This window comes from Pseudomonas sp. 44 R 15, assembly GCF_900004965.1.
GTDB lineage: Bacteria > Pseudomonadota > Gammaproteobacteria > Pseudomonadales > Pseudomonadaceae > Aquipseudomonas > Aquipseudomonas orientalis_A.
Genome location: NZ_CVTU01000111.1, coordinates 31,497 through 89,167, shown reverse-complemented (window position 1 = coordinate 89,167; position 57,671 = coordinate 31,497). Strand labels below are relative to the sequence as shown.

Annotated in this window: 44 protein-coding genes (1 of these 44 only partly in view); 18 read left to right on the top strand and 26 right to left on the bottom strand. The window is 61.6% G+C overall.

What is annotated here, in order from left to right:
* Both BFP93_RS21660 and BFP93_RS21655 read left to right on the top strand, forming a co-directional pair.
* Positions 1 to 3,946, top strand: partial view of a membrane-targeted effector domain-containing toxin gene (locus tag BFP93_RS21660; protein WP_065894871.1) — the 3' portion only. It extends 1,838 nt beyond the left edge of the window; the window shows 3,946 of its 5,784 coding nt (coding positions 1,839–5,784); its start codon lies off the left edge, out of view; its stop codon occupies positions 3,944 to 3,946.
* A 347-nt stretch (positions 3,947 to 4,293) separates the two neighbouring features.
* Entirely contained in the window at positions 4,294 to 9,243 is a 4,950-nt protein-coding gene (locus BFP93_RS21655; protein WP_256095234.1) for an NEL-type E3 ubiquitin ligase domain-containing protein, read from the top strand.
* Positions 9,244 to 9,256: 13 nt separating this feature from the next.
* Here BFP93_RS21655 and BFP93_RS21650 read toward each other — a convergent pair whose 3' ends face one another.
* The 5 genes from BFP93_RS21650 to BFP93_RS21630 all read right to left on the bottom strand — a co-directional run bounded on the left by BFP93_RS21650 (position 9,257) and on the right by BFP93_RS21630 (position 14,968).
* On the bottom strand, positions 9,257 to 9,739 hold the full coding sequence (locus BFP93_RS21650) for a CS1 type fimbrial major subunit (RefSeq protein WP_065894869.1): 483 nt from the start codon (positions 9,737 to 9,739) through the stop codon (positions 9,257 to 9,259).
* A 5-nt stretch (positions 9,740 to 9,744) separates the two neighbouring features.
* Complete coding sequence (locus tag BFP93_RS21645) at positions 9,745 to 10,503, bottom strand: pilus assembly protein (protein WP_065894868.1); 759 nt, start codon at positions 10,501 to 10,503, stop codon at positions 9,745 to 9,747.
* Positions 10,504 to 10,574: 71 nt separating this feature from the next.
* A complete protein-coding gene (locus BFP93_RS21640; protein WP_065894867.1) occupies positions 10,575 to 11,819 on the bottom strand; it encodes a hypothetical protein in 1,245 nt (414 codons plus the stop codon).
* Between the two features lie 21 nt (positions 11,820 to 11,840).
* Positions 11,841 to 14,363, bottom strand: a complete 2,523-nt coding sequence (locus BFP93_RS21635) for a CS1-pili formation C-terminal domain-containing protein (RefSeq protein ID WP_065894866.1) — start codon at positions 14,361 to 14,363, stop codon at positions 11,841 to 11,843.
* 107 nt (positions 14,364 to 14,470) lie between these two features.
* Positions 14,471 to 14,968: a CS1 type fimbrial major subunit gene (locus BFP93_RS21630; RefSeq protein WP_065885953.1), complete on the bottom strand. Its 498-nt coding sequence runs from the start codon at positions 14,966 to 14,968 to the stop codon at positions 14,471 to 14,473.
* A 505-nt stretch (positions 14,969 to 15,473) separates the two neighbouring features.
* Here BFP93_RS21630 and BFP93_RS21625 point away from each other — a divergent pair.
* Entirely contained in the window at positions 15,474 to 15,983 is a 510-nt protein-coding gene (locus tag BFP93_RS21625) for a PadR family transcriptional regulator (RefSeq protein WP_065894865.1), read from the top strand.
* On the top strand, positions 15,980 to 16,747 hold the full coding sequence (locus tag BFP93_RS21620; RefSeq protein ID WP_065894864.1) for a siderophore-interacting protein: 768 nt from the start codon (positions 15,980 to 15,982) through the stop codon (positions 16,745 to 16,747). Before BFP93_RS21625 ends, BFP93_RS21620 begins: the two co-directional genes overlap by 4 nt.
* A 137-nt stretch (positions 16,748 to 16,884) precedes the next feature.
* On the opposite strand, the gene BFP93_RS21615 is transcribed toward BFP93_RS21620, so the two are convergent.
* Both BFP93_RS21615 and BFP93_RS21610 read right to left on the bottom strand, forming a co-directional pair.
* Entirely contained in the window at positions 16,885 to 17,511 is a 627-nt protein-coding gene (locus BFP93_RS21615) for a Pr6Pr family membrane protein (RefSeq protein ID WP_065894863.1), read from the bottom strand.
* 4 nt (positions 17,512 to 17,515) lie between these two features.
* Complete coding sequence (locus tag BFP93_RS21610; protein ID WP_065885949.1) at positions 17,516 to 17,749, bottom strand: VF530 family protein; 234 nt, start codon at positions 17,747 to 17,749, stop codon at positions 17,516 to 17,518.
* Between the two features lie 169 nt (positions 17,750 to 17,918).
* Between BFP93_RS21610 and BFP93_RS21605 the strand changes: the two genes are divergently transcribed.
* Positions 17,919 to 19,937: a TonB-dependent receptor gene (locus tag BFP93_RS21605; RefSeq protein WP_065894862.1), complete on the top strand. Its 2,019-nt coding sequence runs from the start codon at positions 17,919 to 17,921 to the stop codon at positions 19,935 to 19,937.
* A 455-nt stretch (positions 19,938 to 20,392) separates the two neighbouring features.
* A complete protein-coding gene (locus BFP93_RS21600) occupies positions 20,393 to 22,810 on the top strand; it encodes a glucose/quinate/shikimate family membrane-bound PQQ-dependent dehydrogenase (RefSeq protein WP_065894861.1) in 2,418 nt (805 codons plus the stop codon).
* Positions 22,811 to 22,926: 116 nt separating this feature from the next.
* On the opposite strand, the gene BFP93_RS21595 is transcribed toward BFP93_RS21600, so the two are convergent.
* The 8 genes from BFP93_RS21595 to BFP93_RS21560 form a co-directional block, all read right to left on the bottom strand.
* Complete coding sequence (locus BFP93_RS21595; protein WP_065894860.1) at positions 22,927 to 24,102, bottom strand: ABC transporter substrate-binding protein; 1,176 nt, start codon at positions 24,100 to 24,102, stop codon at positions 22,927 to 22,929.
* Positions 24,099 to 25,073, bottom strand: coding sequence for a CobW family GTP-binding protein (locus BFP93_RS21590; protein ID WP_065894859.1), 975 nt, complete (start codon positions 25,071 to 25,073; stop codon positions 24,099 to 24,101). Before BFP93_RS21590 ends, BFP93_RS21595 begins: the two co-directional genes overlap by 4 nt.
* Positions 25,074 to 25,090: 17 nt before the next feature.
* Positions 25,091 to 25,393, bottom strand: coding sequence for a hypothetical protein (locus BFP93_RS21585; protein ID WP_065885944.1), 303 nt, complete (start codon positions 25,391 to 25,393; stop codon positions 25,091 to 25,093).
* A 13-nt stretch (positions 25,394 to 25,406) separates the two neighbouring features.
* A complete protein-coding gene (locus BFP93_RS21580; protein ID WP_065894858.1) occupies positions 25,407 to 26,156 on the bottom strand; it encodes an SDR family NAD(P)-dependent oxidoreductase in 750 nt (249 codons plus the stop codon).
* A 136-nt stretch (positions 26,157 to 26,292) separates the two neighbouring features.
* Entirely contained in the window at positions 26,293 to 27,054 is a 762-nt protein-coding gene (locus tag BFP93_RS21575; protein WP_065885942.1) for an SDR family NAD(P)-dependent oxidoreductase, read from the bottom strand.
* Between the two features lie 10 nt (positions 27,055 to 27,064).
* A complete protein-coding gene (locus BFP93_RS21570; RefSeq protein WP_065894857.1) occupies positions 27,065 to 28,405 on the bottom strand; it encodes an MFS transporter in 1,341 nt (446 codons plus the stop codon).
* A 143-nt stretch (positions 28,406 to 28,548) separates the two neighbouring features.
* Positions 28,549 to 29,427: a polysaccharide deacetylase family protein gene (locus BFP93_RS21565; RefSeq protein WP_065894856.1), complete on the bottom strand. Its 879-nt coding sequence runs from the start codon at positions 29,425 to 29,427 to the stop codon at positions 28,549 to 28,551.
* A gap of 11 nt (positions 29,428 to 29,438) precedes the next feature.
* Positions 29,439 to 30,761: an amidase gene (locus BFP93_RS21560; RefSeq protein ID WP_065894855.1), complete on the bottom strand. Its 1,323-nt coding sequence runs from the start codon at positions 30,759 to 30,761 to the stop codon at positions 29,439 to 29,441.
* 334 nt (positions 30,762 to 31,095) lie between these two features.
* Here BFP93_RS21560 and BFP93_RS21555 point away from each other — a divergent pair, with 334 nt between their 5' ends.
* The 5 genes from BFP93_RS21555 (at position 31,096) to cmoB (ending at position 37,536) form a co-directional block, all read left to right on the top strand.
* On the top strand, positions 31,096 to 32,085 hold the full coding sequence (locus BFP93_RS21555; RefSeq protein ID WP_065894854.1) for a GntR family transcriptional regulator: 990 nt from the start codon (positions 31,096 to 31,098) through the stop codon (positions 32,083 to 32,085).
* A 157-nt stretch (positions 32,086 to 32,242) separates the two neighbouring features.
* On the top strand, positions 32,243 to 34,660 hold the full coding sequence (gene lon, locus BFP93_RS21550; RefSeq protein ID WP_065894853.1) for an endopeptidase La: 2,418 nt from the start codon (positions 32,243 to 32,245) through the stop codon (positions 34,658 to 34,660).
* A 651-nt stretch (positions 34,661 to 35,311) separates the two neighbouring features.
* On the top strand, positions 35,312 to 35,701 hold the full coding sequence (locus BFP93_RS21545; RefSeq protein WP_065894852.1) for a protease inhibitor I42 family protein: 390 nt from the start codon (positions 35,312 to 35,314) through the stop codon (positions 35,699 to 35,701).
* 138 nt (positions 35,702 to 35,839) lie between these two features.
* Positions 35,840 to 36,583, top strand: coding sequence for a carboxy-S-adenosyl-L-methionine synthase CmoA (gene cmoA / locus BFP93_RS21540; protein ID WP_065894851.1), 744 nt, complete (start codon positions 35,840 to 35,842; stop codon positions 36,581 to 36,583).
* Entirely contained in the window at positions 36,580 to 37,536 is a 957-nt protein-coding gene (gene cmoB / locus BFP93_RS21535; protein WP_065894850.1) for a tRNA 5-methoxyuridine(34)/uridine 5-oxyacetic acid(34) synthase CmoB, read from the top strand. The genes cmoA and cmoB overlap by 4 nt, the downstream gene beginning before the upstream one ends.
* Positions 37,537 to 37,678: 142 nt before the next feature.
* On the opposite strand, the gene tadA is transcribed toward cmoB, so the two are convergent.
* The 10 genes from tadA to lptF form a co-directional block, all read right to left on the bottom strand.
* On the bottom strand, positions 37,679 to 38,173 hold the full coding sequence (tadA, locus tag BFP93_RS21530; protein ID WP_065894849.1) for a tRNA adenosine(34) deaminase TadA: 495 nt from the start codon (positions 38,171 to 38,173) through the stop codon (positions 37,679 to 37,681).
* On the bottom strand, positions 38,173 to 39,555 hold the full coding sequence (locus BFP93_RS21525; protein WP_065894848.1) for a multicopper oxidase family protein: 1,383 nt from the start codon (positions 39,553 to 39,555) through the stop codon (positions 38,173 to 38,175). Before BFP93_RS21525 ends, tadA begins: the two co-directional genes overlap by 1 nt.
* Before the next feature lie 192 nt (positions 39,556 to 39,747).
* Positions 39,748 to 40,491 carry a pyridoxine 5'-phosphate synthase gene (pdxJ, locus tag BFP93_RS21520; RefSeq protein WP_065885932.1) on the bottom strand — a complete coding sequence of 248 codons (744 nt, stop codon included), beginning with the start codon at positions 40,489 to 40,491 and terminating at the stop codon, positions 39,748 to 39,750.
* 51 nt (positions 40,492 to 40,542) lie between these two features.
* Positions 40,543 to 41,232: a DNA repair protein RecO gene (recO, locus tag BFP93_RS21515; protein ID WP_057724727.1), complete on the bottom strand. Its 690-nt coding sequence runs from the start codon at positions 41,230 to 41,232 to the stop codon at positions 40,543 to 40,545.
* Between the two features lie 142 nt (positions 41,233 to 41,374).
* Complete coding sequence (era, locus tag BFP93_RS21510; RefSeq protein WP_043204836.1) at positions 41,375 to 42,277, bottom strand: GTPase Era; 903 nt, start codon at positions 42,275 to 42,277, stop codon at positions 41,375 to 41,377.
* Positions 42,270 to 42,959, bottom strand: a complete 690-nt coding sequence (rnc, locus tag BFP93_RS21505) for a ribonuclease III (RefSeq protein ID WP_003188856.1) — start codon at positions 42,957 to 42,959, stop codon at positions 42,270 to 42,272. The genes era and rnc overlap by 8 nt, the downstream gene beginning before the upstream one ends.
* A 144-nt stretch (positions 42,960 to 43,103) precedes the next feature.
* Positions 43,104 to 43,958 carry a signal peptidase I gene (lepB, locus tag BFP93_RS21500; protein WP_065894847.1) on the bottom strand — a complete coding sequence of 285 codons (855 nt, stop codon included), beginning with the start codon at positions 43,956 to 43,958 and terminating at the stop codon, positions 43,104 to 43,106.
* Positions 43,959 to 43,963: 5 nt separating this feature from the next.
* Positions 43,964 to 45,763, bottom strand: a complete 1,800-nt coding sequence (gene lepA / locus BFP93_RS21495) for a translation elongation factor 4 (protein ID WP_003210439.1) — start codon at positions 45,761 to 45,763, stop codon at positions 43,964 to 43,966.
* Between the two features lie 256 nt (positions 45,764 to 46,019).
* On the bottom strand, positions 46,020 to 47,099 hold the full coding sequence (gene lptG, locus BFP93_RS21490) for an LPS export ABC transporter permease LptG (RefSeq protein ID WP_065894846.1): 1,080 nt from the start codon (positions 47,097 to 47,099) through the stop codon (positions 46,020 to 46,022).
* Positions 47,092 to 48,210, bottom strand: coding sequence for an LPS export ABC transporter permease LptF (gene lptF / locus BFP93_RS21485; RefSeq protein ID WP_065894845.1), 1,119 nt, complete (start codon positions 48,208 to 48,210; stop codon positions 47,092 to 47,094). The genes lptG and lptF overlap by 8 nt, the downstream gene beginning before the upstream one ends.
* A 285-nt stretch (positions 48,211 to 48,495) precedes the next feature.
* Here lptF and BFP93_RS21480 point away from each other — a divergent pair, with 285 nt between their 5' ends.
* The 5 genes from BFP93_RS21480 to rlmF all read left to right on the top strand — a co-directional run bounded on the left by BFP93_RS21480 (position 48,496) and on the right by rlmF (position 55,298).
* Entirely contained in the window at positions 48,496 to 49,983 is a 1,488-nt protein-coding gene (locus BFP93_RS21480) for a leucyl aminopeptidase (protein ID WP_065894844.1), read from the top strand.
* A 145-nt stretch (positions 49,984 to 50,128) separates the two neighbouring features.
* On the top strand, positions 50,129 to 50,557 hold the full coding sequence (locus BFP93_RS21475; protein ID WP_065894843.1) for a DNA polymerase III subunit chi: 429 nt from the start codon (positions 50,129 to 50,131) through the stop codon (positions 50,555 to 50,557).
* Positions 50,558 to 50,564: 7 nt separating this feature from the next.
* On the top strand, positions 50,565 to 50,939 hold the full coding sequence (locus BFP93_RS21470; protein ID WP_065885925.1) for a DNA polymerase III subunit chi: 375 nt from the start codon (positions 50,565 to 50,567) through the stop codon (positions 50,937 to 50,939).
* A 210-nt stretch (positions 50,940 to 51,149) separates the two neighbouring features.
* Positions 51,150 to 53,996 (top strand): valine--tRNA ligase, encoded by a 2,847-nt coding sequence (locus BFP93_RS21465; RefSeq protein ID WP_065894842.1) that lies wholly within the window; start codon positions 51,150 to 51,152, stop codon positions 53,994 to 53,996.
* A gap of 285 nt (positions 53,997 to 54,281) precedes the next feature.
* Positions 54,282 to 55,298 carry a 23S rRNA (adenine(1618)-N(6))-methyltransferase RlmF gene (gene rlmF / locus BFP93_RS21460; protein ID WP_065885923.1) on the top strand — a complete coding sequence of 339 codons (1,017 nt, stop codon included), beginning with the start codon at positions 54,282 to 54,284 and terminating at the stop codon, positions 55,296 to 55,298.
* 180 nt (positions 55,299 to 55,478) lie between these two features.
* On the opposite strand, the gene BFP93_RS21455 is transcribed toward rlmF, so the two are convergent.
* Positions 55,479 to 55,760 (bottom strand): HU family DNA-binding protein, encoded by a 282-nt coding sequence (locus BFP93_RS21455; RefSeq protein WP_005785131.1) that lies wholly within the window; start codon positions 55,758 to 55,760, stop codon positions 55,479 to 55,481.
* Positions 55,761 to 56,157: 397 nt separating this feature from the next.
* On the opposite strand from BFP93_RS21455, the gene yejK reads away from it, so the two are divergent.
* Together yejK and BFP93_RS21445 are read left to right on the top strand one after the other, a co-directional pair.
* Positions 56,158 to 57,162, top strand: coding sequence for a nucleoid-associated protein YejK (yejK, locus tag BFP93_RS21450; RefSeq protein ID WP_065885922.1), 1,005 nt, complete (start codon positions 56,158 to 56,160; stop codon positions 57,160 to 57,162).
* Positions 57,162 to 57,512 (top strand): glutaredoxin family protein, encoded by a 351-nt coding sequence (locus tag BFP93_RS21445; protein ID WP_065894841.1) that lies wholly within the window; start codon positions 57,162 to 57,164, stop codon positions 57,510 to 57,512. The genes yejK and BFP93_RS21445 overlap by 1 nt, the downstream gene beginning before the upstream one ends.
* Positions 57,513 to 57,671: the final 159 nt, after the last annotated feature.

Below are 57,671 nucleotides of genomic sequence, written 5' to 3'. Positions count from 1 at the left end.
GAAGATGGGCACGTTCCTGGCAGGTCTGGGCTTCAAGCCCGACGCAAGGGAACACGAAGAGGTGACATTCGGCCCTGTGTGCTCGCACACGGTATGCCTGGACGCCATGGTCGTGCATTCGCAAAGCGCAGCGCAGGACGATTACGACTACAGCACCCCGCTCTGGTATCGCTCGGCCCAGCCGCCAGACCGAACCCGTTTGACCCGCCTTGCCGACGATGCCGCAGGTGCCTTGAGCACCTATGACGCCATGCCCGATTCGCACGCCAACTTCATCACCTTCGATGCCTATCTGCACGCCAAGGCCACACTCAGCCTGAACACGCTGCTGGGCCGTCCTCAGAATGATGTCGACCCTGACAGCGTGTTCGTGTCGGCGCCCTGGCCACTGCTGGGCGGCAAGCCGAAGCCCATTACCTATACGAGGCTGTACCGCGACGGTTACACGGACAACGTCGGCTTCATCGATCCGAAATTCTCTACCTCGGCCACGTTCAGCGGGCCGGCGGGCGTCGACCTGAGCCGCCTGACCCCGCAGAACGTGTCAAGGTCGGTGACCGGTGTCTGGATCGGTCGACGCTACACCGACGAAGTGCGCGCCAAATTGCAAAGCGCGAACAGCCCCGGATATGCCAGACGGCGCGACGCCACGCTGGCGATCACACAACTGCAGATGAAATACGCGGCGCTCGACTGCTGCCTGCGTGGCCATATCGCCCGGCTCGACCTGACCTGGCTGGAGCGAGCCATCGACAGCCTTGGCGACACGGCGGCTGCGACTCGCTCCACTTATCAGGTACACCGCCTGACGATTGACGGCGATTGGGTAATGGGCAACTACCTGTTCAGCCATGCAAACAACCCGGTGTTGCTCTACACCCCCAACGCACCCGACGGCATCGGCTTTCGTGAGGCGAAGCTGTTCAACTACTGGCTGAAAAAAGTCAACGGTGTGTCGGCTTACCTGCACGGTCGGGTGCCGGTCCAATCCCAGGCGCGGATCACCACGTTCCTGACGACTGCCCGCGATGGACTGCCCGAAACGATTGACCGCACCACCCCCAGCCTGGCGCGCTATGACAGGACAACGCCTGACACCACCCTGACCGACCTGCGTAACGATGTCTACAACAGGGTGCTGCAACGAAAAATAGACGATGTGACTGCCACCACGGTCAATCGCACAGAGATGATCATGGGGATTGTCTGGACGTGCGTCGAACTGGTCACCACCCTCGCCACCATTCCATTCCCCGTGTTGAGCCTGGGCCTGGGTGGCTTGTTGGCGTTCAAGGACGCGATGCTCGCCATCAGTGCCTACCAGCAGGGCGACATGGCCGGCGCCTTGAGACACTACATCGGCTACCTGGCCAATGTGGGCGGTGCTGTGTTGTTCGACGTTCGCCAGGCCCTTAAAGGCCCCTTCAACACACTGTCGATCAGACCGGTGACCAAAGCGCTGACGCCGTCCACGCTGATCAACGATATCGACCCCGGTATTGCTGCCGGCATGAAACCCGTGATGTTCGATACCCATCAGTTCTGGGTCAAAAACACACCGGATCCTCTGGGGCGATATCTGCTGTTTCGCCATGACCCCGTCACCGGGCAAATGCAATCGACTGCACGCCTGGTCAACCAGAACGCCGATGGCCATTGGGTTCGCTCCGGGGTTGCGGGAGGCGGCCGCAGAAAGACCTATACGCTGCTCGAGGAGGAAGCGGACCAGCCCCTGGCGCGCTATGAGATTGCACCCGAGCAAGGCAAGTACTTCAGATCAGCGCTCAACCTTGAGTATGTGCGCAACATCACCAGCCATCCGGATGACACCATTGCCCAGGGCGCACGTGAAGGGGCCTATCTGGATTTGAAGCCTCTACGTGACAGCTATCGCAATCAGGTGAAACACCTGACTGAAGATACGCAGGCACTTTACGCCTCGCCTCCAGCACGCCCGGACCGTAGCGGGTTGCCGGTACTGGCAGCCGATTCCAGCCCGTCTACCGTACTGGCCGGCCTGTTCCCACTCAAGAAGCGGCTGATCATTGGCGCTTCCAACACCAGCGTTGCCAGCAAGCAGTTACTGATCGAAAACCTGCCGGCCCTGGCAGCGCAAGGACTCAAGCGCTTGCACATCGAAAACCTGCCGGCCGATGTTTTCCGCACCAAACTCAAAATCATCAATGGCGAAACCAAGGGCAACCTTGCGCACGCCTTGAAACAGGTCGAGGACCACTTGGCGCGCGTCGATGCGAGTTTGGGCTGGGGCGCGGACGCGCCGTTTACCTTCCGTAAACTGATGCTCGAAGCCCACAGGCACAAGGTCGCGATCGACGGCGTGGACGCCTCGAGTTCTTATCATCTGGAACACGCGCTGGAGCTGTCTGACAAAGAGCGGTTTATCCCGCGCAACAGCCAGCTCAGAAATTTCTATTCCCACAAAGCCATCGCGCAAAACGATCCCGATGATGGCTGGATCGCCCTGGTAGATCACAGTCGCATAGGCAGTACCGACGAGGTGCCGGGCCTGGCTGACTTGCAGAATGTCATCGCCTTGCGTGTGGATGATGCTACCCCTGGCCAGGCAGTGGGCCTCCTGCCTGATACATCCGCCGCCGCGCTGTCGCGCGGTGATTACCGGCTGACGATGGCCACCACCGCCCAAACCTTGCCGACGGCCGGCCCCTCAAGAGCGGTACCGGGCCCCCCATCACCGTCTCATTACCATGAGTTTGATCTGCCCGCGTCGTTCAAACCGGACCTGGACGAGATGGTGCATAGGCATGACAGCTTTGACCCCATCTACGGGCCTCGAACGGGAGACCCGTACCATCCGGCGCACCAGGCGTTCAAGCAAACACGCAGTCGCCTGGATGAAACCGCCAAACAGGCGTTGGCCGCCTACACGCCACTGCCACGCCCGGATTTCGCCGACCTTGCCACGGCAACCAGCGAAGAGGCGTTCATCAGGCAGCTGTTTAAAAAGATACGGGGACTGGTTATCGGCGAATCCCATCTTGATACCTACAGCAAACGCTTCCTGATCAAGTACATGAAGCTGTTGAAGCAGGAGGGCGTGAAGACCTTGTACCTGGAGCACCTGCTCACCGATCTGCATCAGGCCGAGCTGGAGGTGTTATTACGCACCAGCAAAATGCCGAAAAACCTCAAACGCTACCTCAACGCGCAGGATGCCGGCCATATGCGCAATTACACCGGGCCCGACACTTACACCAACGTGGTCAAAGCCGCAAACAAGGCGGGCATTCGGGTGCGGGCGCTCGACTGCACAGCCAGCTATCACGTCAAGCGCATGTACGGGGACAAGGCCCGCATGAACCTGTTCAGCTATTTCGCCAATGAGGTGATCAAGGCTGACCAACTGGCACAGGGCCCGCATCGATGGGTCGCGCTCATCGGGGATGCCCACTGTGACCTGCACCTGGGTGTCCCGGGCATTGCCCAATTGCAGGATGGCGTCAGCTTGAGGATACGCGATGTCCACCCCACCCAGGCATTGCCGCTGCAGCGGGGCGGATGGGAGTTCGTCGAAGGTCAGATCGGCTCCCCCGGAACAAAAACCCTGCGCAGTGACTTCACGTTGCACGTCGGTATTGCCGGTAAGCCCATGCCGTTTCCCAAGGCGGTGCCGGACCGCGCATGGCTGAGGAACATCAACGAGTTCCTGATCGAGCAGCCTTCAGCCGCCCACGCCAATGTGCTGCACCGTTCCGAGAGCGGAGCGATTGTGTCCACCCCCATTCAAATTAACGATACCGGGGAATTTTTTGTCGAGCGTTGGCCGCAGTTGCAAGGCAGGTCCTATACGACCCTGGAAAACCTGGCAGCGCAGCTTAAGACAGAGGTGAAGCTGTCGCCTGTCTCCAGGGCGGCCCAGCCAGGCGAGCCACTGCGACAGGTGAAGGGGACGTTGCCTGCCTTCTGATCGCTAGCCGACGCCTGTCGGCTGAAGCACCACTCACTGTCAACTTTTCACGTTTATTCCTGCCCGGCCCAAGTGCCGGGCAGCCCTTGACTGTTCCTTAAAAAGGCAACCTGACCATGCTATTGGAGTCTCCTTATCAACACGCTGCACGCTATGCAGAAACGGGTATTCACTTTGACTTGATCAAGCGTGCACTCCCCGCTTGGCTCAGCTCGACAACGCTGGCCCGCGTTCGCGCGGTGCAGGCCGCGAGCCCCTGCGTCTACACACGAATCACGTCTATCGACAGGCCCCTGAACACGGCTTCGACAGAGGCCATGGCCGAGCATTGGACAGCCCGGAACACGGTGGACGAAACATTCAAATACCTAAAAGACGTTTATACATTCGCTGAACCCCTGCTCAAAAAAGCCTTACGTGAATACGGCAACATTGATGTAAAAAACACCTTTATTCGTCTTTATGCCCCCGCTAAAAACAGCTGGTGGGCCATTGGCGTGCGCAAAGGCGTGACCAGCCGGACCGTATCGTTACTGGACGCAGCCCTGCATAATTTTTCTGCCGGCGAGCAATTTGCCGACTTTGCGTTCTTGTCCAGGGCGGACGCTCAAGGCCAGCAGAACATTCTCCAGCTCACCTCGCGAACCACTGGCCAGGCCTTGACCGCACTGGGCTTCAAAAACCTGTGCCGCAGCCTGAATATCGGCCTGCAATACCAGACGCGATTATTGAAAGTTTTGGGGTTCAACAATCAGGTGCAGGCCGATAAATTACGCCGCAGGGTGATTGCCTGCGATAAGGCGGCGCTGAAAAACGCCGCCTGTATCGCCCTGTCGCAAGGGCATATCCAAGACGATGCCCGGCAATTGCTCTTGGATATCGCCGAGGGCAAGCCGGCCCCGGCCCTGGGTGGCATTGCGGTGCAGTACTACAACCTGAGCCTGCTGGATGCCCAACTGAGCGGTATTGTGCTGATTGCCGCGCCACAAGGTCGCGACAAACACATCGAGCGCTTGCTGGCCTTCATCCCCGAAGACCCCGAGCACCCGCTGAAGGAGTACGCCTCGCCGGTCGAGTTCATGAATGAACTGACACGCCAACTGCGCGACAGCACCACGACCCTCGATGAAAAAGGCCAGGCACTTTCCAAAACCACCTACCGGCAATTCTTCAGTCAATTTGTGGACCATAAACAACGCGGTTATTTTTTCGCCGAGCTGCAAAACCGCCTGTTCAAGGTGCAATGGCATCAGAAGAAACGCACCGACAGCGGCCCCAGCTGGCAAACCATCCCGGTTGACACGCCGCAGTTGCACTTCAGCGTGCAAAACATCTTTGACGATTACCAGAACCGCCCTCCGGCCGGCCATTCCGAACCCGATACGCTGTGGCATTACCTGTACCGGGTCAAACTCAACAAGATCGTTAACGATACCCGGGAAATTGCCATCACCACCGCCTATGCAGACCTGATGGCCCGCTGGGCCTGGTGGGACAACTTGGGCAAGATGCTGTCGGACATCCTTAATGCCGCGCTACTGGTGGTCACGCCATTCGTGCCGTTCCTGGGGGAGTTGATGCTCGCCTACACCGCCTACCAGGTGGCCAACGAGGTATTCGAAGGCATCGTTGACTGGGCGCAGGGTGACGGGCTGCAAGCGATTGCTCACGCCATGGAGGTGGCGCAGGCGGTGGTGCAACTGGGGGTTTGGGCGGGTGCCGGCGCGGTAGGCCAGACGCTTGCACTCACGCCGTCGCCCTTCGTCGAAGGGTTGCACCCCGTGGAACTGGCCGGCGGCGAAAAACGCTTGTGGAACCCGGACCTTTCGCCGTACCAGCAGAGCATCAGCCTGCCCAAAGGCACCCTGCCTGACGCACAAGGCTTATATCAGCATGCTCAAAAACACTGGCTGGCACACGCAGACAACCACTATCAGATCGAACGCGACCCACACCTGCCTCACCAGCGCATCGTGCATCCCCGCCGGCCACACGCCTATCAACCGAAGATACGCTTCAATGGCAGCGGTGCCTGGGTGCATGAAGGTGAACAACCCCGCAGTTGGGACGATCACACGCTGATGCGCCGGATCAGTCCTGCCACCCAGGCGCTGAGTACCGAGCAGCTCGAACAGATCCGGGTCATCAGTGGCAGCGAGCCGGACCATCTGCGCCACATGTACGTGCGCAACCGACCCTCCGCACCGCTGTTGGCCGACAGCCTTGAACGCTTTCAAGCAGGCCGGTTTGCCGAAGAATCAGCCCGCAGGATGCGCACAGGCCAAACACTCGAGCCGTATTCCTATTGGTTCGAACAGGCCGTCACAGAACTCCCCGGCTGGCCGCCAGACAAAGCCCTGGAGGTATTTCACAACAGCGACCTGAGCGGCGAGTCGCGTAAATATGGCAACGCCGACGCCGCACCGGCAGATACCTTGACCATCAGCCTGGCCGACGTAATGGCTGCCAGGCTGCCGGAGCGCGTGCTGGATTTTTTCGACGAACAACAGATCACTACGTTACTGGGCGACAGCTTGCCCCCGGCCGAACAGGTGCAGGCGTTGCGCAATCGACTGGCGGACTACGTCGACGGCTTTGGCGGTCATATCGCCAACAGCCATTATCAATTGGGCCAAGTCAGCAGCGACCCGCACGTGGCCCTGCTGCGCCAGAGCGCTCCCGAGCTGCCAGTGAGCTGTGCCAACGCCCTGCTCAGGCAGGCTTGGCCGCAAGAGTCCACGGTGATGACGCACGAGCAGCGCCTGCCCTTGCGTCTCAAAAGCCTGGCACGCGAGCTGGACGTCGACAGCCAGGCCTGCCGCGCTGTCGAAGGGCTCTACCCGCAACATCAACCTTCGGTGCAAAGCGAACGGTTGGTGCTCAACACCTTGCGTCTGCACAGCGATGCGTTCGGCAACCTGAAAGTCGACCTGCGCGACGGCAGCCCCGGCGGCCCTTTGCGCTGCAGCGTCGGCGATGCCAATGCGCCCCAGACCCGCACCCTGGTGCGCAGCACAGACGGGCACTATGCGGTGTTCGACGCCGATGCCAAGCCGCTGACCGCTGCCGCCACGCTGTACGAGTCCCTGCTCTGGACCCTGGCACAGGACCCGCAACGCGCGCCTCTCTTCGCCGTCGGCGAAGGTGAGCAACTGCGCCAATGGGTGATCGAACGCAATCAGACGCCCGCCGAGCGGCGCCTGGCCCTGGCCGACCCCACCGTGAGCAGGCGACCTGCGCCCGAGACCGAAGTGCTGCTGGGCGGCGGTGCCTCGTGCAAAATGTCCCGCGTCGACAGCTATGACATGCAGCCCAAAACCATTGAAGAGCGCATCAAGCTGTTACTTCCCGCAATGAGCAAAGACAGCGTTCGACGCCTGTCTATCACGCTGGGCACAGCCGAAGGCAAGCAAACGCTGACGCAGATGGAGTCGCAAAAACAGCAGCTGTTCTATCAGCTCGATACCTACATAAAAAGCCCGACGCGCTGGGAAAGCACCCTGCTGGAACCGGAAGTGCGCAAGCGTCGAGCGGAAGTCGCGACCCGCCTCTATGACGGCTGGAGCAACGGCCTGACGGTGCATCTGGACGACAGCTTCGAACACCGTGGCGGTATCGCCCTGGACTTGTTCAATACCCCTCTACCCGACGAACTGCCCACCCTCAATGTGCCACTGAACCACATCAGCGACCTGGACCTGCGCGGTTGTGAATTTTCCGATAGCCATGCCGCCTTTCTCGACAATTTCCCGCATCTGCGCGACCTCGACCTGAGTCGCAACACACTCACCAGGCTGCCTGAGACCCTCGGCAAGCTCAAACGCCTGCGCCGTTTGTACCTGGAAGGAAATGCCATCGTGCTGGATGAGGCGGCCATGTCGACACTCGCCCGGCTCAAGCGCCTCAAACAGCTTGAAATGGCCGGTAACCCGCTGGGGCAGGCACCGGACATCCGCCAGATGCCGGCCCTGACCCTGCTGAACCTGCGCGATACACAGATAAACGACTGGCCCGCCGGGCTCATCGGCCAATCCCGCGCGCGCGGATTCCAACTGGACCTGAGCGAGAACCCGATCACCCGGTTGCCCCATGTCGCCCCAGGCTCGGATGATGCCGACATCATCGCCCGCACACGCCTGGATCAAAGCCGGCTCACCTCGGACTTTCAGGACTTGCTAGCCGAATACCGCGAGTCAGTGGGGCTGGACGCGCTGCGCACCTATGCACCCAAAGGCCAGAGCGAACCCTGGCTGACCTGCATCAAGCCGGCAGAGCGCGAGCGCCATCGGCAACTGTGGGAGGAGATTGAAAAGGAACCGGGCTCCCAGGGCCTGTTTGAAGTGATCGGATCGCTTGAGGAACCCGATGAGTTTCAAGCCGAGGAGGACCGCCTGGCCTACCAGAGCAATCGGCCGGAATTGAGCCAGCGGGTGTGGCGCCTGCTGCGGGCGGTCGAAACCGACAGCGACCTGCGCGAACGCGTGTTCAAGGATACCCGCTACCCCGGACTGTGCCCCGACGCGGGCGCGTTGATCTTTCAGAAGCTGGGGGTCGAAGTGCTTGCCAGTGAAGCCCATCGCACCAGCACATCACCAGAGGAACTTGAAGGCAGGCTGGTGGTGCTGGCCCGCGGCGCCGCGCGCGACGCGTATATGGGCAAAGCCATCGGCGAAGATATCGCCCACCGCCTCAAACCCAAAGACCAGGGCGGGCTGGGGCAACGGCTATGGTCGCAAGTCATCGACGGCGAGCATGGCGAGGTCGACGAAGCGGGCATTCATCTGGCCTATCGCAGCAGCCTGGCGGACCGACTGGACCTGCCCTGGCTCTCGTCGCATATGACTTACCGCACACTGGCTGACGTGACCCCCGCACAGATCGACAAGGTCGCCGCGGCGGTCGAAAGGCTCGAAGAAGGTGACGGCCTGGTCAATCAGATGCTGCTGGACAAAGGTTGGGAGCGTTACCTTGAGCAGCACCACCCCACCGCCAAATGGAACAATGACACCGCCTTTGACCGCAAGTACCTCCAGCTCGATGAACTACAGGCGCTGCAAGCGCAATACGCTCAGTCGCAGGACCTGCCGCAGACCGATCGGCAAGCCCTGCAGACGAAACTGCGCGACCTGGCGCAGGCCCTGGAACTGGATGAAGCCGGCGTATTATCCGGCAACCCGATGAGTGCGGCGCAGTACGATACAACCCTGAACGAGCTGGGATACCGTCACAATCAGTGGCTGCGAGACCTGACCCGCGCCGCGCTGAACCGGGCAGGCGCACGCAAGAACCGCACTTGACGGAATCGAAGGCTCAGGGCGCCAGAAAGTCGAACATCAGGTGCACCGTGCCGTAGTAGGCACCGCCCTGGTAGCCCCCCTCGGGCTCGATCGGAGCAATCTCCAGCTCGACGCGCCGGCCCATGCCCGCCTCGTCAGCGCTGAGTACCCGGGTCGAGTCCAGGGTCAGGGGCACCCGGTTGAACAGCACGCGCAAATCAATACGGTCGCGGCCGCTCAACAAATAGGGCGTGTCCCCCAGGCGCGCGGCCACGCCGCCATTGAGGTTCTTCACGTCGAAGTTCTTGCGCAGGCGTCCGAGCCTGGAGGTGGCCAGGTCCCATGCCAGCACCTGGTCCTGCCCCATCCAGTCGGGTTCGGAGGGCAACACGTAGGCCTCATGAACAGGGATAGTCACCGACACCTCAAAACTGTGGCGCTCCTGAAACGCCTGTGCCTGCCCGCCGATGGACAACGTTGCGATCAACGCCGCCCATACCGTCAGTTGCTTGAACATTGTCATCACCCGTTGCTGTTGACCGTCATCGGTTTTTTGTCGCGGCCTTCAATCATCTGGAAGCGGTACTCACGGCCGGGTTTCTTCTCCAGCATCCACTGACGGCCCGGCAGGATGTGGTGCTTGGTGGTGGCTTCGCAGTCGGTTTTTTGCGTCACCGAACAGTCCCGGAATTCGTCGAGCACCACCACACTGTTTCCGGCATTGCGCAGGGTGTACTGGCTGGCTGTCTCGACAACCTTCGTATCGAAGCGGGTGTCCTTGGGTCGCACGAAAAACACGGTGCCGTAGCCGGCCATGATGTTGACCCCGGCCGCCAAGTCCTTTCTGTACGCGTCACGCTCGACGTCGGTGACGGCAAAGTCGTCGTCCTTTTCCGGTATTACCGGGATGAAGCGCACCCGGAAGTAACGCTCTTTGTCGCGCTGGCCCATGTACAGCAGACGGGTGCCCTGGCGCCCGCCCGCCGGGACGATCAGCCGCGCCGGGCTGGCCATCAGACCGTCGCGGCTGGTGGCGCCACCCTTGTCGTCGGTCAGGGAGGCGACCGGGACTTCCCTGGACGTGCCGTCGGCGCTGTAGACGATCTCCAGCACATTGACCTTGATAAAGGCGGTGCTGGTGCCCCCATTGAACACTCGCTTGAGATAAGAACTGCGGTCGCCTTCCAGGTAGTCGTACACCACGCCGACATTGATCGCCGGCCCGGCCTGCGCCGCCCACGACATGAGCAACAGCCCAGCCCCTAACACTGCATGTTTCATGTTTGCTTACGCCTCATTGATTGAACGCGGCTCACCGCCCGCTGCGGGAGCCGATATGCGGGTAATGCCCGCTAGACTTCCGAATCCCAGATCACCGTGGCCACGCCGGAATAGGTACTGCCGGGCTTTTTGAGCATGTCGGCGACGTCATCCCTGGCCACTTCGAAATGCAACTTGCCCTCGCGGTTGTTCACGTATTGCGTTGGCTGGAACAGTTCGGTGCCCACGCCGTCGAGGCGCAGGGGCAGCTTGTTGACGCCTTGGTCGTGCTGGTCACGCAAGCCATAGGGCAGGCTCACGGCCACTTGCAGCGGCACTTCGTCACCGTCGCTGTTGCGCAGGCCGCAGGTGTTGCCGATGACCAGGCCACACTCAAGGGTCATCTTGAAACGTGAGCTGGCGGAAATCGCAAAGGTCTGGTCGCGCCACAATCGCGACGGGCGCCGCCCCTGGTTGAGCCAGGCTTGCCAGCCGCCCTCGGGGAGCAGCTCGACGCGATTGGCGCCGGCCGGCAGGTCGACCTTGAGCACGTGTTCCACCGACAGGATGAAATTGAAGGTCAGGGCCGTTTCGTCGGGGATCATGGCGTTGCCGAAATCCATATCACCGCCCGGCCCCATGGTGTAGGTGAGGGAGCCTTCATAGGTACCGGCGTCCATGCCCAACGGGTTTGGCGTCTTGAGTTCATAACCGTACTCAAGCGAGCTGTAGCTCAACCGCGGAATCTCCACACCGTTGGTGACGCTGCAGGCGCCGGCGTTCTCCGGGACGATCCAGAAAAACAACGCGAACGCGGCTCCTGCCGCAATGTAATTGATCGGCATACACGGTGCGGGCGCCCCTCGCCAATAAGTGCTCCAACCCACACCTGGCGTCGCCCAGCCGGACACGCCCGGAGGGTAGGAAACATTCCACCGGCCACCGATACCGGCAATACGCATCTGCACCGTCTCCGTGCGACCGGTAACGGCGTGTTTCACTTGCAGGTCGCGAAAGGCCGACGGCACCTTGAAATAAGCACTCTGGCGTGGATCCTCGGGGAACGCCGGTATTGGCCCATTGGAATAGGCCCGGAACGCAGTGTTACGAATACTGAAGGTATTGACCGCCTCGCACTTGGCTGGAACGTGCCAGGGACATAAGCCACTTTGCGGCGTGGTGTTGACGAATTTGTTGTTCGTCGGGTTGGCCGGATCGGGGCGAAACACCGCCGTGATCTGCTCGACAATAGCCAGCGCCGGCAGGCTGTAAGCGCCTAGAGCCAGCGCTAACGCACACAGGCCCAGGCGTTTTTTGGTTGCGGTAATCAAGGTCATGAACTCCAGTTTCAACCGCCGTCAACCGGCGGTTTCGGCGTGATAGGTCGCTTCGGCCAAGGTGTCCGGCGTGCAGCGCAAGTCACCAATCATCAACACGTCGTTTTCGTTCGGCGCATTGCTTGGGTCCAAACGAAACTGGCAAAGCAGCTGGTTTTGGTAGCGCACTTGCAAGGTGGGCGCGCTGGAACTCATTTCCATCGAGAAAAATCCGTCCACCTCGCTGACCCCACGGCTGGCGTGATTGATCACGTGATGCCCCTTGAGCGGTGCTCCGCGCTCGTCCAGCAACCGCCCAAGCACGGTGACGGTTTTCATCACGGTGATTTTTCGATAGTCCACACCGCCTTTGTTCAGGTGATAGCTGGCGCGAGTCGGTTGAATATTCGCCGCCGGCGGGTGATTGCCTTCAAAGTCGAAACTCACGCTGCTGCTCTTGTAGGCCGAGACTGGCACATAGTTGCGCCCCGGCCGCAGGATCGCACCGCCGCCACCGAGGTCGTCGGCGCGCAGTTCGATGTCGTCCAGGTCGGTTTCAACGTCGATGATCATCCCCGCACCATTACCCTGGTACTGGCTGCTCAGCAGCATCTTGCCGGCACCGGCAACGAAGGTGCTGTTGAGGTTCAAGCCACCACTGAGGTCACCGTTGAAGGAGCTGCGCTGCACAAAGCCGTCACCGCTGACCGCGCTGGTATTGAAGCTGGCCATGCCCGACAGGCCAACGCCGTAGGTATCGGTGATGGCGGTCGCGGAGACGCTTTGCAGCATGTGGTCGGTGAGGTCCTGGCGCACCGTCACCGAGGCGTTGTTGTCGCGCCCGCCGTCTCGGGCGGTGCGGGTGCCGATGCTGCCGGAAATCTGCCGGCCTTCAGTGCCCAGGTTGACACTCACGCTCACATCCACGCCACGATTGCGCGCGTCGTTGGTGCCGGCGCTGCCGGGCCGGTCGAACACCGAGAATCGCCAGTTGGCGTCACTGCCGAACAGGTTGTCGTGGCGACTCCAGCCCAGGTCCAGCCCGGCGCCCTCGATATTGCCCTCACTGTGGGACAGGCGCATGTTCAGGGTATTTTTCGCGTCGAGCCGGTGGTTGACCGACAACGCGGTGTTGCTGGCCTCGCCCACGAAGGTATTGCGGCGCAGGCGCGTGCCGTCCGGCAGGGTTTCGTACGTGTCACGGGTGTCCAGCCAGCTGCGATTATGGCTGAACACCAGGTTGGTCGAGCCCAGGGTATAGAGCCCTTGCAGGTCCATGCCGGTGCCATGTTCCTGGGTCTGGTACAGGTTGGCATAGACGCTGGTGTTGTCGGCCATCGTCCAGTCCATCGACCCGCCGTACTGGAGTTGCTCGCGCACTTGGCGGGCCGACAGGCCAAGGATCACGCGCGGGTGCACCAGGTAGTTGAGCGACGCACCGGCGGTCATCGCGCCCGAGGCTTGCTCATCCCAGTTGCTCAAGAGCTTGGTCTCGCGCCCGGCAAATACGTTGTAGCGCCAGCGGTCTTCAGCGTTGCGCCAGTTGCTGGGTTTGTACACCAGTTCCTGGGTGGTGGCGGTCGTCAAGCCGTCTTCCACCAGGCGCACTTCCACTTCATAGATGCCGCCGGGCAGTGGCCGGGTATCCAGGGTTTGCAGCCCGGCCGCCACTGCCTGGGTGTTGATCAACAAGCCGTTGCGGTAGATCTCAACCGCTGCCTGGCGGTTGGCGGTCACGTAGATCGGATACACGCTGGGCTTGGAGTTGTTGATGGCCAGGCTGTCGGAACTGCCATACATCAGGCCCAGCGCCGTATCGGGGCTGGCGCCGAAGCTGCGCAGTTGACGGGTCAGGCCATCGGAATTGGGAGTGAAGTGGCCGAGGCGGAAAAACTGCCCCTCCAATTCACGCTGGGTATACAGCTCATGGATCGCATGGCGTACTTGTTCCTCATCGCCACTTTGCCGCGCCAGTTGCAGGTTGAGCACCTGGCTCCAGTTGCCGAGGCTTGAACTGGCTTGCAAGCCGTAGCGTCCGCCCAGGCTGTCTTCCTGGCTGCCGTTGAGGTTGAGCTGGTTGTTGATGATCAACCCGAGGCTGCCGCCTTGCGGCTGGTCGTAGAAGCGCGGGGTGTCATCACTGCGTTCGACGTCCTGGGTGAGGATCGCGAGCTGGGAGTTTTCCAGGTTGTAGAACGCCGAGATCATCTTCTCCGGGCAGGTCTGGGTGCAGGCGCCCAATGCCACGCCGTTCTCCAGCAGCGCCTGCCAGGTATCACGGGTGGCGGCCGGGACTTTGCTGTCGCCGGTATCGGTAAATTCGAGCAGGGTCACACGGTCATCCCGCGACAAGACGATCAGCGCCTCGCCCAGCAGTTGCCGATCGAGATCCACGCGCACCGCCAGCGGCACGTCGAAAAAGTGATCGCTGAACCCCGCGGGCAGGCCTTGGGCCTGGGCGATCAAACTGCCGGGGGTTGCAGCGCCGGAAGCAGCAGGTGCCGCCAACGCACTCGTACACATCAGCAGCACAAGCGCAGCCGCGATAGGCGTCATCGGAAACATGAACGGATACCCTGAATGCCAAGAGAGAAAAAATCAGGTCGGCGGACAGAGAAGGAAATCAGCCGACCTGCAAGCAAATGCCCGTGGTCAACGGGCATGCATTGGCATCAAAGCGTCGGCAATACGGCGTCGAATACCACCGGCATCACTGCGGTGTAGGAGCCGCGTTGAGTGGCGGTAGGCTTGGCCGCGACGATGCGCATTTCGGCGCCCACGCCTGGGGTGGAGTCGGCTTCGTTGACCACTTCCTGAGGCGTGCCTGTCAGGGTGACGCCGTTGAGGCTGGTGGTGAGCGCGATGTTCTGCGCAGCGTCACCATTGAACAGTACAGCCGGGCCGCCTTCGATGTAGGCGTGTACCGAACCGTTGGTGTTCTTGATGTCGTAGATCGCGCTCAGGGGCGCCAGCTCGCCGCTGACCAGGTTATAGGTCATGGTTTCGTCACGACCCCAGTTCGGGTCACGCGGTTGGGCGTGGAAAACGGTAGTCGGGATGGTCGCCTTGATGTTGACGGTATGGCTGGCTTCGCCGGCAGCAAAGGCTGTTACCGAGGAAGACAGGGCCAGGACAGCCAGAGGGGCAGCAACAGCAAACTTTTTGAACATGGAGTCAATACCTGTAGTTGGAAAACTTATTAATTTTTTCGTCGTCAAGAGCATCCTTGAACAACGAACAACAGCGTCGGTTAGTTGAACCGTGCGCTACCAGGCAATAATCGACCCAAACTAAAAGCAGGTATGCAGGCACATTCCAATATACGCGTAGCCCTTGTAAACAGCCGTCGCGTGAAAAAGATGGCATTTTGCCAAAACTTTAAAAGTGTCCGTAGGAATTGAACTACATGCGCATAATACAAGGTGCGTTAATCATCGAACGACGTGCACTACACAAACAAAACAAGTTCCAAGTAATCAGGCGTATCGGCGCACATTCGAGCATCAACTCTAATTAAAGTTATAACTCTAATTTGATTATTCTCCAAGCAGCTTTCAACTAAAGGCCGCTGCACGCCATGCGCAAACCTGGCCCTGACCGCTGGTCGGCAGAGGCTGGCGCACACCGCAAGATATATCTTAAGTTATATCTAAATGAGCGCAGAGGAGGACCATCATGAAGCCTGAACATCGCGGTGACTTTGAAAAACGCGGCGGTCGCGGCCCACGGGTTTTCGCCCCTGGCGACCTGAAGCTGTTGCTGCTGGCGCTGATCGCCGAGCAACCCTGCCATGGCTACGACCTGATCCGCCGCATCGAAAACCTCTTCGACGGCGCGTACAGCCCCAGTCCCGGCGTGATCTACCCCACCCTGACCTTCCTCGAAGAGAGCGAGTTGATCAGCGGTGACGCCCAGGGCGGGAAAAAACACTACACAATCACCGACGCCGGTCGTTTCTTTCTTAACGAGCAAGCCGTTGCCCTGGACGGCGTGCGCATGCGCATCGACGTCAGCAAACGCTCGCTGCGCGGCCACGACCGCCCACCGGAAATTCACGAGGCGGTGCACAACCTGCGCCATGCCCTGCATTCGCACCACGGGGGCTGGAGCCCGGAAGAAATCGTTCGTGTCGCGGCGCTGCTCAATCGCACCGCTCAAGCCATTGCCGACGGGAGAGATCAATGAACACACACACCATCCATCGCGTGACCCACGAGATCAAACGCCGCCGCCTGCAGGTAATGCGGGTAGTCGATATCACCCCACGCATGCGCCGCATTACGCTGGGTGGGCCGGAACTGGCGGGGTTTGTCAGCCTGGGCAGTGATGATCACATCAAGCTGCTGTTCCCGCAGAACGCCGCCGAGCAAGCCGCGCTGGAAAGCCCGAGCTTCAGCATCAAGGGCGACGGCCCGCAACCTGCAATGCGCGATTACACACCACGGCGTTTCGACCTGGGCATTGGCGAACTGGATATCGACTTCGTGCTGCACGGCGACGGCCCGGCGTCGACCTGGGCCGAGCAGGCGCAAGTCGGCCAGCACCTGCATATCGGTGGGCCACGGGGCTCGATGATCGTGCCGGATATCTTCGACAGCTACCTGCTGATCGGCGATGAAACCGCCCTGCCCGCCATTGGGCGACGCCTTGAAGAATTACCCGCCGGGCGCAAGGTGCTGGCGGTGATTGAAATTGCCGATGCCGCCGAGCAACAGACACTGGAAAGTGCGGCGGATGTTGAAATCATTTGGGTGCTGCGCGGCCAGGACGACCTGCTCGACGTGGTACGCAACCTGACGCTGCCCGGCGGCACGCTGTACAGCTTTGTCGCGACCGAAACCAGGCTGTCGCGCCAGGTGCGGCGGGTATTACTGGAGACGCACAAGGTCAACGAGGAATACCTCAAGGCCGTGGGCTACTGGCGCGCGGAAGGCAGCGACGAAGATTAACCTGTGGGAGGCGGCTTGCGTAGGAGCGAGCTTGCTCGCGAAAAACGTCAACGATAACGCGTACTTTCTGAATGAGCGCGGTGCCTGTGACTGTTTCGCGAGCAAGCTCGCTCCTACAGACAGTGATCGTGCCCACTTTAAATCGAGCGTGGTTTGAGGCGTTTATCCAGCCCCACTAACGCCAGCGCAATGACGATGAACCCCGCCAAAATCCCCCCCGCATTCACGAACACCTGTGGATAACCCAGGCTGTCCACGTCCATGAACGGGTACTGATACTGCCCAAGCAAATGCCCGCGCAGCAGCACATAACCAAAATACGCCACGGGGTAAATCACCCACCCGGCGATCTGCTTGAGCTGCAAGGTGCCTTTGGGCACGCAGCGCCACCAGTAGATCAGAAACAGCAGCGGCATCACGTCATGCAGCAATTCATCGGCGATGAACTGAAAGCCTTCGGGGCTCCATAAATGCCGTAGCAGCAGGTTGTAGGCCAGGCTCACCACCACGATGCTGGTGGCAATCGCGCCGCAGATGCCGGGCTTGAGGAAGAACCGTCTGGCGGCGGATTCGCGGGTGACCAGCGCGTAGCTCAGCACCACGACCACCAGCGTATTGGTCAGCACCGTGAAGAAACTGAAGAAGCTGATCAACCCGCCCAGCAGGCTCGCGCCGCTGGACCAGCGCGAATACAAAATCAGGTATTGCTGGATCGCCAGTCCCACCCAACCGGCGAGCGCGGCCGCTGCGACATAACGCTTCATGGGCTCAGTCCAACGGGCGTTTGGTGCGCATCAGCTTGACGTACAACCCTTCGACTTTTTCACGGGCCCAAGGGGTCTTGCGCAGGAAGGTCAGGCTCGACTTGATGCTGGGATCGCTCTTGAAGCAGCGGATATCAATACGCTCGGCCAGGCCGCTCCATTCGTAATGCGCCACCAGCGTGGTGAGGACATGTTGCAGGGTCACGCCGTGGAGTGGGTCGTTGCTTGTCGCGGTCATGCCGGGCCTTTTGCAGGAGAGGAAACACAGCCGCGCACCTTAGCCGACGGGGCGTATCGGTGGAAGCACTGCATTGAATATAGCCGCTTGGCAAAAGTTCCCCTTCGCAGCCTAAAAAGAGATGTTATATTGTAACATCTCTTATCAAAATCCTGCCAAGGAATGTCCGATGTCCGTCTCCTGTTTCTGGCGTTTGTCCCCGCTCGCCGCCGCCCTGCTGATCTGCTCCGAAGGCCACGCCCTGGAGCTGCAACCGCAAATCATCACCGCCAATCCCCTGGGCAACGAACAGCTCGCCTCGCCCACCACCGTACTGGAAGGCGATGAGCTGACCCTGCAGCAAAAAGGCAGCCTTGGCGAAACCCTGAACAAGCAGCCGGGGGTGTCGTCTTCCTACTTTGGCCCGGGCGCCAGCCGGCCGATCATTCGTGGCCAGGACGGTGACCGGATTCGCCTCCTGCGCAATGGCGTCGGTGCGCTGGATGCATCGTCGCTGTCCTATGACCATGCCGTGCCGCTGGACCCGATCAACGTCGAACGCATTGAAATCGTGCGCGGCCCGGCGGCCTTGCTGTACGGCGGCAGCGCCATCGGCGGCGTGGTCAATACCTTTGACAACCGCATCCCCACCGCCGCCATCGAAGGCATCCACGGTGCCGGTGAACTGCGCTACGGCGGCGCCGACACCACCCGCAGCAGCGCGGGCAAGCTGGAGGCCGGCGACGGCACCTTCGCCTTGCACCTGGACGCCAACGCGCGGGAATTCAACGACCTGAAAATCCCGGGCTCTGCGCGTAGCCGCCATGCCCCCGACACCGAGGATGGCCCCGGCAAGAACGGCCGCCTGGGCAACAGCGACGGGCGCCAGGATGGCGGTGCCGTAGGCGGTTCCTACACCTGGGATGACGGCTACGCGGGGCTGTCCTACAGCAACTACGACAGTAACTACGGCTCCCCGGCCGAGCAGGATGTGCGCATCCGCATGCAGCAGGAGCACTACGCCTTCGCATCCGAGATCCGTAACCTGCAAGGGCCGTTCACCTCGGTGAAACTCGACGCGGGCTATACCGACTACGAACACCGCGAAATCGAAGGTGGCGAAACCGGTACAACCTTCAAGAACAAAGGCTATGAAGCCCGCGTTGAAGCCCGTCACCAGCCTGTCGGCCCATTCGATGGCGTGGTCGGCGCCCAGGTGACCCGCAACGAGTTCTCGGCCCTGGGCGAAGAAGCCTTCGTGCCCCAGACCGACACCAACGCCGGTGCACTGTTTATCCTTGAAGAGATGCAAGCCAGCGAACGCCTGAAGCTCAGCCTCGGCGGGCGCCTGGAACACACCAGCGTCGACCCGGATGCCAAGGGCAACGCGCGCTTCGCCAATGCCGACAAGGCCAGTGACTTCACCGCAGGCAGCCTGTCCTCCGGCGCGGTTTACAGCCTGACGCCGATCTGGTCACTGGCTGCAACGTTGGGCTACACCGAGCGTGCGCCCACGTTCTACGAGCTGTACGCCAATGGTGCCCACGTCGCCACCGGCACCTACGAATTGGGCGATGCCAACCTGTCCAAGGAAAAAGCCGTGTCCAGCGACCTGGCCCTGCGCTTCGACAACGGCACCCATAAAGGCAGCTTCGGCGTGTTCTACAGCCGCTTCTCCAATTACATCGGCCTGCTCGGCACTGGCCGTACGTTGAACGACGAAGGTGAAGAGGACGCCGGCGGTATTCCCGAGTACAGCTATTCCGGCGTACGCGCGCGTTTCGCCGGTTTCGAAGCCCAGGATCACTGGAAACTCGGCGAAGGCGCCTACGGCAAGTTCGCCCTGGAGCTGTCGGGCGACTACACCCGCGCGACCAACCTGGACACGGGCGAAGCCCTGCCGCGCATTGCGCCGCTGCGCTTGAACAGCGGGTTGCTCTGGGAACTGGACCGTTGGCAGGCGCGTATCGATGTGGAACACGCTGCCGGCCAGGGGCGCGTGCCGAGCAATGAAAGCGGCACCGATGGCTATACCACCCTCGGCGCAAGCGCGGGTTACCACTTCAACGTAGGTGGCAGCCAGTGGCTGGCGTTCGTCAACGGTGAAAACCTGACCAACCAGACGGTGCGCTATGCCAGCTCGATCCTGCGCGACATCGCGCCGGCACCGGGGCGCAGTGTGCAGTTCGGCATCCGCACCACCTTCTAACCCACACCACAAATCCCCCTGTAGGAGCGAGCTTGCTCGCGAAAACCGTCAACGCTAACGCGTGCTTCCTGAACACACGCGGCGCCAGTGGGTTTTTCGCGAGCAAGCTCGCTCCTACAGAGGCTATTCTGGCAGCGACTATCTGTCACTGTTACCAAATCTGAAATGATGCATCTTGCGATTCACCCTTCCTCAAACAGCCCCGCCGCATTATCCTTCGCAACAATCTGCAACGCTTCACTTCCTGGCCGACCTCATTTTGCCAAATCTCCCTGTACGTAAAGACAGCGCTGTCCGAAATCAGCCTGCGTCCGGGGGGGTGTTACCCGTCTGTGGATAACCCGTTTATCCACAGAAAAAACCAAAAAAACGATGAACCAAGCCCGCGCCCAATCGTCATCTACAGTGAGTGAAGCACGGGGTTACATAATTCCAACGTAACGGAGAAACACACTATGAGCACTGATGGTGCCTCAAGCCCAAGCCGCCTGCTGCCCAGGTTGCTGGGCGTCTTGCTGCTGATCATGGGGCTGGCCTTGCTGGCCGGTGGGGTCAAGCTGAGCATGCTCGGCGGGTCGTGGTACTACCTGCTGGCCGGTATCGGCATCGCCCTGACCGGCGTCTTGCTGCTGTCCAACCGCCGCGCTGCGCTGGGCCTGTATGCACTGGTGCTGTTCGCCAGCACCGTGTGGGCACTGTGGGAAGTGGGCCTGGACTGGTGGCAACTGGTGCCGCGCCTGGCCCTGCTGTTCGCCCTGGGCATCGTCATGTTGCTGCCGTGGTTTCGCCGTCCGTTGCTGCATGGCCAGGCCGCGCCGCTGGGCACCGGTGCGCTGAGCGCAGCCGTGGTGCTGGCGGGCGCTACCGCCCTGGCCAGCCAATTCACCAACCCGGGTGAAATGGTCAAGACCGGCCAACTGAACCGCGACACCGTGGCCGGCATGACCAACACTGCGCCGAGCCAGGCTGACGGTGACTGGAACTCCTATGGCCGCTCGGCCTACGGTGACCGTTACTCGCCACTGACCCAGATCACCCCGGCAAACGCGCACAAGCTGGTGCCGGCCTGGACCTTCCGTACCGGTGACATTCCCGGCGCGGGCGATCCCGGTGAAACCACTGCGGAAAACACCCCGCTGAAAGTCAACGGCATGCTGTACGTGTGCACCCCGCACAGCCAGGTGATTGCCCTGGACCCGGACACTGGCAAGGAAATCTGGCGTTTCGACCCGAAGATCAGCACCCAGGGTGCCGAGAACTTCAAGGGTTGGGCGCACATGACCTGCCGTGGCGTGTCGTATCACGATGACGCCGCCTACGCTTCCGAGCAGAAGCCAACCGGCAAGGCCATCCCGGCCGCCGCCCCGACTGCCTGCCCGAAACGCATCTTCGTGCCGACCGCCGACACCCGTCTGATCGCCCTGAACGCCGACACCGGCAAGATGTGCGAAGACTTCGGTAACAAAGGCCAGGTCGACCTGCGCGCCAATATCGGCAGCTTCGCCCCAGGTGGTTACTACTCCACTTCGCCACCGGCCGTGACCAAGAACCTGGTGGTCATCGGCGGTCACGTGACCGACAACGTTTCCACCGACGAACCAAGCGGCGTGATCCGTGCGTTCGACGTGCACACCGGCAAGCTGGTGTGGAACTGGGACAGCGGCAACCCGCACGACACCACCCCGCTGGCCGAAGGCAAGACCTACACCCGCAACTCGCCGAACATGTGGTCCATGTTTGCCGTGGATGAAAAACTCGGCATGCTCTACCTGCCGATGGGCAACCAGATGCCCGACCAGTACGGCGGTGATCGTACCGAAGACTCCGAGAAGTACGCGGCCGGCCTGACCGCCCTGGACATCGCGACCGGCCATGTGAAGTGGACCGTCCAGTTCACTCACCACGACCTGTGGGACATGGACGTGGGTGGCCAGCCGTCGCTGATCGACATCAAGACCGCCGGCGGTGTCAGGCACGCGGTGATGGCATCGACCAAGCAAGGCAGCATCTACGTGCTGGACCGCGCCACCGGCTGGCCGGTTGTGCCCTTCAACGAAATCCCGGTGCCACAGGGCGCCGTCGCGGGCGATCGCACCGCCACTACCCAGCCCAAGTCCGAGCTGAACTTCATGCCACCGCCCCTCAAGGAGCGTGACATGTGGGGCGTGACCCCGTTCGACCAACTGATCTGCCGGATCGACTTCAAGTCGCTGCGCTACGACGGCCCGTTCACCCCGCCGTCGCTGCAAGGCTCGATCGTGTACCCAGGCAACTTCGGCGTGTTCGACTGGGGCGGCATTTCGGTTGACCCGGTGCGCCAGATCGCCTTCGTGAACCCGAGCTACATGGCGTTCAAATCGAAACTGATCCCGGCTGCCGACATCGCCAAGCAAGGCCCGCGCGTCAGCGAAACCCAAGGCGTACAGCCAAACAAAGGCGCGCCGTACGGCGTGATCCTCGAAGCGCTGCTGTCGCCAATGGGCCTGCCGTGCCAGGCACCCGCGTGGGGTTATGTGGCAGCGGTCGACCTGACCACCAACCAGACCATCTGGATGCACAAGAACGGCACCGTGCGTGACAGCTCGCCGATTCCGATCCCGTTGACCATGGGCGTGCCGAGCCTGGGCGGTACGTTCACCACCGCCGGTGGCGTCGCGTTCCTCAGCGGCACCCTGGACCAGTACCTGCGTGCCTATGACGTGAAAAACGGCAAGCAACTGTGGGAAGGCCGCCTGCCTGCAGGCGCGCAAACCACCCCGATGACCTATACCGGCAAGGACGGCAAGCAATACGTGCTGGTCGTGGCCGGCGGTCATGGCTCCCTGGGCACCAAGCAGGGTGACTACGTGATGGCGTTCAAACTGCCGGAATAAGCAAGACTGGCGGTATTAAAAAGGCGGTTACCTTCAACAGGTAACCGCCTTTTCTTTGCGCCGCTGAAGGCTCGTTCCCTTGCTCCGCGTGGGAATGCATCCCGTGACGCTGCGCGTCAGCCTCGCCGGGCCCGCATGAAATCCCCCCAGCGCCGCACCAGGTAGTTGTGCTCATCCATGACCGAATTCCATACCGCAATATGCCCCATGCGCTGTTCATAGGAGCCGCCGTCGCGCACTTCGCCAATATCGATCAGCGGCAGACCATCGCTTCCCGGCAGTTGCTCTCGCGCAGGCTTGCCCGCGTACCAGTAATCCCACTCCGCACAGCTCAAGTGATCGCGACTGCGCGCCGGATTACCGATGTAATAGCCCTGCCGAGCCATCACCGCCCCGGGCCAGCCCGACAGCCACCAATTCAAGTAAGCATAGGCCGCATCCAGCACCGCGCCCTGGGCATGGCGCGATAATGACAACCCACCAAACCAGGCCCGATAGCCTTCACGTGGCACCGCCAGGCGGTATTTCACCCCGGCGCGGTGCAGGCGCATCAAGGTCGGCGACCACAGGCTCTGGATATCGATGCTGGGGCTGAGCATCAATTGCGCGGCTTCTTCGTCATCGGACCAGAACGCCGCAAAGTGGCCTTCCTTCTGCTTGCGCACCAGGACGTCGGCCAGCAAATCGATCTCTTCGATGCTCATGTTGCCGATGTCCTTGAAGCTGGCCAGCCCTGCCCCCTGCACCGCCAAGGCGGCGTCCAGGGCGCCGATGGCGGCGTCGCTTTGCAAGGCCGTGCGCGCACGCCACGCGGGGTCCAACAGCCAGCCCCAGCTTTCATTGCCGTGGCAAAACCCGTCGGGCATACGCTCGGGACGGTAGGCAAAGCTGTCGGCATTGTGGGTCAGGGGCAGCATGCTGATGCGCTCGGTAACCGTGCTGCCCAGGCTGCCATCGTGCTGCACGAACAACCGCTCGCTGGGCACGCTGCCGCTGCCCAGGCGATCATCGGGCGACAGGCGTCCGCGCTTGGGCAGGTCATTGATCTCGTGCCACAACGCGACGCGCCGGGTGTCGATGGGTTGGATCGCCCGGGCCGGCCACACGAAATCGACATTGTGAAACCACTGGTCGTACAGGTCGTAGCTTTCGGGCTGCATCACCGCGATGCGCTGGGCCTGTTCGACGTCGTGCACCTGATACACCAGGCGGATACCCAGTTCCTGCTCGGCCCGCACGCGCAGGCATTCGAGCAAGGTGACCGACGTGCCGAGGACCCTCAACGTGATCATGCTGCGAACCGCCGCGAGAACACATCGAAGGAGCGACGCAACAGCGCAGGGTCGAGGCCGCGCAGGATAAACACCAGGCGCGATTGCCGGTCGGTGCCCGGCCACGCAGGCAGATGCACCGGCGCATGCAGGCAGTGCTGCACGCCATGAATGACGATGGGGGTGTTACTGGCGTTCACATTGAGCAGTCCTTTGACACGAAGGATTCGTTCGCCGTGGCATCTTAACAGCATCGACAACCACACCCCGAAACCGACCCAATCCAAAGGCTGGTCGAAGGTCAGGCTGCACACTTGCGCGGTGCCGTGGCTGGCCGTGGTGGTCTGATGCAACTGCCAGCGGCTGACTTCAATGGCCGGTTCGGCGCTGCGCAGGCCTTCGCCAAGCAGCAGTTGGTCGCCGCTGTGAATGGCATGGGTATCGAGGATCGGCGTGCCGGCATTGAGTGCCCGCAAATGTGCGCGCAGTGCCGTGCAGTCGCCCGCCAGATCGGTCTTGCTCACCAACACACGATCCGCCGCCGCCACCTGGGCCAGCCATTCCGGGTGCAGGCGTTCCTGCAGGACGGCGTGGCTGGCGTCCACCAGGGTAATCACCAGGCCGATGTGCAAACGCCCGCGCAGTTGCACGTCGTTATTCAAGGTGGCGAGGATGGGCGCCGGGTCGGCCAGGCCGGTGGTTTCCAGGATCACCCGCTTGAATGCCGGGATTTCACCGCGCTCGCGACGTTGCAGCAAGGTCAGCAGCGCCTCCTTCAGCTCGCCACGGATCGAGCAGCACACGCAACCGCTGGGCAGCAGCACCGTGTCCGGCGCGATGTCCTCCACCAGCAGATGGTCGATGCCGACGTCGCCGAATTCGTTGATCAGCAACGCGGTGTCGCCCAGGCTTTCTCCCTGCAACAGGCGCTTGAGCAAGGTGGTCTTGCCGCTGCCGAGAAAACCGGTGATGACGTTGAGAGCGATGCTCATTTTTTATACCTCCGCTCCTACAGTGGGTTGCATTCCAAATGGTCGAGCAGTTTGGGATCGAGGGGATCCAACGGACGACCGAGCATGTCCTGGGCCGCCTGCCACAGCTGATCCAGGCCGCTGGCCAGGGCCTGTTTGCCGGTAGCGCCCAGCAGCAGATAGGACGCACCCTGGAAGTCTTCGACCTTGAGCCGGAACACCGCCAGCACCTGGTTGATCGCCGCGATCCGGCGCAGGCGTTCGCGGCGCCTGGGCAACTCGTCGCCCAGGGGGTCGCTCCAGTGCAGGTCTTCGCCGAGCAATCCGCAGAGTCCGCACATGACTACACCCCGCTCATGGCATGACATCGCCGGAATTCGGGCCCAGGGTCTGGCCGACAAACAGGTTGCCGCCGGGCTCGCTGGCCAGCAGCACCGCCGTCGGCGCCACTTCGTCGGCCAGCCCGAAGCGGCCCAGGGGCAGCTCCCTGGCCTTGGCACGCTTCCAGTCATCGCTGATGCCGCTGACCAATGGCGTCTCAATGGGGCCGGGGGCGATGGCGTTGACCAGCACATTGTCCTTGGCGACTTCCAGCGCCAGGGACTTGGTAAAGCCAATCACGCCGGCCTTGGCGGCGGCGTAATGCGTCAGTTCGGCGCCGCCCTTGATCCCCAGTTGCGAGGCGACATTGATGATCCGCCCCCAACGCTGCGCAACCATGTGCGGCAAGGCGCGCTGGCTGGCGACGAAGACGCTGGTGAGGTCGACGCGCAGCATGTCGTTCCACATCGCGATGGACACGTCGACGCAGCGCGCCTGGGTGAGCATGCCTGCGTTGTTGACCAGGATATCGATACCGCCCAAGTGCTCGACGCAACAGTCGACACTGGCCTGGGCGCCTTCGACGGTGCCGACGTCAGCCAGGCATTCGAACACCTCGGCACCGAGGTTGCGGCAGGTGATCGCGGTTTCGGCGAGGCTGGCGGCGTTGCGGTCGGCCAGCACCAGGCGTGCGCCTTCAGCGGCGTAGGCGCGGGCGATAGCGGCACCGATGCCGCTGCCGGCGCCGGTGATCACGGCGCGGCGGTGGGCGAGTTGGTTCATGTAGACGATCTCCCGAATAAACACAGTTCCAATGTGGGAGGGGCTTGCCCCCGATGGCGATGGCTCAGAAAAACAACTGTGGCTGACCCACCGTCATCGGGGGCAAGCCCCCTCCCACATTTTTGAGCCAGTACAGTCAGTCAGGCCAGCGTACGGTCAGGCCACCATCAATTACGATGCTCTGCCCGGTCAGGTAACTCGATGCATCACTGGTTAAAAACTGCACCAATGAAGCCACTTCATCCGCGCGCCCTACCCGCCCCAGCGGAATCGCACGCGCTGCTTTCGCCAGGCCCTGCGGCCCCAGCGAGTTCTTCGCATCCAGCGACTGCGGCGTCTCGATCAACCCTGGAATTACCGCATTACAGCGTATGCCCTTTGCCGCCAACTCCACCGCCAGCGAGCGGCACAACCCCGGCACGCCGGCCTTGGCGGCCGCGTAATGCGAATGCTCTTGCCAGCCATACACGCCTCCGGCAATCGACGAAATCGCCACCAACGCGCCGCCTTCGTGCATGTGCCGCGTCGCCGCGCGAAAGGTGCGCATGACCCCCGTCAGGTCGACATTGAGCATCTCGTCCCACAGCGCATCGGTCATCTCCAGCAACGGCGCGCGACGCAGCAAACCGGCGTTGGCCACGGCGTAATCCAGCCGACCAAAATGCTGCACGCCCTGCGCGGCCAGGGCATCCACCGAGGCGGTATCGCCCACGTCCAACGGCAACATCAGGCATTCGCCGCCGGCGGCCTGCACCAGGCTGACGGTGGCCTGCGGGTCATGGGGGTCCGCCGGGTAGTACCCGCCGACCACCGCCACACCGTGGCGCGCATAGGCCACGGCGAGGGCTTGGCCGATGCCGCTGGCGGCACCGGTAATCAAGGCAACTTTACGGCTCATCATTGACTCCTTACTGAACGGTTTCCGGACGCACATGGCGCGCGGCAAACATCAACAGGCCGGACAAAAAGCACGGCACGGCGCCGAACCACAGTGCGGCGGTCTGCCAGTCACTGCCGGCGGACAGCACCTGGGTTGCACCAAAGCCTGCGACCACCGCACCAATCGGGCCCATGGCATGGATGATCGCGCCGCCGGTGGCGCGGATGCTGGTAGGGAAACTCTCGCTGATAAAGAACAGCGCCGCCGAATACGGCCCGATCAGGAAGAACAGGCCCAGGCTGTACAGCCCGACCACCATCGCCATGTTGCTCGGGCCGAACAGCATCCCGGCGAACGACAGACCACCGAGCATCCAACCCAGGCCGATCACGTTGCGACGGCCGATCTTGTCGCCCATCCAGCCGTGGCTCAAGTAGCCGCAATAACCCACCAGGTTCGACAGCACGAGGATGATCAGCGAGTTCTCGAACGAGATGTGGTGCACGCTGACGATCACCGAAGTCCCCAGCACGCTGAACACCTGGATCGCCGCCCAGTTGAGCAACAACGCGGCGCCGATCACCAACGTGGCACGGCGAGCCGGCCCACGGAACGCGGCCTTGAGACCGGCCTTGCTGTGCTCGTCATAGTCCACGCCATAGGTCTGCGCTACGTTCTGCGCGTCGCTCACCGCGCCGCTTTTACGCAGCCGGCTGATGCGTTCGTGGATCTGGAACTGCGGGCTCTCCTTGAGCTTGCGCGCCATGATCGCGATCACGACAGCCGGGATCGCCGCAAAAACGAAGCAGCCCTGCCAGCCGATGATCGGCAGCAACAGCGCGGTCAACCCGGCGGCGATCAACGCGCCGACCGGCCAGCCGCCCTGCACCAGGCTGTAGATAAAGCCGCGACGCTTGGTCAACCGGGGATCTTCCGAGGCGCCGTACAGCTCGGTCAGATAGGTGGCGTTGACGGTTTCCTCGGCATAGCCCAGGCCGCCCAGCGAACGGATCAGGATCAGCGGCGATTTGCCCCACGCCCCGCCTATCGCAGTCAGCGCCGAGCACAACGCGGAACCGGCTACGGTGAAGATAATCCCTTTGCGTCGCCCCAGCTTGTCCACGATCGGTCCGATGGCCAGGGCGACCACGGCGGTGCCGACCGCCACCCAGGTCGCGATCTCGGCCTGCTCCACTTCACCCCATCCAAAGTGCCGGCCAATCTCCGGTAGCAGGGTGCCGAACAGGATGAAGTCGTACACCGCAAACACCCAGGCGAAAAACGCGATCCAGGTGGCGAAGCGCACCTCCCGGGAAGTCAGCTGCCGGGGTTTCCAGCCAGTCAGGTCAAGCTTGTTGTAGATGGACATAGATCGCGCCTCAAGGGGATGGGTGGACCCTGTAGGAGCGAGCTTGCTCGCGAAAATCGTCAACGATGACGCGGGCATCCTGGATGCACGCGGCGCTCTCTGGTTCTTCGCGAGCAAGCTCGCTCCTGCAGGGTGACGCTGGTTCAGGTACGCGGCTGGCGGCGGATGAAGTCATCGGCAATTTCGTCAAAGGTGACGAAGCGCACGCCGGCATGGCTCTGGATGTGTTCGATCAGACGCTCGAGCATCAGCAGCACTTGCGGGCGGCCGGACACGTCGGGGTGGATGGTCATGGTGAACACGGCGTGTTCGTGTTCGCGGTAGACCCAGTCGAACTGGTCGCGCCACATTTCTTCCAGGTGACGCGGGTTGACGAACCCGTGGCTGTTGGGGGCTTTCTTGATGAACATCATCGGCGGCAGGTCGTCGAGGTACCAGTTGGCCGGGATCTCCACCAGGTCGGTTTCTTCGCCGCGCACCAGGGGCTTCATCCAGGTATCGGGGTGCTGGCTGTAGTCGATCCTGGTCCAGGTATCGCCCTTGCGCACGTAGTAAGGGTGAAAGTCGTTGTGCATCAGGCTGTGGTCGTACTTGATGCCTTTTTTCAGCAGCAGTTCGTTGGTGACCTTGCTGAACTCCCACCACGGCGCCACGTAGCCGGTGGGGCGCTTGCCGGTGACCTGGGTGATCAGTTCGATGGACTTGTCGAGAACGATTTCTTCCTGCTCGGCGGTCATCGCGATCGGGTTTTCGTGGCTGTAGCCGTGCACGCCGATCTCGTGGCCGGCGTCGGCCACGGCCTTCATCTGCTCGGGGAAGGTTTCCATCGAGTGACCGGGGATAAACCAGGTGGTGCGCAGGCCGTAGCGTTCGAACAGTTTGAGCAGGCGTGGCGCGCCGATTTCACCGGCGAACAGGCCGCGGGAGATGTCGTCCGGCGAGTCTTCACCGCCGTAGGAACCGAGCCAGCCGGCGACGGCGTCAACGTCGACGCCAAATGCACAGAGGATGTCTTTAGCCATGGTGTGTCTCCTTAAATTGTCATTACGGATTCAACGCACAAAGCTGCGCGCAGCAGGCGTGCGTCTTCTCCCGTCGGGACGCTGAGCAGCAACCCGGTGGGCAGCCCCTGGGCATCGCAGCCGCTGGGCAGGGTCACGCCCGGCATGTCGAGCAAACTGCCGGGCATGGTCAAGCGCAGGGTGGCGAGGTTGGTTTGAACGAACAGGTCATCGTCAGCTTCAAGCGCGGCTAACGGCGGGGCCACGTGGGCAACGGTCGGCGTAATCAGGACGGCGCCGTCGAGGTCTTCGATCAGTTGCTGTTGCAGGCGGCGGCGGGTGTCGGTCAGGTGAATCAGTTGGCTGGCCGGCAGTGAGCGCGCGGCTTCAAGGCGGCGGCGCACGCGAGGGTCGAGCCGGTCGGCGTCGGGGCTGTCGAGCAACGCCTGGTGCAGGGCGAAGGCTTCGAAGGCGCCGAGCCAGCCATGGTCTTTGATCAGCTCCAGCGTCGCCTGGAAGGCCGGGCATTCGCGCTCTTCGACCAGCGCGCCGTGGGCCTTGAGCTGCTCCACCGCGCGCAGCAGGTTGTTGCGCACGGCGGGTTCGACCTTCTGCTGCGCCAGCACGAAACGCTGGCCCTTGAGGCTGCGGGCGACGTGGCTGTGGCTGCGGCCATGCAGCAAGTCGTCGATGGCCAGGGCGTCACGCACGCTGCGGCTTATCGGGCCGAGGCTGTCGAGGCTGTGGGCCAGTGGAAACACGCCGTCGCGGCTGTAGCGCCGGCTGCTGCTGCGGTAACCCACCAGGCCGTTGAACGCCGAGGGGACGCGGATGGACCCGGCAGTGTCGGTGCCCATGGCGATGGGCACGATGCCGGCGGCGACGGCCACGGCCGACCCCGAGGAAGATCCGCCGGGGATGCGCGGTTGATCCTTGCCATGGGGATTGTGCGGCGTGCCGAAATGGGGGTTCAGACCCAGGCCGGAATAGGCCAGTTCGCTGAGGTTGGTCTTGCCGACGCTGACCATTCCGGCACGACACAGCAGGCCGACGGTGGGTGCATCGAGCAACGCGACGGGCGCATGGCGGCGGTAGGCGGCGCCCGCCGTGGTGATGCTGCCGGCCACGTCGAACAGGTCCTTCCAGGCCAGCGGCACGCCATCGAACAGGCTCAACGGCTGGCCGGCGCGCCAACGTGCGGCAGAGGCTTGGGCTTCACGACGGGCGCGCTCGGGCGTCAGGCTGATGAATACCGACGGGACCTGGCTGGCTTTGTCGAGTGCCTGTTCGAGGGCTTGCACCGGGTCGCTGCGACCACTGGCGAAGTCCTCGGCCATTGAAGTGGCGTCTGACATCAGGATGACCCTCACAAACGTACATATTAATAAAATGTACATTTTACAAAGGCAGCTTTCGTGCCAGTCTGTGCTCAACGAATTTTGCGCAGGCAGCGGTTTTCGACCAGAACCGCGAGGTAGAGGGTATTTGACGAGGTAAAAAATCTGGGCAGGCGGTAACTCATGCGTTTCAACGAAATAATGTACTTTTTATTAATAAGTACATTTTGGTGCAGAAAAGTAACAGGTCGACTTTCTAAGCCCCAAAAACGTGCCGCCGACGTGGCGCAGAGTGACAGGCGCATCTATGAGAGAATCCCCGGTCAACGGTCCCTCCACCTCTGAGAACGCAATGAAAGCAGTGCTCGCCTCGGCCTCCCGTTACGCGATGATTCACAAAGTGATGCGCGACGCGATCGTCAACGGCACCGCCCGCCATGGGCTGGTGTTGCTCGAAGCGCCGCTGGCCGAGTTGTTCGGCACCAGCCGCGTGCCGGTGCGCAAGGCCCTCGACCTGCTGCATGACGAAGGCTTGATCTGCCGCTTCAACGGCCGGGGCTACCTGATCAATCCGCAAGGCCTGGCCATGGAGCCGTTGCGCCTGCCCCTGAGCCATGCCCACCTGGGTCTTAACGGCGAGGACGAGTTGGTGGACACGCGGCCGCTGGGCGAACGCATCGTCGAGGAAATCGGCGCGGCGTTGTCCACCTGCATTGCCTTCGGCCACTACCGCCTGGACGAGCAAGCCGCCGCCGACCACTACGGCGTCAGCCGCGCGGTAGTGCGTGAAGCGCTGATGCGCCTGCGCGACCGTGGCCTGGTAGAAAAAGAGCCCTACTCCCAATGGCTGGCCGGGCCTTTGACCGCGCGGGAAGTCACCGAAGACTACGAACTGCGCGCCTGCCTTGAGCCCGAAGCCCTGCGCCAGAGCGCGCCCAACCTCGATCGCGAGCTGCTTGAAGCCATGCTGCAACGCGTGCTGGACGCCCAGGACAGTGCGCAGTGCAGCCTGGAGGCCATCGAGCAGATCGAGGAAGACTTGCACCAACGCTGCCTGGCCGGCCTGCAGAATCGCAAGATCGCGGCGCTGATTCGACAGGGGCAGAGCCCGATGATCATCAGTCGGATTTTTTATCGGTTGCTGGGGATTGGCGCCGACCCGGCGATGTTGGCCGAACATCGACTGATTCTGGAGTTGCTGCTGCACGGTGCGTTTGATGCGGCGGCGCTGAATCTGCGTGAGCATTTGCAAAGGGCCAGTCAAAGGATGTTGCAGCGGTTGAAAGTGTTGTCGGTGCTGCCCGAACAACCGCTGCCCGCCTACCTGCACAAAATCAGCTGACCCAACACAGACCAAATGTGGCAGGGGGCTCCCCCTCCCACACGACGCCAGCGTCGTTCTAAAAATTTCATGCAATATGTTGCTATCTCACCCCCACCATTGAAACCACCACTGCCCTGCCCCATCTAAGCACCATACTTCCTGATGCAGGTGCCCCATGAGCGACCAGCAAGACATCCCTGATTACGACCTGAACGACTACGCCGACCCAGAAAACGCTGAATCCTCGTCCAACACCGGCCTGGCCCTGCCCGGGCAGAACCTGCCGGACAAGGTCTACATCATCCCGATCCACAACCGGCCGTTTTTCCCGGCGCAAGTGTTGCCGGTGATCGTCAACGAAGAGCCCTGGGCCGAAACCCTGGAACTGGTGAGCAAATCCGACCACCACTCCCTCGCCCTGTTTTTCATGGACACACCGCCCGAAGACCCGCGCCACTTCGACACCTCGGCGCTGCCGCTGTACGGCACGCTGGTCAAGGTGCACCACGCCAGCCGCGAGAACGGCAAACTGCAATTCGTGGCCCAGGGCCTGACCCGCGTGCGCATCAAGACCTGGCTCAAGCATCACCGCCCGCCGTACCTGGTGGAAGTGGAATACCCGCACCAGCCGAGCGAGCCGACCGACGAGGTCAAGGCCTACGGCATGGCGCTGATCAATGCGATCAAGGAACTGCTGCCGCTCAACCCGCTGTACAGCGAAGAGTTGAAGAACTACCTCAACCGCTTCAGCCCCAACGACCCGTCGCCGCTCACCGACTTCGCCGCCGCGCTGACCTCGGCCACCGGTAACGAGTTGCAGGAAGTGCTCGATTGCGTGCCCATGCTCAAGCGCATGGAGAAAGTGCTGCCGATGCTGCGCAAAGAGGTCGAAGTCGCGCGCCTGCAGAAAGAGCTGTCCGCCGAAGTGAACCGCAAGATCGGCGAGCACCAGCGCGAGTTCTTCCTCAAGGAACAGCTCAAGGTCATCCAGCAAGAGCTGGGCCTGACCAAGGACGACCGCAGCGCCGACGTCGAACAGTTCGAGCAGCGCCTGGAAGGCAAGGTGCTGCCGGCCCAGGCGAAAAAACGCATCGACGAAGAACTCAACAAACTGTCGATCCTCGAGACCGGTTCGCCGGAATACGCAGTGACGCGCAATTACCTGGACTGGGCCACCTCGGTACCCTGGGGCGTGTATGGCGAAGACAAACTCGACCTGAAACACGCGCGCAAGGTGCTGGACAAGCATCATGCGGGCCTGGACGACATCAAGAGCCGTATCCTCGAATTCCTCGCGGTGGGTGCCTATAAAGGCGAAGTCGCCGGTTCCATCGTGCTGCTGGTGGGCCCGCCGGGCGTGGGCAAGACCAGCGTGGGTAAATCCATCGCCGAATCCCTGGGCCGGCCGTTTTACCGGTTCAGCGTCGGCGGCATGCGTGATGAGGCCGAGATCAAGGGCCATCGCCGCACCTACATCGGTGCCCTGCCCGGCAAGCTGGTGCAGGCGCTCAAGGACGTGGAGGTGATGAACCCGGTGATCATGCTCGACGAGATCGACAAGATGGGCCAGAGCTTCCAGGGCGACCCGGCGTCGGCACTGCTGGAAACCCTCGACCCGGAACAGAACGTCGAATTCCTCGACCACTACCTGGACCTGCGCCTGGACCTGTCCAAGGTGCTGTTCGTGTGCACCGCCAACACCCTGGACTCGATTCCCGGCCCGCTGCTCGACCGTATGGAAGTGATTCGCCTGTCGGGCTATATCACCGAAGAAAAAGTCGCCATCGCCAAGCGCCACCTGTGGCCCAAGCAACTGGAAAAAGCCGGCGTCTCGAAAAACAGCCTGAGCATCAGCGACGGCGCCTTGCGTGCGCTGATCGACGGCTATGCGCGGGAGGCCGGTGTGCGCCAGTTGGAAAAGCAACTGGGCAAACTGGTGCGCAAGGCGGTGGTCAAGCTGCTGGATGAGCCGAACTCGGTGATCAAGATCGGCAACAAGGACCTGGAAAACTCCCTGGGCATGCCGGTATTTCGCAATGAACAAGTGCTGTCCGGCACCGGCGTGATTACCGGCCTGGCCTGGACCAGCATGGGCGGCGCTACCCTGCCGATCGAAGCGACGCGCATCCACACGCTCAATCGCGGCTTCAAACTCACCGGGCAGTTGGGTGAAGTGATGAAGGAGTCCGCAGAAATCGCCTACAGCTTCATCAGCTCGAACCTGAAGTCGTTTGGCGGTGACCCGAAGTTCTTCGATGAAGCCTTCGTCCACCTGCACGTGCCGGAAGGTGCCACGCCCAAAGACGGCCCGAGCGCCGGTGTGACCATGGCCAGCGCGTTGCTGTCACTGGCACGCAACCAGCCGCCAAAGAAAGGCGTAGCCATGACCGGCGAACTCACCCTGACCGGGCATGTGCTGCCGATTGGCGGAGTACGCGAGAAAGTCATCGCGGCGCGGCGCCAGAAGATTCACGAGCTGATCCTGCCGGAGCCCAACCGTGGCAGCTTTGAAGAGTTGCCGGAGTACCTGAAGGAAGGCATGACCGTGCACTTTGCCAAGCGCTTTGCGGATGTGGCGAAGGTGCTCTTCTGACAGTTATGTAGTGCCTGAGCTGGCCTCATCGGGGGCAAGCCCCCTCCCACATTTTGACTGCATTCCAAAGGATGTCCTCGGTCAAGTGTGGGAGGGAGCTTGCTCCCGATGAGCATAGGTATCTACAGCTCTGTAGCGCCCAAACGTAACCACGATGCGAAGCGAGTCGCTCTTGATCTTGATCTTAGGCGCCCCGTTAAACCACGCTGGCCGAACGCAGGCTTGAATCCGTGGGCAACCCGGCAGGACGCCGGGTTAGCCGCCCCGCGCCATGGATGGCGCGTGGCGGCGGCCCACGGATTCAAGCCGGAGTGAGGGCACACCGAGCCTGAGCGAGGTGCCGAGTGGTGGGGCAAGAGCGTTTTGCTTACTTTTGCGCTTTTCAAAAGTGAGCCGCTGTAAAAGCGGAACCATTAGCAGCCGTTACCGCAGAAACGGATATGTACTCGGTCTGATCCAACATCCTGGTCGGCCCTGAGGCCGCCATCGGGGGCAAGCCCCCTCCCACACTTGACCGCATTCCAATGGATGTACTCGGTCAAGTGTGGGAGGGGCCCCGATGAGGCCAGACCTGCCAACCCACCCCCTTCTGTCACAACGTGCCCCATCTTCGGTTATGCTCGCCCTTCGTCGTGTATAAACGGAGCCCCCATGACCGCCGCCCGCCTGCTTCTCCCCTTGAGCCTTGCACTGCTGGCCGCGTGCGCCAGTGCGCCGAAGCAAAACGTCACCGTGGAAGATCAGAGCGCCTGCCCGCTCCAGCTTAAACCTAACCAAACCCTGATCCTCACCCTGCCCAGCAATCCCACCACCGGCTATCGCTGGGCCATCCAGGACTCCGCCGGCGGTGTACTGCGCGCATTGAGCCCCGAGGTCTACAGCAGCAGCGAATCCGGCGTGATCGGCGGTGGCGGCCAGTCGACCTGGCGCTTCCAGGCGTTCGCCCCAGGCCAGGGCCGTTTGCGCCTGACCTCCCAGCAACCGTGGGAACCGGAAGCCGAGCCCGTCGAGATCTTTGAATGCGCGATTACGGTGAACTGATGGGTCAAGGCTGTGGTGACGTGCTGATTCCGGCACCGCGTTCATCCAGAATGTCTGCGTAATCGTTGACGACCATCGCAGGCAAGCCAGCTCCTACGCTAAAATGCCGGCCTTTCCCCCTTCGTCGCCGGAACAACCGTGAGCAAAGAACCCGATCGCCTATTCGCCCAGCCCCTGCCCCAGGTGCCGGACTTCGCCTTTAACGAGGACGTGGTGCGGGTGTTCCCGGACATGATCAAGCGCTCGGTGCCCGGTTACCCGACCATCGTCGAGAACCTCGGTGTGCTCGCCGCCCAGTTCGCCCAGCCGAACAGCGTGCTGTATGACCTGGGCTCATCCCTGGGTGCGGTCACCCAGGCCCTGCGCCGCCATGTGCGCACCGAGGGTTGCCGGGTGATCGCAGTGGATAACTCGACGGCGATGGTCGAACGCTGCCGCCAATACCTCAATGGCCAGGACTCGATGTTCCAGGAGTTACTGCCGGTGGAGGTGATCGAGGGCGATATCCTTGCCCTGCACTTCCAACCGGCCTCGGTGGTGGCGCTGAACTTCACCCTGCAATTCATCGCCCCCGATGAGCGCCTGTCGTTGCTCGGGCGTATCCGTCAGTCGCTGCTGCCGGGCGGCGCCCTGATCCTCTCGGAAAAGCTGCGCTTCAATGATGCCCAGGAGCATGGGTTGCTGACCGACCTGCATATCGCGTTCAAGCGCGCCAACGGCTACAGCGAACTGGAAATCGCCCAGAAGCGCAGCGCCATCGAAAACGTCATGAAGCCCGACAGCCTCGAAGAACACCGCGAACGCCTGCTGGCGGCCGGGTTCTCGAAAGTCGTGCCGTGGTTCCAGTGTCTTAACTTTGCCTCGTTGATTGCCTTGCCATGATTGATTTGTCTCCCCTCGCCCGCCATCTGGTCGGTACTCCCCTGGCCGTGTGGGCCCAGGGCCTGCAAGCGCAGCTCGATAGCAAAATGGAAAAAGGCCACGGCGACCTGGAGCGCTGGCAGAGTGCTTTGGACGCACTGCCGAATATCCAGCCCAGTGACGTGGACCTGTTGAACGGCCTGGTGCTGGACACGGAGTGCGACGACGAGACTCGCGCACAGATGCACACGGCGCTCATGGGGCTGAGCCCCTGGCGCAAAGGCCCGTTCCACCTGTTCGGCGTGCATGTGGACACCGAATGGCGCTCGGACTGGAAATGGTCCCGGGTGGCGCCGCATCTGGACTTGAAGGGCAAGCGCATCCTCGATGTGGGTTGCGGCAACGGCTATTACATGTGGCGCATGCTCGGCGCCGGCGCCGACAGCGTGATTGGCGTGGACCCCAACTGGCTGTTCTTCTGCCAGTTCCAGGCGGTGCAGCGTTACCTGTCCGAACCCAGGGCCTGGCACCTGCCGTTCCCGTTCGAAGACCTGCCGGCGAACCTTGAAGGCTTCGACACGGTGTTTTCCATGGGCGTGTTCTACCACCGTCGTTCGCCAATCGAACACTTGCTGGCGCTGAAAGACACGCTGGTCAAAGGCGGTGAGCTGGTGCTGGAAACCCTGGTGGTGGACGGCGATCAGCAGCAAGTGCTGGTGCCGGAAGACCGCTATGCGCAGATGCGTAACGTGTGGTTCCTGCCGTCGGTTCCGGCGCTGATGCTGTGGCTGCGCCGCGCCGGATTCAGCGATGTGCGCTGCGTGGACGTGAGCGTGACCACGGTCGAGGAACAACGCGGGACGGCGTGGATGAAGTACCAGTCGCTCAGTGACTTCCTCGATCCCGAAGATCACAGCAAGACCATTGAAGGGCTGCCGGCGCCGATGCGGGCGGTGATCATCGCCAGGAAATAGCGGTGAGTTATCACTGAATATATGGAGATCCAAATGTGGGAGGGGGCTTGCCCCCGATAGCGGTGTATCAGCCATGGATGTGGTGACTGACACTCTGCTATCGGGGGCAAGCCCCCTCCCACACTTTTATCCTCAGTGTTCTTTAGAGTGGGGGCTTGGCCCGCCGAGCCTTGAAGAATTGACTCAACACTGTGCCGCACTCCTCGGCCAGCACCCCACCTTCAAACAGTACCCGATGGTTGAGAAAACCCTGGGTAAAAAACTGCCCCTGGCTCTGCACGATCCCGGCCTTGGGCTCGAGTGCGCCATAGACCACCCGTGCAATTCGCGAATGCACGATCAACCCGGCGCACATGCTGCACGGTTCCAACGTCACATAGAGGGTGCTGCCCGGCAGGCGGTAATTGCTGACGGCGTGGGCGGCCGCGCGGATCGCGACCATCTCGGCATGGGCACTGGGGTCATTGCCGCTGATCGGGCAGTTGAAACCGCGGCCGATGATCTCACCGTCCTGCACCAGCACCGCGCCCACCGGCACTTCACCCAGCGCCGCGCCCTGGGCGGCGAGTGCCAGGGCTTCGCGCATGAAGTCCTGGTCGCGGCTGCGGTCGATGATCGCGGGGCGAACCTGGCGCATCACGCCACCTCGATGGCGGCCATCAGGCCGGTTTCCATATGGTCGATCACATGGCAGTGGAACATCCACACCCCCGGGTTATCCGCCACCAGGGCTACGCGGGCGCGTTCGTTCTTGCCCAAGAGGTAGGTGTCGGTGAAATACGGGATGACCTTGTGGCGGTTCGATGCAATGACCTTGAAGCTCATGCCGTGCAGGTGGATCGGGTGCTGGTACTGGGTCATGTTCTTCAATTCGAAAATGTAGCTCTTGCCTTTCACGAGCTTGGCAATGGGCCGGTCGGCGCAGGTCTTGTCGGTGATGTCCCAGGCCTGGCCGTTGATCTGCCACAGGCTCGGCGGCTTGCCGTTGTCGACGTTGACCGACACCGAGCCGACCCATTCGAAATTGAAGTTGAGTTTCTCAGCATTGGCCAGGTCCGGTTCGGCAACCGGATTGGCCGGCAGCGCCGGGGGCCACTCGGTGGGCGCATCGGTGTTGGCCACTGAACGGAACGTGCCCAGGCGCACCGGGCCATTGCGGATCGACAGCTCTTCGCCGGCGGGCGGCGCCTTGATCGCCAGGCAGATACGCATGCCAGGGCCCAGCCAGTATTCCTTGCCCAGCGGGCGCGGCTCGATGGGGTTGCCGTCCAGCGCGTAGATCTGCGCGTCGACATCCGGAATGTTGATGCGATACGTCAGGGTGTTGTCGAGGTTGAGCAGGCGCACCCGGGTGATCTGCCCGGCCGGCAAGTCGATCACGGCCTGGGACACGCCATTGATGGTGGATAAACGCCCCGCCGTACCGCCACGCGCCGCCTCACGGGGAATGCTGAAGGCGACAAAGGCGCCCTCTTCGTCCACGTGCCAGCTTTTCAGGCTGAGGGTGCGTTCGTGCTTGAAACCGGTGGGTTCGCGCTCCTCGATGATCAGCGGTCCGACCAGGCCCCGGCCGAGTTCTTCGCTGCTGTTGACGTGCGGGTGATACCAGTAGCTGCCGGCGTCGGGCACACGGAACTTGTAGTCGAAGTATTCCCCTGGCATTACCGGCAATTGCGAAACGTAGGGCACGCCATCCATCTCCAGCGGCAGGCGGATACCATGCCAGTGGATGGTGGTGGCGACCGGCAGGTGGTTGATAAAACGCACCCGCAGCCACTCGCCCTGGCGTACGCGCAACTCGGTGCCGGGCGCGGAAGGGCCGAACGCCCAGGCCTGGGTGGTGTGGCCCGGCACCAATTCCACGTCCAGGGGCGCGGCGATCAACTCGTAATCGTGCCCCGCCTCGGACTCGGCGACCTTCCCCAGCCAGTAGCGGTAGCCGCCACCGGCACCGACGCCCACTACGGCCAGGCCTGCAAGACCACCCAGGATTTGTCGACGGGAAAAGGATCGGGACACAACAACCTCACGTATCTGCCGCAGGCACAGGGCCTGCAAAGGGCGGATACGATACACCTGCGAGCGCTAAACAGTAAGGGTTCGCATGTGGGAGGGGGCTTGCCCCCGATTGCGGTGTATCAGGTAAGAATAGGCTGACTGACACACTGCTATCGGGGGCAAGCCCCCTCCCACATTGGATCTTCAGTGTTTTTAGTGTTTGGCGGCCGCCAGGATCAGGGCCTTCATCTCGGCCACGGCGCCTTTGAAACCGACGAACAGCGCATGGGCCACCAGCGCATGGCCGATGTTCAGTTCGTTGATGCCCTTGATCGCCGCCACGGCTTCGACGTTGTGGTAGTGCAGGCCATGGCCGGCGTTGACGATCAGGCCTTCGCCAAGCCCGCAGTTCACGCCGTCGATGATGCGTTGCAGCTCTTCAGCCACTTCGGTCGGCGTGGTGGCATCGGCGTAGCGGCCGGTGTGCAGTTCGATGGCCGGGGCACCGACGCGGCGTGAGGCCTGGATCTGACGCTCGTCGGCGTCGATGAACAGCGACACTTCGCTGCCGATCTTCGACAGGCGCTCCACGGCAGCCTTGATCCGTGCCTCCTGGCCGGCCACGTCGAGGCCGCCTTCGGTGGTCAGTTCCTGGCGGGTTTCCGGCACCAGGCAAATGTGCGCCGGGCGGATGCGCTCGGCGAACTGCATCATTTCTTCGGTGACGCCCATTTCGAAATTCATGCGGGTCTGCAGCACGTCCTTGAGCAGCAGCACGTCGCGCTCCTGGATATGGCGGCGGTCTTCGCGCAGGTGCACGGTGATGCCGTCGGCGCCCGCTTCTTCGGCGTCCAGCGCGGCCTTGACCGGATCAGGGTAACGAGTGCCCCGGGCCTGGCGCAGGGTGGCGACGTGGTCGATATTGACGCCAAGAAGAATGCGATTGCTGGTGGTCACGGAAGCGCTCCTGAAAAGGGAAAGAATCGGTGCACAGCATACACGGGGATGTCAGGGCTTTCGAAACAACTCGCGACTGACCAGCGGCCGTCCGCCCAGGTGCACGGCCAGGGCCTGGCGCATCAGGCGCTTGGCGGCGGACAAGGCGCCGGGGGCGGTCCAGTCCGCTTCGCTCATGGCCAGCAACTCGGCGCCCTGGAACAGGCCGGGTTGCAACAGGTACACGCGCTCAAGGCCTGCATCCACTTGCAGGCGATACAGCCCGTCGGCGGCGACAGGGTCACCGTGCAGGTCGTTGTGCAATTCAAAGCCGTAGCCCAGGTCATCCAGCAGGCGCCATTCAAAGGCCCGCAGCAGCGGTTCCAGGGGACGGCCTTCGGCGAGGGCGAGCAAGGTGGCGGCGTAGTGATCGAAGACGGCCGGATGCGGGTCTTCGGCGGGCAGCAGGCGGATCAGCAGCTCATTGAGGTAGAGCCCGCTGAACAGCGCATCGCCATTGAGCCAGGCGGACGTGCCGACGCTTTCCAGGCGGCCGACATTCTTCAGCTCGCCCTTGCCGCGAAACTCCACGTCCAGGGCCACGAACGGCCGCGCCAGCGTACCGGCCTTGCCCCGCGCGCTGCGCAGAACCGCGCGCAGACGGCCCTGGGGCGTAAGGAAGTCCACCAGGGCGCTGGTCTCACGGTAGGCGCGGCTGTGCAGCACATAAGCGAGCTGGCTGGGAGGTGGGGATTGGGACATGGGTTCTCGATCTTGAAAACAACATCAACCGAATGTGGGAGGGGGCTTGCCCCCGATGGCAGTGTGTCAGTCACTTATCCATTAACTGATCCACCGCCATAGGGGGCAAGCCCCCTCCCACATTTTCTGACCCTGTGGTGTCTTACAGGTCGCCGTAGCCCAGGGAGCGCAACGCGCGCTCATCATCGGACCAGCCACCCTTAACCTTCACCCACAGGTTAAGCATGATCTTGGAATCGAACAGCAATTCCATGTCCTTGCGCGCCTCGGTGCCGATGCGCTTGATGCGCTCGCCCTTGTCGCCAATGATGATTTTTTTCTGGCCGTCACGCTCAACCAGGATCAGCGCATGGATGTGCAGGGTTTTGCCCTGCTGCTTGAACTCTTCGATTTCAACGGTGATCTGGTACGGCAGCTCGGCGCCCATCTGGCGCATGATTTTCTCGCGCACCAGTTCCGCAGCAAGGAAGCGGCTGCTGCGGTCGGTGATCTGGTCTTCCGGGAAGAAGTGCTCGTTCTCCGGCAGGTAGCCGGCAATCACGCGTTCCAGGGCTTCGAGGTTGTGGCCGTGCTGCGCCGAGATCGGCATGATCTGGGCATTCGGCAGTTGTTCCTGCAGCCAGGTCAGGTGCGGCATCAGTTCGGCTTTGTCTTCGATACGGTCGGTCTTGTTCAGCGCGACGATCAACGGGCCGGTGACGTACTGCACGCGCTCCAGAACCATCTGGTCTTCGTCGGTCCACTTGGTGCGGTCGACCACGAAAATCACCACGTCGACGTCTTTCAACGCCGCCGAAGCGGTCTTGTTCATGTAGCGGTTAAGCGCCTTTTCACCGCCCTTGTGCATGCCGGGGGTGTCGACGTAGACCGCTTGCACGGTGCCTTCGGTCTTGATGCCCAGCATGTTGTGGCGGGTGGTCTGCGGCTTGCGCGAGGTGATCGCGAGCTTCTGGCCGAGGATGTGGTTGAGCAGCGTGGACTTGCCCACGTTGGGGCGGCCGACGATGGCAACATAGCCACAGCGTGTTGCGGTTGAATCAGTCATGGCCATTCTCCACGCCCAGGGCAATCAGTGCTGCAGCGGCCGCTACCTGTTCGGCAATACGACGGCTCACACCCTGACCTCGGCTTTTTTCATTCAGTAAGGTGATTTCACATTCCACGAAGAACACGCGACAATGCGGCTCACCCTGGATATCCACCACTTCGTAGCGTGGCAGTTCGCAACCGCGCGACTGCAGGTATTCCTGCAGGCGGGTCTTGGGGTCCTTGTTGGTGTCGACCAGCGTCAGGCTTTCGATTTCCGAAGCCAGCCAGGCGACCACGCGCTCCTTGGCCGTTTCCATCCCTGCATCGAGGTAGATCGCCCCGATCAAGGCTTCCAGGGCATCAGCCAGGATCGACTCGCGACGGAAACCGCCACTTTTCAACTCACCGGAACCGAGGCGCAGGTACTCGCCCAGGCCGAAACCGCGAGCCAGCACCGCCAGGGTCTCGCCTTTCACAAGACGGGCGCGCAGGCGCGAAAGTTGGCCTTCGCGCGCTTGCGGGAAACGCTCGAACAGCGCCTCACCGGCGGCGAAATTGAGGATGGCGTCACCGAGGAATTCCAGGCGCTCGTTATTGCGCCCTGCAAAGCTGCGGTGTGTGAGGGCAAGGACCATCAATTCCTGGTCCTTGAAGGTGTAGCCGAGCTGGCGCTCGAGACGACTCAGAGAAACGGTCACGGTTTATCCATATCTAGTTGGTGGCACCGGCGGCCATCGACGATTGACGCAGTGTTCAAATTCACATCCTGCTGGGTACCGGGCATTGGAAAATGTCCAAGCCCCAGAAAAGCATTCGGCGCTGTGATCACAGCGCCGCCTGTATTACTTGATCAGCCCGACCCGCGAGAAGTTCGGCAGGTGGCTGAGCTTGGGTTCCGGCCAGCTCATCCAGACCGCGAAGGCTTTGCCGACGATATTCTCGTCGGGCACCATGCCCAGCAGGTCCTTGGGAATAGTGGGGTCATCCCAGTAGCGACTGTCGTTGGAGTTGTCGCGGTTGTCGCCCATCATGAAGTAGTGCCCGGCAGGCACTTTCCACTGGCCATCGGGCATCGCGCGGTAGCGGCTCATTTCCTTGCGGATCTGGTGCTCTACCGCACCGAGTTTTTCCTGGTACAGCTCGGCGCTGCCCAACGTGTTCGGCTCGGCGCCCAACAGTTTTTCGGCCACCGACTCACCGTTGATGAACAGGCGCTTGTCGCTGGTATAGCGGATCACGTCGCCCGGCAGGCCGACCACACGCTTGATGTAGTTGACGTTCGGGTCGCTCGGGTAGCGGAACACCATCACATCACCGCGCTGCGGGTCACCGACTTCAATCACCTTCTTGTCGATCACCGGCAAGCGAATCCCGTAGGAAAACTTGTTCACCAGAATGAAGTCGCCCACGTCCAGGGTAGGTTTCATCGAACCCGAAGGGATCTGAAACGGCTCCACCAGGAACGAACGCAGCACCAGCACGATGAACAATACCGGGAAGAACGATTTGCCGTATTCGACCAGCAAAGGCTCTTTGTTCAGCTTCTCGACCACCACGGCATCGGGCTGGCTGACGCTGCCCTGATAGGACGCGATAGCCGCCCGCCGACGCGGGGCGAAGAACACCAGATCGAGCAACGCCAGGAAACCACAGACGGCAACGGCGATGACCAGCAACAGCGGGAAATTTAGCGACATAGGACCTAACTATCCAACCTGAGCACCGCAAGGAAGGCTTCTTGTGGAATTTCCACATTGCCCACTTGCTTCATGCGTTTTTTACCGGCCTTTTGCTTCTCAAGCAGCTTGCGCTTACGGCTGACGTCGCCACCGTAGCATTTGGCCAGTACGTTCTTTCTGAGTGCCTTGACGGAGGTCCTCGCAATGATCTGCCCGCCAATAGCGGCCTGGATCGCAACGTCGAACATCTGACGCGGAATCAGTTCTTTCATCTTCTCGGTCAACTGGCGACCTTTGTAGTGCGCATTGTCCTTGTGCACGATCAATGCCAGGGCATCAACCTTGTCGCCGTTGATCAATACATCCAGCTTCACCAGATTAGCCGACTGGTAACGGTCGAAATGGTAGTCCAGCGAAGCATAGCCGCGACTGGTGGATTTGAGACGGTCGAAGAAGTCCAGGACCACTTCGTTCATCGGCAAATCGTAGGTCACTTGCACCTGGGTACCGAGGAACAGCATGTCGTGCTGCACGCCACGCTTTTCGATACACAGGGTGATGACGTTGCCCAGGTGCTCCTGCGGCACCAGGATATTGGCGCGCACGATCGGCTCACGCATGTCTTCGATGGAAGACAGGTCTGGAAGCTTGGAGGGGTTGTCGACGTAAATCGTTTCACCGGTTTTCAGCGCCAGCTCGAAAATAACCGTTGGCGCGGTGGTGATCAGGTCCAGGTCGTATTCGCGCTCCAGGCGCTCCTGGATGATCTCCATGTGCAGCATGCCGAGGAACCCGCAACGGAAACCGAAGCCCAGGGCGTCGGAGCTTTCCGGGGTGTACTGCAACGACGAGTCGTTGAGGGTCAGCTTTTGCAGGGCTTCGCGGAAGTCTTCGAAGTCGTCGGAGCTGACCGGGAACAGGCCGGCATAGACCTGCGGCTGAATGCGCTTGAAGCCTGGCAGCACGTCGACATCGGGCGTTGAGCTCAGGGTCAGGGTGTCACCGACCGGCGCACCGTGGATGTCCTTGATACCGGCGATGATGAAGCCTACTTCGCCGGCTTTCAGATCAGTGGTGGCAGTGTGCTTGGGGTTGAACACGCCGACGCTGTCCACCAGGTGGATCTTGCCGGTGGACTTGACCAGGATCTTGTCGCCCTTCTTCACGCGGCCATGGCGCACGCGCACCAGGGAGACAACGCCCAGGTAGTTGTCGAACCAGGAGTCGATGATCAACGCTTGCAGCGGATCTTCGTAGTTGCCGGTCGGCGCGGGGATGGTCTTGACCAGGCGCTCGAGCACTTCATCGACGCCCAGGCCGGTCTTGGCGCTGCACTCGACGGCGTCGGTGGCGTCAATGCCGATGATTTTTTCGATTTCTTCCTTGACGCGGTCCGGATCGGCCTGTGGCAGGTCGATCTTGTTCAGCACCGGCATCACTTCCAGGCCCTGCTCGATGGCGGTGTAGCAGTTGGCCACGGACTGGGCTTCAACGCCCTGCCCCGCGTCCACCACCAGCAGCGCGCCTTCGCAAGCGGCCAGGGAACGGCTGACTTCATAGGTGAAGTCGACGTGGCCCGGGGTGTCAATGAAGTTGAGCTGGTACTTGATACCGTCTTTGGCGGTGTAGTACAGGGTAACGCTGTGGGCCTTGATGGTGATCCCGCGCTCGCGTTCGAGGTCCATGGAGTCCAGGACCTGGGCTTCCATTTCACGCTCGGCAAGGCCGCCGCACATCTGGATGAATCGATCGGCCAGCGTCGACTTACCATGGTCAATGTGGGCGATGATGGAGAAATTGCGGATATGACTCAAATCACTCACGGATCAACACTCAAAAAGGCTGCAGGCAGATTGCCCGCTGAAAAATAGCCGGGAATTGTACCTGATGCTCGGGCCAGACGTCATCTTTGCTGACGAACACAAAAAAGCCCCGTTTCCACGGGGCCCAATGTTGCAGGAGTGAGCTTGTTCGCGAAGATCGCCAACGATAACGCGCTCATCCTGGATGAACGCGGCGTTTGGCAGATTTTCGCGAGCAAGCTCGCTCCTACAGGGGGAGCATTCAGCGTGCGTGCAATCAGCCGGCTCGACGCAGCAACCAGAACCCGGCCACGGCGCAGATAAACGTCGGTACCAGCACCGCGAATAGCGGCGAAAACCCGAATACCAGGCTCGACGGCCCCAGCAAGTCCTGGGCGATGCGGAACGTGAAGCCCACCAGCACCCCGGTGAATACCCGCTGGCCGAGGGTCACCGAACGCAACGGGCCGAAGATAAAGGAGATCGCCATCAGCACCAGCGCCGCGGTGACCACCGGTTGCAATACCTTGACCCAGAACGCCAGCCAGTAGCGGCCATTGTTCAGGCCCTGGTCCTTGAGGTAGTGGATATAACTCCAGAGACCCGAGATCGGCAGGGTTTCCGGAACCATGATCACCGTATTGAGCAGCTCCGGCTTCAGCGCGATATCCCATGTCTGGGTGGGTTCATTGACCACTTCGGTGCTGGCATTGAACCCCTGGCCCACATTATGGAACAGCGTGGTGGTGACCTCACTCAGTTGCCATTGCGCGCCATCGTATTGCGCGCGCTTGGCGAAGCTGGAGCTGAGCATGTGCCGCTCTTTGTCAAACGTGTAGCGTGTGACCCCGATCAACAAGCCGCCGGGCTGCACGGCGTTGATGTGGATGAACTGGTCGCCCTGGCGGTGCCACAGGCCGTGCTTGGCACTCTGCGCATCGCCAGAACCCTGGGCCAGGGCACGATTGGCCTGGGCGGTGGCTTCGGACGGTGGCGCGACGTATTCGCCGATCAGCACGCTGCACGCCATCAGCAGCAGCATCGGCTTCATGACCGCCCAGACGATACGCCCGATGGACACGCCCGCCGCGCGCATGATGGTCAATTCGCTGTTGCTGGCCAGGGTGCCCAGGCCGATCAGGCAGCCGATCAGGCCGGCCATCGGCATCATGTCGTAGAGCCGACGCGGCGCGGTCAGCGCCACGAAGCTCAGTACGTCCATGACGGTATAGGTATCGGTAACGTTGCCCACTTCATCGATGAAGGCGAACAGCGAGGCCAGGCCCAGGATGATGCCCAATACCGCCAGGATGGCGATCAGTACGCTGCTACCAATGTAGCGATCGAGCTTAGCCACGAGCCAACTCCTTCAGGCCACGACGGCTCTTCATTTTCAAACGGATAGGCTCCCAGTAGAGCAGCCCCAGGCCGATCACCAGGAAAATCCCGTGCACCCACCACAAGCCCAGGGCGGGCGGCAACTTGCCCTTTTCCAGGGAGCCACGGGCGGAAATCAGGATGGTCAGGTAAGCCATGTACAAAAGGATCGCCGGCAGCAGCTTGAGGAATCGGCCCTGGCGCGGGTTGACGCGCGACAGCGGCACCGCCATCAAGGTCACGATAAACACCAGCAGCGGCAGGGACAGGCGCCATTGCAGCTCGGCGATGGAGCGCAGTTCCTGGCTGCCGAACAGCGAGGCGGTGGGCAGCGCGTCGCGGTCGGTGACTTCGTCGCTGATATCGGGCTTGGGCAGCATCACGCCGTAGGTGTCGTATTTGATCACGCGGTAATCGGCCAGGCCCGGGCTGCCATCGTAGCGATAGCCGTTGTCCAGGATCAGGTAGCGGCTGCCGTCGGGGCGCACTTCCTGGCGGCCGCCGTCGGCCACCAGGATCGAGATGCCACGGTCTTTCTGGTCCTTGCCGAGGTTTTTCTGGGAAATGAACACGCCGCTCAGGTTGGAACGGTCTTCGGTCATTTCTTCGGTGTAGGTCACGCGCGTGCCGTCGTTGAGTGCCTGGAAACGCCCGGGTTCGAGGGTGTCGAACTCGGTCATCGCGTCCTGCTTGTTCAGCAGCAGCTGGAACTGCATCGCACCTTGAGGCGCGAGGCTCAGGCTCAACCAGGCCACTACCAGGGCAACGCCGGCGGCCGGCACCATGGTCATCGCCAGCAGACGCTGCTGGCTCATACCGGTGGCGGACAGCACGGTCATCTCGCTTTCGAGATAAAGCCGGCCATATGCCAGCAGAATGCCAAGGAACAGGCCGAGCGGCAGGATCAGTTGCAAAAAGCCAGGCAGGCGAAAGCCCATGATCAGGAACAGCGAGCCCGGATCCAGGGCGCCGGAGGCAGCCTGCGCAAGGAATTTGACGAAACGACCACTCATGATGATGACCAGCAATACCGCACTCACGGCACTCAGGGTCAACAGGACTTCGCGGGATAGATAACGGAAGACGATCAAACCAGACACTCCAGGGTTGTCAGGCTAAGGCGGCCAAACAAGCAAGCATACCGAGTCGACCCGTTTATCACGGGTCGGCTAAAAAGATGGCGCATTATCCTGTGATTGACCGCGCCTGTCACTGCGCAACCTCATGCGCATGCACAAAGCGTGCTTCGAGGGTTGTCAGGCTTCGCCTGCGAGGTTCAAACTGCGGCCTTTGTCGCTGGCGGCTTACAAGGCTGCCGCGCTTTTAAAGCCTGGGTAAAATCGCCAGGCTCACCGACCTTTATAAGGGACCCGAAAATGGAATTGGTTGTAAAAAGCGTTAGCCCCGAAACGTTGAAAACCGCCACCCTCGTGGTCGCTGTCGGCGAAGGCCGCACACTCGGCGTTGCCGCCAAGCAACTGGATGAACTGAGCGGCGGCGCCATCAGCGCCGTGCTCAAGCGCGGCGACCTGGCCGGCAAAGTCGGCCAGAGCCTGCTGCTGCACAGCCTGCCGAACCTCAAGGCCGAGCGCGTGTTGCTGGTGGGCGTTGGCAGTGACGCCGAACTGGGCGACCGTCCGTTTCGCAAGATCATCAGCGCCATCCTCACCACGCTTAAAGGCCTGGGCGGCAGCGACGCGGCACTGGCACTCGACGAAATCGTCATCAAGGGCCGTGACAGCTACGGCAAGACCCGCCTGCTGGCCGAAAGCCTGGTGGACGGCGGCTACGTCTTCGACCAGTTCAAGAGCCAGAAAGCCGACCCCCGTGCCCTGAAGAAAATCACCCTGCTGACCATCAAGGCCGCCCAGGCTGAAGTCGAGCGCGCCGTGACCCACGCCACTGCGATCGCCAAGGGCATGTCGTTCACCCGTGACCTGGGCAACCTGCCGCCGAACATCTGCCACCCCACCTACCTGGGCGAACAGGCCAAGGCGCTGGGCAAGGAGTTCAAGGGCCTCAAGGTTGAGGTGCTGGACGAGAAGAAGATCAAGGAACTGGGCATGGGCTCGTTCTATGCCGTAGGCCAGGGCAGCGACCAGCCGCCTCGCCTGATCGTGATGCAATACAACGGCGGCAAGAAGTCCGAGAAGCCTTACGCCCTGGTGGGCAAAGGCATCACCTTCGACACCGGCGGCATCAGCCTCAAGCCGGGCGCCGGCATGGACGAGATGAAGTACGACATGGGCGGCGCCGCCAGCGTGTTCGGCACCCTGCGTGCCGTGCTGGAACTCAAGCTGCCGATCAACCTGGTGTGCATCCTGGCCTGCGCCGAGAACATGCCGAGCGGCGGTGCTGCCCGCCCAGGCGATATCGTCACGACCATGAGCGGCCAGACCGTGGAAATCCTCAACACCGACGCCGAAGGCCGCCTGGTGCTGTGCGATGCGCTGACCTACGCCGAACGCTTCAAGCCGCAGGCGGTGATCGACATCGCCACCCTGACCGGCGCCTGCGTGGTTGCCCTGGGCGCCCACACCTCGGGCCTGCTGGGCAACAACGACGAGCTGATCGAGCAACTGCTCAGCGCCGGCAAGGCTGCCGACGACCGCGCCTGGCAGCTGCCGCTGTTCGATGAGTACCAGGAGCAACTGGACAGCCCGTTCGCCGACATCGCCAACATCGGCGGCCCGAAAGCCGGCACCATCACCGCCGCCTGCTTCTTGTCGCGGTTCACCAAGAACTTGAACTGGGCGCACCTGGACATCGCCGGCACCGCATGGGCCAGCGGCAAGGACAAGGGCGCCACTGGTCGTCCAGTACCGCTGCTGACCCAGTACCTGCTCGATCGCGCCAAAGCCTAAGCGCCACCGGCCCTTCTGTAGGAGCGAGCTTGCTCGCGAAGATCGCCAACGATAACGCGCCCATCCCGGATGAACGCGGTGTCCTCTGGTTTTTCGCGAGCGAGCTCGCTCCTACAGGACTGGCGGGCCAGCACCAGGAACCGCAATGACCCAAGTCGACTTCTATATATTGCCCAGCGCCGACCCGTCCGCGCGCCTGGACTTTGCCTGCAAGCTCACCGAAAAAGCCTGGCGCATGGGCCATCGCATTTACCTGCATTGCAGCGATGCCGCCCAACGCGAGGACCTCGATGCCCGCCTGTGGCGCTTCAAGGGCGAAAGCTTCGTACCCCACGGCCCCGCCGAATCGGAACCTGACGGCGTGGTAGTGCTGGGTTTGGGCGACAGTTGCGGCGACCACCATGACCTGCTGGTCAACCTTGACCTTAAAGTACCGGCCTTTGCCAAGGCCTTCGCCCGTGTGGCGGAAGTGGTGGTGGAAGACCCGGCTATTCGTCAGGCCGCGCGGGAGAGTTTCCGTTTCTACCGCGAACAGGGCTATCCTCTGCAGGACCACCGGCTACAACGACTTTGAGCACATGATGGACACGCCCAATCCGCTGAAAAAAGACGACCACCTGCTGGACGACCTCGAGTCGATCCGCCAGCTGCTGGGTGATGATGGCTTGCAACCGCCGCTGTTGACCGAAACGGCCGATGGCGAGATACAGATTCCGCTGTTGTTCGACATGGTCGGCAACAAGTCTGCTGCGCCGGAGCCAGCCATTACCGAGCCCGCCCCCGCTGCCGAAAAAGCCCCCGACGCCCTGCTGCTGCACCTGGACAACGAACTGCGCGCCGCCGCGCAATTGATCATGCAGGACGTGATCGATGATTTTTCGCCGCATATTGAAGCCGAGATCAAACGGCGAATGGATGCGCGGATGGAACGGTTGCTGAGCCAGTACCAGTCTTAAGCCACACCGAGATCCCCTGTTGGAGGAGGCTTGCCCCGATAGCGGTGAGTCAGCAGTCTATTTGAAGCTGACAGACTGCCATTGGGGGCAAGCCCCCTCCCACATTTGGTTGCGTACACCTTAAGCCCTGTCTTCGCCTCGCCCTGCGCTCTATCCCCCGTTATACTTGCCGGCTTTCCTGAATAAATGCCAACTAGGGTCCCGCCGCGCATGGATAAGACCTACCAGCCCCACGCTATCGAAACTTCCTGGTACAACACCTGGGAGTCGGAAAACTATTTCGCCCCACAAGGTGCGGGCGACTCGTACACCATCATGATTCCGCCACCGAACGTCACTGGCAGCCTGCACATGGGCCATGGCTTCAACAATGCGATCATGGATGCGTTGATCCGTTTCCGCCGCATGCAGGGTCGCGACACCCTGTGGCAACCGGGTACCGACCACGCCGGTATCGCCACCCAGATGCTGGTGGAACGCCAACTCGAAGCCACCGGCCAGAGCCGTCACGACCTGGGCCGCGAGAAATTCCTCGAGAAAATCTGGGAATGGAAAGACCAGTCCGGCGGCAATATCAGTCGTCAGATCCGTCGCCTGGGCTCCTCCGTGGACTGGAGCCGCGAGCGCTTCACCATGGACGACGGCCTCTCGGAAGCGGTGAAGGAAGCCTTCGTGCGTCTGCATGAAGACGGCCTGATCTACCGTGGCAAGCGTCTGGTAAACTGGGACACCAAACTGCACACAGCGATTTCCGACCTCGAGGTGGAAAACCACGACGAGAAAGGCTTCCTGTGGAACCTCAAGTATCCGTTGGCTGACGGCGCCAAGACCGCCGAGGGCAACGACTACCTGATCGTCGCCACCACCCGTCCGGAAACCATGCTCGGCGACGCCGCTGTCGCGGTTAACCCGAACGACGAGCGCTATCAGGCACTGATCGGCAAGTTCGTCGAGCTGCCACTGGTCGGCCGCCGCATCCCGATCATCGCCGACGACTACTGCGACCCTGAATTCGGCACCGGCTGCGTGAAAATCACCCCGGCCCACGATTTCAACGACTACGAAGTCGGCAAGCGCCACAACCTGCCGCTGCTGAACATCTTCGACAAGAATGCCGCCGTGTTGCCGGCCTGCCAGGTGTTCAACCTGGACGGCACGCTGAATGACAGCATCGACGGCAAGATCCCGGCCGAATACGCAGGTCTTGACCGCTTCGAAGCGCGCAAGCAGATTGTTGCCGCCTTCGACGCTGCCGGTTTGCTGGTGAGCGTTGACGACCACGGCCTGAAAGTGCCGAAGGGCGACCGCTCCGGCACCGTGATCGAGCCGTGGCTGACCGACCAGTGGTACGTGTCCACTAAGCCGCTGGCCGAGCCTGCCATTGCCGCCGTGGAAGACGGCCGCATCCAGTTCGTGCCAAAACAGTACGAAAACATGTACTTCTCGTGGATGCGCGACATCCAGGACTGGTGCATCAGCCGTCAGCTGTGGTGGGGCCACCGTATTCCGGCTTGGTACGACGAATCGGGCAAGGTGTATGTAGGCCGCGACGAAGCCGAAGTGCGCGCCAAGCACAACCTCGGTGCCGACATCGCCCTGCAACAGGACAACGACGTACTGGACACCTGGTTCAGCTCGGGCCTGTGGACCTTCTCGACGTTGGGTTGGCCGCAGCAGACCGAATTCCTGAAGAAATTCCACTCCACCGACGTGCTGGTCACCGGCTTCGACATCATTTTCTTCTGGGTTGCCCGGATGATCATGCTCACCATGCATCTGGTGAAGAACGAAGACGGCACCCCGCAGGTACCGTTCAAGACCGTGTACGTGCACGGCCTGGTACGCGATGGCCAGGGCCAGAAAATGTCCAAGTCCAAGGGCAACGTCCTGGACCCGCTGGACATCATCGACGGCATCGACCTGGAAACCCTGGTGCAGAAACGCACCTCGGGCCTGATGCAGCCCAAACTGGCGAAAAAGATCGAGAAGCAGACCCGCGACGAGTTCGCCGACGGCATCGCCAGCTACGGCACCGACGCTCTGCGCTTCACCTTCTGCTCGCTGGCCTCCACCGGTCGCGACATCAAGTTCGACATGGGCCGCGTTGAAGGCTATCGCAACTTCTGCAACAAGATCTGGAACGCCGCGCGCTACGTGCTGGATAAAGGCGAAGACTGCGGCCAGAACGGCGAAGCCTTCGAACTGAGCCTGGCCGACCGCTGGATCATTTCGCAGTTGCAGCGCACCGAAGCCGAAGTGACCCGCCAGCTCGACCAGTTCCGTTTCGACCTGGCCGCCCAGGCCTTGTACGAGTTCATCTGGAACCAGTATTGCGACTGGTACCTGGAACTGTCCAAGCCGGTGCTGTGGGACGAAAACGCGCCGGTCGAACGCCAGCGCGGCACCCGTCGCACCCTGGTGCGCGTACTGGAAGTGGCGCTGCGCCTGGCACACCCGTTCATGCCGTTCATCACCGAAGAAATCTGGCAGCGCCTGGCGCCGCTGGCCGGTGTCGAAGGCAAGACCATCATGCTGCAGCCCTGGCCGGTGGCCAATGAAGCCCGTATCGATGAGGCCGCCGAAAGCGATATCGAATGGCTCAAGACCCTGATGCTCGGCACGCGCAACATCCGCGCCGAGATGAACATCGGTCCGGGTAAGCCGCTGGCCGTGTTCGTCAAGAACGCCAGTGCCGAAGACCAGCGTCGCCTCAGCGAAAACGATGCGCTGCTCAAGAAGCTGGCCAAGCTGGAGTCCATCACCGTATTGGCCGATGGCACCGAAGCACCGCTGTCGGCCACTGCGCTGGTCGGCGATATGGAAGTGCTGGTGCCGATGGCCGGCCTGATCGACAAGGGCGCGGAACTGGCCCGTCTCGACAAGGAAATCGCGCGCCTGCAAGGCGAAGTGCAACGCGTGGGCGGCAAGCTGTCCAACGCGGCATTCGTCGACAAGGCGCCGGCGGAAGTGATCGAGAAAGAACGCGCCAAGTTGGCCGAGGCTGAACAGGCTCTGGGCAAGTTGGCGGAGCAACATGCGCGGATTTCCAGCCTGTAAGGCTTGAGTCGCGTAAAAAAGAGACCTTCGGGTCTCTTTTTTTTGCCCGCAGTTCCTGCGCACGCGGTCCATGTGGGAGGGGGCTTGCCCTACGCCGTCTGTAGGAGCGAGCTTGCTCGCGAAAAACGTCAACGATAACGCGTGTTTTCTGAATAAACGCGGTGCCTGGGAGTTCTTCGCGAGCAAGCTCGCTCCTACAAAGGGCAAGCCCCCTCCCACATTTGAACGAGTTGGGCTCAGGATGTGTGACAATGGCCGCCACTTTGAGCCAACACCAGAATCAACATGACCGCCCCCAGCACACCCAAACCACCGCGCAAGAAGCCTAAAACCGCCGCCACGGCCAAACCCGTCGCGCCACGCAAAGAGGCTACCCTGCACCCGCGCAACCGCCACACAGGCCGTTACGACTTCCAGGCGCTGATCAAGACCACGCCGGAACTGGCGCAATTCGTGATCATCAATCCCTATGGCAAAGAGAGCATCGACTTCGCCAGCCCGGACGCGGTGCGGGTGTTCAACCGGGCGTTGCTCAAGTCGTTCTATGGCATCCAGCATTGGGACATCCCGGCCGATTACCTGTGCCCGCCGGTGCCCGGGCGCGCCGACTACGTGCACTTCCTCGCCGACCTGCTGGCCAGCGTCAACGACGGCAAGATTCCGCGCGGTTCCATCGTCAAGGTGCTGGATATCGGCATGGGCGCCAACTGCGTCTACCCGCTGATTGGCTACATGGAGTACCGCTGGAACTTCCTCGGCTCGGAGGTCGACCCTATCGCCGTGGCGGCTGCCAAGGCCATCGTGCAGTCCAACGACTTGAGCAAAGTCATCGAGTTGCGCCAGCAACCCAACCCCAAGCACATCCTGCTGGGCCTGCTGGAGCCTGCCGAACGCTTTGACCTGACCATGTGCAACCCGCCGTTCCACGCGTCCATGGACGAAGCGACCAAAGGCAGCGAGCGCAAGTGGCGTGCACTGGGCAAAGCCGACCCCAAGCGCAAGTTGCCGGTGCTGAACTTCGGCGGCCAATCGGCCGAACTGTGGTGTGAGGGCGGCGAAGCGCGTTTCGTGACGCAATTGATCGCCGAAAGCGCGCATTTTGCCCACAAGGTGCTGTGGTTCAGCACACTGGTGTCAAAAGCGTCAAACCTGCCCGCGATCGAGACGGCGTTGAAAAAGGCCGGCGTGCTGGAAAGCCAGGTGGTGGAAATGTCTCAGGGGCAAAAGCAGAGCCGCTTCGTCGCCTGGACCTTCCAGACCAAGAACGAACAGCAGATCTGGCGCCAGCGCTGGGTGCGCTGACGCCCACCTGTAGGAGCGAGCTTGCTCGCGAAAAACGCCAAGGCGCCGCGTTCAACCAGGACGGGCGCGTTATCGTTAACGTCTTTCGCGAGCAAGCTCGCTCCTACCGTTGCAAACAAAATCGCAGGCAACAAAAAACCGTGCCCGGATCACTCCGGAGCACGGTTTTTTTACGGCATCTTACTTGTTAACAGCGTCGGTCAGGCCTTTGGCCACAACCAGCTTGATAACTTTCTTGGCAGCGATTTCGATGGCAGCGCCAGTCGAAGGGTTACGGCCGGTACGGGCAGGACGCTCGGTCACTTTCAGCTTGCCGATACCTGGCAGAGTGATTTCGCCGCCGTTTTCCAGCTGATCGGCAACGATCTGGCCCAGTTGGTCCAGCGCTGCGCGCGCGGTGGTTTTCGGCGCGTCGATAGCTTCAGCGATATCAGCGATCAGTTGGTCTTTAGTCAAAGCCATTGTGGTGTTCCTTCCCTATCAAATTCATATGGATTGCAGAGTGCAGTGTCAGCCGTCGAGCCCGACCGTGTCGGCCTGGCGCCCCGGCTATAACCTTTGGAGAACGGGGTTATAGATGCTTGAAACGGGGATTGGTTCGACCTGACAAATGCTGAATGCACGCTTAACGCCGAGACTTGGCGTAAGACGGGGCAAAACTAGCACAGAGACGGGGAAATATCCGCCTCAACATACCCATTTGGTCAGCTTTATCGCTCTAAAGCGTGAAAAAACCCCATATGCACGGTGGGAGAACATCCAAACCGCCCCTCCAGGCGCGTCTTGACCAACGGGTGCGGTACACTGGGCAACTTTTTGCGGGAGGCTCAACGCTCCCCTTCAACCAGCCGAGAAGCCTATGCCGATCCGTCATTGCATCGTCCACCTGATCGACAAAAAACCCGACGGCACACCCGCAGTTCTGCATGCCCGTGATTCGGAGCTGTCCGAATCGGCCGCCATCGAGAACATGCTTGCCGACCTCAACGAGAGCTACAACGCCAAACAGGGCAAGGCCTGGGGTTTCTTCCATGCCGAGTCCGGCGCGCACCCGTTCAGCGGCTGGTTGAAGGAATACTTTGACGGTGGTCAGGATTTCACCACGTTCAGCCGTACCGCAGTGGAACATCTGCAGAAGCTGATGGAGGAGTCCAACCTGTCGACCGGCGGTCACGTGCTGTTCGCCCACTACCAGCAAGGCATGACCGACTACCTGGCCATCGCCCTGCTGCACCACAGCGAAGGCGTGGCGGTGACCGACGAGCTGGACGTGACGCCCTCACGTCACCTGGACCTGGGCCAACTGCACCTGGCCGCGCGGATCAACGTGTCCGAGTGGCAGAACAACAAGCAGTCCAAACAGTACATCTCGTTTATCAAGGGCAAGAATGGCAAGAAGGTCTCGGAATACTTCCGCGACTTTATCGGCTGCCAGGAAGGCGTCGACGGCCCGGGCGAAACCCGCACCCTGCTCAAGGCGTTCAGTGACTTCGTTGAAAGCGAGGACCTGCCGGACGAGTCGGCGCGCGAGAAAACCAAGACCCTGGTGGACTACGCCAGCAGCCAGGCCAAGCTCGGCGAGCCGATGGGCCTGGAAGAACTGTCCGGTCTGATCGATGAAGAGCGGCCTAAAGCGTTCTACGACCATATTCGCAACAAGGACTACGGCCTGTCGCCGGAAATTCCTGCCGACAAACGCACCCTCAACCAGTTCCGCCGCTTCACCGGCCGCGCCGAGGGCTTGTCCATCAGCTTTGAAGCGCACCTGCTGGGCGACAAGATTGAATACGACGAAGCCGCCGGCACCTTGATCATCAAGGGCCTGCCGACCCAACTGACCGACCAGCTCAAGCGCCGTAACTGATGCTTGGCGGGGTCTTGAAGAAAGTCCTGCTGGTGTTGCTGGTGGTGGTGGTCATTCAGAACTGGGGCAAGGTCGAGCGGCTGTTCAACCCGTCGCAGGTGGTGTCCGAGCAGGTACGCAGCTCGGCGCGTGTGGTGCTTTACGCCACCGAGTGGTGCGGCTACTGCAAGCAGATCCGGCGCTTTCTGGACCAGAAGGGGATTCCTTACCAAACCTTCGACATCGAGAAGGATGCCCAGGCGCGTAAGGCGTATGAAGCGCTGGGTGGCGGCGGGATTCCGTTTGTGGATGTCAATGGCACGTTGATTCGCGACTACAACCCGGATGCCATCATGGCTGCCCTGAAATAACCCGGTCCTCGAAAACACCGCAGATCAAATGTGGGAGGGGGCTTGCCCCCGATGGCGGCCTCAGGGCCGATCAGGATGTTGGATCAGATCGCGTACATATCCGTTTCTGCGGTAACGGCCACTTAGGGTTCCGCCCTGACGGCGGGTCACTTTGGAAAA

Bases quoted from the DNA above. Each gene is read 5' to 3' on its own strand.
- BFP93_RS21650 (WP_065894869.1), bottom strand. From the start codon at position 9,739: ATGTTCAAGCAACTGACGGTATGGGCGGCGTTGATCGCAACGTTGTCC.
- BFP93_RS21645 (WP_065894868.1), bottom strand. From the start codon at position 10,503: ATGAAACATGCAGTGTTAGGGGCTGGGCTGTTGCTCATGTCGTGGGCG.
- BFP93_RS21640 (WP_065894867.1), bottom strand. From the start codon at position 11,819: ATGACCTTGATTACCGCAACCAAAAAACGCCTGGGCCTGTGTGCGTTA.
- BFP93_RS21635 (WP_065894866.1), bottom strand. From the start codon at position 14,363: ATGTTTCCGATGACGCCTATCGCGGCTGCGCTTGTGCTGCTGATGTGT.
- BFP93_RS21630 (WP_065885953.1), bottom strand. From the start codon at position 14,968: ATGTTCAAAAAGTTTGCTGTTGCTGCCCCTCTGGCTGTCCTGGCCCTG.
- BFP93_RS21625 (WP_065894865.1), top strand. From the start codon at position 15,474: ATGAAGCCTGAACATCGCGGTGACTTTGAAAAACGCGGCGGTCGCGGC.
- BFP93_RS21620 (WP_065894864.1), top strand. From the start codon at position 15,980: ATGAACACACACACCATCCATCGCGTGACCCACGAGATCAAACGCCGC.
- BFP93_RS21615 (WP_065894863.1), bottom strand. From the start codon at position 17,511: ATGAAGCGTTATGTCGCAGCGGCCGCGCTCGCCGGTTGGGTGGGACTG.
- BFP93_RS21610 (WP_065885949.1), bottom strand. From the start codon at position 17,749: ATGACCGCGACAAGCAACGACCCACTCCACGGCGTGACCCTGCAACAT.
- BFP93_RS21605 (WP_065894862.1), top strand. From the start codon at position 17,919: ATGTCCGTCTCCTGTTTCTGGCGTTTGTCCCCGCTCGCCGCCGCCCTG.
- BFP93_RS21600 (WP_065894861.1), top strand. From the start codon at position 20,393: ATGAGCACTGATGGTGCCTCAAGCCCAAGCCGCCTGCTGCCCAGGTTG.
- BFP93_RS21595 (WP_065894860.1), bottom strand. From the start codon at position 24,102: ATGATCACGTTGAGGGTCCTCGGCACGTCGGTCACCTTGCTCGAATGC.
- BFP93_RS21590 (WP_065894859.1), bottom strand. From the start codon at position 25,073: ATGAGCATCGCTCTCAACGTCATCACCGGTTTTCTCGGCAGCGGCAAG.
- BFP93_RS21585 (WP_065885944.1), bottom strand. From the start codon at position 25,393: ATGTGCGGACTCTGCGGATTGCTCGGCGAAGACCTGCACTGGAGCGAC.
- BFP93_RS21580 (WP_065894858.1), bottom strand. From the start codon at position 26,156: ATGAACCAACTCGCCCACCGCCGCGCCGTGATCACCGGCGCCGGCAGC.
- BFP93_RS21575 (WP_065885942.1), bottom strand. From the start codon at position 27,054: ATGAGCCGTAAAGTTGCCTTGATTACCGGTGCCGCCAGCGGCATCGGC.
- BFP93_RS21570 (WP_065894857.1), bottom strand. From the start codon at position 28,405: ATGTCCATCTACAACAAGCTTGACCTGACTGGCTGGAAACCCCGGCAG.
- BFP93_RS21565 (WP_065894856.1), bottom strand. From the start codon at position 29,427: ATGGCTAAAGACATCCTCTGTGCATTTGGCGTCGACGTTGACGCCGTC.
- BFP93_RS21560 (WP_065894855.1), bottom strand. From the start codon at position 30,761: ATGTCAGACGCCACTTCAATGGCCGAGGACTTCGCCAGTGGTCGCAGC.
- BFP93_RS21555 (WP_065894854.1), top strand. From the start codon at position 31,096: ATGAAAGCAGTGCTCGCCTCGGCCTCCCGTTACGCGATGATTCACAAA.
- lon (WP_065894853.1), top strand. From the start codon at position 32,243: ATGAGCGACCAGCAAGACATCCCTGATTACGACCTGAACGACTACGCC.
- BFP93_RS21545 (WP_065894852.1), top strand. From the start codon at position 35,312: ATGACCGCCGCCCGCCTGCTTCTCCCCTTGAGCCTTGCACTGCTGGCC.
- cmoB (WP_065894850.1), top strand. From the start codon at position 36,580: ATGATTGATTTGTCTCCCCTCGCCCGCCATCTGGTCGGTACTCCCCTG.
- tadA (WP_065894849.1), bottom strand. From the start codon at position 38,173: ATGCGCCAGGTTCGCCCCGCGATCATCGACCGCAGCCGCGACCAGGAC.
- recO (WP_057724727.1), bottom strand. From the start codon at position 41,232: ATGTCCCAATCCCCACCTCCCAGCCAGCTCGCTTATGTGCTGCACAGC.
- era (WP_043204836.1), bottom strand. From the start codon at position 42,277: ATGACTGATTCAACCGCAACACGCTGTGGCTATGTTGCCATCGTCGGC.
- lepB (WP_065894847.1), bottom strand. From the start codon at position 43,958: ATGTCGCTAAATTTCCCGCTGTTGCTGGTCATCGCCGTTGCCGTCTGT.
- BFP93_RS21480 (WP_065894844.1), top strand. From the start codon at position 48,496: ATGGAATTGGTTGTAAAAAGCGTTAGCCCCGAAACGTTGAAAACCGCC.
- BFP93_RS21475 (WP_065894843.1), top strand. From the start codon at position 50,129: ATGACCCAAGTCGACTTCTATATATTGCCCAGCGCCGACCCGTCCGCG.
- BFP93_RS21470 (WP_065885925.1), top strand. From the start codon at position 50,565: ATGGACACGCCCAATCCGCTGAAAAAAGACGACCACCTGCTGGACGAC.
- BFP93_RS21465 (WP_065894842.1), top strand. From the start codon at position 51,150: ATGGATAAGACCTACCAGCCCCACGCTATCGAAACTTCCTGGTACAAC.
- rlmF (WP_065885923.1), top strand. From the start codon at position 54,282: ATGACCGCCCCCAGCACACCCAAACCACCGCGCAAGAAGCCTAAAACC.
- BFP93_RS21455 (WP_005785131.1), bottom strand. From the start codon at position 55,760: ATGGCTTTGACTAAAGACCAACTGATCGCTGATATCGCTGAAGCTATC.
- yejK (WP_065885922.1), top strand. From the start codon at position 56,158: ATGCCGATCCGTCATTGCATCGTCCACCTGATCGACAAAAAACCCGAC.
- BFP93_RS21445 (WP_065894841.1), top strand. From the start codon at position 57,162: ATGCTTGGCGGGGTCTTGAAGAAAGTCCTGCTGGTGTTGCTGGTGGTG.